General features: G+C 32.8%; 41 protein-coding genes (1 of these 41 only partly in view). 33 read left to right on the top strand and 8 right to left on the bottom strand.

Annotated elements, in window-relative coordinates:
- From ACUN3A_RS15930 to ACUN3A_RS15905, 6 genes are all read right to left on the bottom strand, one after another.
- Nucleotides 1–1,151: the 5' portion of a hypothetical protein gene (locus ACUN3A_RS15930; RefSeq protein WP_445552272.1), read on the bottom strand. 1,003 nt of this gene lie to the left of the window's left edge; only the first 1,151 of its 2,154 coding nucleotides appear in the window; its start codon is at nucleotides 1,149–1,151; its stop codon lies off the left edge, out of view.
- Complete coding sequence (locus ACUN3A_RS15925) at nucleotides 1,148–1,885, bottom strand: hypothetical protein (RefSeq protein WP_445552271.1); 738 nt, start codon at nucleotides 1,883–1,885, stop codon at nucleotides 1,148–1,150. Before ACUN3A_RS15925 ends, ACUN3A_RS15930 begins: the two co-directional genes overlap by 4 nt.
- 11 nt (nucleotides 1,886–1,896) lie before the next feature.
- A complete protein-coding gene (locus ACUN3A_RS15920) occupies nucleotides 1,897–2,319 on the bottom strand; it encodes a T9SS type A sorting domain-containing protein (RefSeq protein WP_445552270.1) in 423 nt (140 codons plus the stop codon).
- 713 nt (nucleotides 2,320–3,032) lie between these two features.
- Nucleotides 3,033–5,204, bottom strand: coding sequence for a hypothetical protein (locus tag ACUN3A_RS15915; RefSeq protein WP_445552269.1), 2,172 nt, complete (start codon nucleotides 5,202–5,204; stop codon nucleotides 3,033–3,035).
- Entirely contained in the window at nucleotides 5,201–5,941 is a 741-nt protein-coding gene (locus tag ACUN3A_RS15910; RefSeq protein ID WP_445552268.1) for a hypothetical protein, read from the bottom strand. Before ACUN3A_RS15910 ends, ACUN3A_RS15915 begins: the two co-directional genes overlap by 4 nt.
- Before the next feature lie 294 nt (nucleotides 5,942–6,235).
- Nucleotides 6,236–8,077, bottom strand: a complete 1,842-nt coding sequence (locus ACUN3A_RS15905; RefSeq protein WP_445552267.1) for a T9SS sorting signal type C domain-containing protein — start codon at nucleotides 8,075–8,077, stop codon at nucleotides 6,236–6,238.
- 1,166 nt (nucleotides 8,078–9,243) lie between these two features.
- Between ACUN3A_RS15905 and ACUN3A_RS15900 the strand changes: the two genes are divergently transcribed.
- The 4 genes from ACUN3A_RS15900 to ACUN3A_RS15885 all read left to right on the top strand — a co-directional run bounded on the left by ACUN3A_RS15900 (nucleotide 9,244) and on the right by ACUN3A_RS15885 (nucleotide 22,159).
- Complete coding sequence (locus ACUN3A_RS15900; RefSeq protein WP_445552266.1) at nucleotides 9,244–14,568, top strand: amino acid adenylation domain-containing protein; 5,325 nt, start codon at nucleotides 9,244–9,246, stop codon at nucleotides 14,566–14,568.
- A gap of 76 nt (nucleotides 14,569–14,644) precedes the next feature.
- Complete coding sequence (locus tag ACUN3A_RS15895; RefSeq protein ID WP_445552265.1) at nucleotides 14,645–18,634, top strand: non-ribosomal peptide synthetase; 3,990 nt, start codon at nucleotides 14,645–14,647, stop codon at nucleotides 18,632–18,634.
- Nucleotides 18,635–18,723: 89 nt separating this feature from the next.
- Complete coding sequence (locus tag ACUN3A_RS15890) at nucleotides 18,724–21,381, top strand: non-ribosomal peptide synthetase (protein WP_445552264.1); 2,658 nt, start codon at nucleotides 18,724–18,726, stop codon at nucleotides 21,379–21,381.
- Nucleotides 21,368–22,159 (top strand): 4'-phosphopantetheinyl transferase family protein, encoded by a 792-nt coding sequence (locus tag ACUN3A_RS15885; RefSeq protein ID WP_445552263.1) that lies wholly within the window; start codon nucleotides 21,368–21,370, stop codon nucleotides 22,157–22,159. Before ACUN3A_RS15890 ends, ACUN3A_RS15885 begins: the two co-directional genes overlap by 14 nt.
- Before the next feature lie 136 nt (nucleotides 22,160–22,295).
- Here ACUN3A_RS15885 and ACUN3A_RS15880 read toward each other — a convergent pair whose 3' ends face one another.
- Entirely contained in the window at nucleotides 22,296–22,529 is a 234-nt protein-coding gene (locus ACUN3A_RS15880; protein WP_445552262.1) for a helix-turn-helix domain-containing protein, read from the bottom strand.
- A gap of 729 nt (nucleotides 22,530–23,258) precedes the next feature.
- Between ACUN3A_RS15880 and ACUN3A_RS15875 the strand changes: the two genes are divergently transcribed.
- The 25 genes from ACUN3A_RS15875 to ACUN3A_RS15755 all read left to right on the top strand — a co-directional run bounded on the left by ACUN3A_RS15875 (nucleotide 23,259) and on the right by ACUN3A_RS15755 (nucleotide 54,191).
- Nucleotides 23,259–23,918 carry a response regulator gene (locus ACUN3A_RS15875; RefSeq protein WP_445552261.1) on the top strand — a complete coding sequence of 220 codons (660 nt, stop codon included), beginning with the start codon at nucleotides 23,259–23,261 and terminating at the stop codon, nucleotides 23,916–23,918.
- A gap of 206 nt (nucleotides 23,919–24,124) precedes the next feature.
- A complete protein-coding gene (locus tag ACUN3A_RS15870; protein WP_445552260.1) occupies nucleotides 24,125–25,606 on the top strand; it encodes an MFS transporter in 1,482 nt (493 codons plus the stop codon).
- 259 nt (nucleotides 25,607–25,865) lie between these two features.
- On the top strand, nucleotides 25,866–27,281 hold the full coding sequence (locus tag ACUN3A_RS15865; RefSeq protein ID WP_445552259.1) for a CmpA/NrtA family ABC transporter substrate-binding protein: 1,416 nt from the start codon (nucleotides 25,866–25,868) through the stop codon (nucleotides 27,279–27,281).
- 790 nt (nucleotides 27,282–28,071) lie between these two features.
- Nucleotides 28,072–31,587: a molybdopterin-dependent oxidoreductase gene (locus ACUN3A_RS15860; protein WP_445552258.1), complete on the top strand. Its 3,516-nt coding sequence runs from the start codon at nucleotides 28,072–28,074 to the stop codon at nucleotides 31,585–31,587.
- Between the two features lie 102 nt (nucleotides 31,588–31,689).
- Nucleotides 31,690–33,117: a rubredoxin gene (locus tag ACUN3A_RS15855; RefSeq protein ID WP_445552257.1), complete on the top strand. Its 1,428-nt coding sequence runs from the start codon at nucleotides 31,690–31,692 to the stop codon at nucleotides 33,115–33,117.
- A gap of 724 nt (nucleotides 33,118–33,841) precedes the next feature.
- Nucleotides 33,842–34,246 carry a helix-turn-helix domain-containing protein gene (locus tag ACUN3A_RS15850; RefSeq protein WP_445552256.1) on the top strand — a complete coding sequence of 135 codons (405 nt, stop codon included), beginning with the start codon at nucleotides 33,842–33,844 and terminating at the stop codon, nucleotides 34,244–34,246.
- Between the two features lie 237 nt (nucleotides 34,247–34,483).
- Nucleotides 34,484–35,527, top strand: a complete 1,044-nt coding sequence (locus ACUN3A_RS15845; protein WP_445552255.1) for a tyrosine-type recombinase/integrase — start codon at nucleotides 34,484–34,486, stop codon at nucleotides 35,525–35,527.
- A 1,031-nt stretch (nucleotides 35,528–36,558) separates the two neighbouring features.
- Nucleotides 36,559–36,951 (top strand): hypothetical protein, encoded by a 393-nt coding sequence (locus ACUN3A_RS15840; RefSeq protein WP_445552254.1) that lies wholly within the window; start codon nucleotides 36,559–36,561, stop codon nucleotides 36,949–36,951.
- Nucleotides 36,952–37,165: 214 nt separating this feature from the next.
- Nucleotides 37,166–37,558 (top strand): hypothetical protein, encoded by a 393-nt coding sequence (locus tag ACUN3A_RS15835; RefSeq protein ID WP_445552254.1) that lies wholly within the window; start codon nucleotides 37,166–37,168, stop codon nucleotides 37,556–37,558.
- Between the two features lie 218 nt (nucleotides 37,559–37,776).
- A complete protein-coding gene (locus ACUN3A_RS15830; RefSeq protein ID WP_445552207.1) occupies nucleotides 37,777–38,349 on the top strand; it encodes an RDD family protein in 573 nt (190 codons plus the stop codon).
- A 206-nt stretch (nucleotides 38,350–38,555) separates the two neighbouring features.
- Nucleotides 38,556–39,014: a hypothetical protein gene (locus ACUN3A_RS15825; protein WP_445552253.1), complete on the top strand. Its 459-nt coding sequence runs from the start codon at nucleotides 38,556–38,558 to the stop codon at nucleotides 39,012–39,014.
- Nucleotides 39,015–39,482: 468 nt separating this feature from the next.
- Nucleotides 39,483–40,334, top strand: coding sequence for a hypothetical protein (locus ACUN3A_RS15820; RefSeq protein WP_445552252.1), 852 nt, complete (start codon nucleotides 39,483–39,485; stop codon nucleotides 40,332–40,334).
- 601 nt (nucleotides 40,335–40,935) lie between these two features.
- Nucleotides 40,936–41,685 (top strand): hypothetical protein, encoded by a 750-nt coding sequence (locus ACUN3A_RS15815; RefSeq protein ID WP_445552251.1) that lies wholly within the window; start codon nucleotides 40,936–40,938, stop codon nucleotides 41,683–41,685.
- 266 nt (nucleotides 41,686–41,951) lie between these two features.
- Nucleotides 41,952–42,515 (top strand): DUF4870 domain-containing protein, encoded by a 564-nt coding sequence (locus ACUN3A_RS15810; protein WP_445552250.1) that lies wholly within the window; start codon nucleotides 41,952–41,954, stop codon nucleotides 42,513–42,515.
- Between the two features lie 1,171 nt (nucleotides 42,516–43,686).
- On the top strand, nucleotides 43,687–44,262 hold the full coding sequence (locus ACUN3A_RS15805; protein WP_445552249.1) for a hypothetical protein: 576 nt from the start codon (nucleotides 43,687–43,689) through the stop codon (nucleotides 44,260–44,262).
- Between the two features lie 686 nt (nucleotides 44,263–44,948).
- Complete coding sequence (locus tag ACUN3A_RS15800; protein ID WP_445552248.1) at nucleotides 44,949–45,917, top strand: DUF4238 domain-containing protein; 969 nt, start codon at nucleotides 44,949–44,951, stop codon at nucleotides 45,915–45,917.
- 158 nt (nucleotides 45,918–46,075) lie between these two features.
- Complete coding sequence (locus ACUN3A_RS15795) at nucleotides 46,076–46,585, top strand: hypothetical protein (RefSeq protein WP_445552247.1); 510 nt, start codon at nucleotides 46,076–46,078, stop codon at nucleotides 46,583–46,585.
- Between the two features lie 1,141 nt (nucleotides 46,586–47,726).
- Nucleotides 47,727–48,299, top strand: a complete 573-nt coding sequence (locus ACUN3A_RS15790; protein ID WP_445552246.1) for a hypothetical protein — start codon at nucleotides 47,727–47,729, stop codon at nucleotides 48,297–48,299.
- A 167-nt stretch (nucleotides 48,300–48,466) separates the two neighbouring features.
- The gene (locus tag ACUN3A_RS15785; RefSeq protein WP_445552245.1) at nucleotides 48,467–49,084 is read left to right on the top strand and encodes a hypothetical protein; all 618 of its coding nucleotides are present in this window, start codon (nucleotides 48,467–48,469) and stop codon (nucleotides 49,082–49,084) included.
- A gap of 1,101 nt (nucleotides 49,085–50,185) precedes the next feature.
- Complete coding sequence (locus ACUN3A_RS15780; protein WP_445552244.1) at nucleotides 50,186–50,872, top strand: porin family protein; 687 nt, start codon at nucleotides 50,186–50,188, stop codon at nucleotides 50,870–50,872.
- A gap of 22 nt (nucleotides 50,873–50,894) precedes the next feature.
- The gene (locus tag ACUN3A_RS15775) at nucleotides 50,895–51,314 is read left to right on the top strand and encodes a hypothetical protein (RefSeq protein ID WP_445552243.1); all 420 of its coding nucleotides are present in this window, start codon (nucleotides 50,895–50,897) and stop codon (nucleotides 51,312–51,314) included.
- 241 nt (nucleotides 51,315–51,555) lie between these two features.
- Entirely contained in the window at nucleotides 51,556–52,005 is a 450-nt protein-coding gene (locus ACUN3A_RS15770) for a superinfection immunity protein (protein WP_445552242.1), read from the top strand.
- Nucleotides 52,006–52,011: 6 nt separating this feature from the next.
- Complete coding sequence (locus ACUN3A_RS15765; RefSeq protein WP_445552241.1) at nucleotides 52,012–52,554, top strand: hypothetical protein; 543 nt, start codon at nucleotides 52,012–52,014, stop codon at nucleotides 52,552–52,554.
- Between the two features lie 176 nt (nucleotides 52,555–52,730).
- The gene (locus ACUN3A_RS15760; RefSeq protein WP_445552240.1) at nucleotides 52,731–53,399 is read left to right on the top strand and encodes a DUF4145 domain-containing protein; all 669 of its coding nucleotides are present in this window, start codon (nucleotides 52,731–52,733) and stop codon (nucleotides 53,397–53,399) included.
- Nucleotides 53,400–53,573: 174 nt separating this feature from the next.
- A complete protein-coding gene (locus tag ACUN3A_RS15755; RefSeq protein WP_445552239.1) occupies nucleotides 53,574–54,191 on the top strand; it encodes a hypothetical protein in 618 nt (205 codons plus the stop codon).
- A 109-nt stretch (nucleotides 54,192–54,300) separates the two neighbouring features.
- On the opposite strand, the gene ACUN3A_RS15750 is transcribed toward ACUN3A_RS15755, so the two are convergent.
- Entirely contained in the window at nucleotides 54,301–54,792 is a 492-nt protein-coding gene (locus tag ACUN3A_RS15750) for a thermonuclease family protein (RefSeq protein WP_445552238.1), read from the bottom strand.
- Between the two features lie 97 nt (nucleotides 54,793–54,889).
- Here ACUN3A_RS15750 and ACUN3A_RS15745 point away from each other — a divergent pair, with 97 nt between their 5' ends.
- The 4 genes from ACUN3A_RS15745 to ACUN3A_RS15730 all read left to right on the top strand — a co-directional run bounded on the left by ACUN3A_RS15745 (nucleotide 54,890) and on the right by ACUN3A_RS15730 (nucleotide 56,722).
- Nucleotides 54,890–55,693, top strand: a complete 804-nt coding sequence (locus tag ACUN3A_RS15745) for a hypothetical protein (protein WP_445552237.1) — start codon at nucleotides 54,890–54,892, stop codon at nucleotides 55,691–55,693.
- 68 nt (nucleotides 55,694–55,761) lie between these two features.
- A complete protein-coding gene (locus ACUN3A_RS15740; RefSeq protein WP_445552236.1) occupies nucleotides 55,762–56,214 on the top strand; it encodes a DUF5675 family protein in 453 nt (150 codons plus the stop codon).
- Between the two features lie 12 nt (nucleotides 56,215–56,226).
- Nucleotides 56,227–56,490 carry a hypothetical protein gene (locus ACUN3A_RS15735; RefSeq protein ID WP_445552235.1) on the top strand — a complete coding sequence of 88 codons (264 nt, stop codon included), beginning with the start codon at nucleotides 56,227–56,229 and terminating at the stop codon, nucleotides 56,488–56,490.
- The gene (locus ACUN3A_RS15730) at nucleotides 56,480–56,722 is read left to right on the top strand and encodes a hypothetical protein (protein WP_445552234.1); all 243 of its coding nucleotides are present in this window, start codon (nucleotides 56,480–56,482) and stop codon (nucleotides 56,720–56,722) included. Before ACUN3A_RS15735 ends, ACUN3A_RS15730 begins: the two co-directional genes overlap by 11 nt.
- The last annotated feature ends 949 nt before the right edge of the window (nucleotides 56,723–57,671 follow it).

The raw sequence follows: 57,671 nt of genomic DNA, 5'->3' as shown, positions 1-57,671 counted from the left end.
CGATTATCCTGCCAATTTACTCCTGTTGGATTACCTATCTGTTCAAAAACTGGTCTTGCCCAAACTTGTTTATTGGCTCCTAAGATAGATGATGTAATATTTGTAGCGGCTGTTGTTCCTGCTATTAAAGATGCTTGATTTGTTCCATTATAAGATATATTAGTGTCGTTAAAATGACCTCTAATATCATAATTCCCTCCAGAAACACTATATGGGGAAGAGTTAGAATCTATCGTAAATGTTTTAGCTGTTGTAGTACTTGCCCCTCCATTAGTCGAAATTCCTTTATCTAATAACATTAAATTATTTGCCTGAATATCAAAAACAGGAGTTGCATTTGTAGCATAACCTAACCCTGCCATACTTGCTAGTTTTACATCCCCCATATTTCTCATATACAGCAATGCTTTTCCAGTACCTAAATTCTTGTAATTCCATGCCTCAGCATCTAATCCTATAACATTTAGGTTACCAAAATTATCAATATCAGTTGCATCGCCATGTGCTGTTAAAAGATTTAACCATGCCCAAGTATTATTGGTGCTGGGAGTAGCATTATTACCCTTTAAAAATAATTGTGGAGAAACAGAAGTTACCCAATGCTTAATTATTTTATTATTTCTAAAGTATCCGCTAGAAATATTATTGATATTTAGATTGCTTCCAATAATATCAATAAAAGTACAATTTTCAACAGAAGCATTTGTTGCTGAAATATCTCCACCAGATACGTGTGAAATTGTACAGTTAGTTATAGCAGCACCGTTTAAAAATTTAAGACCATTCCATAACTTTACACTAGTTACTAAAACATTCGTTGCTCCAGCAGCAATATTAATTTCAGGCATTTCATTATAAGAAGAATGCCCATATAATTTCATATTACTGTTTAAAGTAATTCTCTGTAAACCACCTTCCTTATAATTCCCTGCTTCAAGTCTAACAGCTCGGTAAGTATTTAAAGCAGCTTGTAAATTAGCTTTTTGTGCAAGTGGCAATAAATAAGCATTAAAATATTCTATTTCTTCGGCTTGGTTATTAGCCACTGGTGCAACCGGAGATATACTTTTTTGGGTCTTTTTAACGGCATAATTGTAGTTTTGTGAAAAAACTGCCGTTGAAAAGAGTAACAAATAAATTAAATGTTTCATTGTCCAGATATTATGTACGAATTTGCGCCTGATTTTCTCAATAGTCCAAAGCTAACCATGCCTGTAGTACTTTCAAACAGCGCACTACCATTGATATTGTAGTTAATTGTTACTCCCGTTGCTGCCTGTACTGTTAAGACGGCACCGTTATGAGCTTCTAAATTAATAATATCACCTACTGCCATCGCACTAAAATCCGATGTTAGTGTTAATGTAGCGGAGGTTGTACATTCTATGGTATTGTTTACATCTGAACCAGCAATACTTCTTGAGGATGGAAATGGAATGATGAGTGATTTGTAAGGATTGGCTCCATTTGTACCAACTATTCTTTCAGCTGTTTTAGCGTGTAATGCATAAGGCACACTTAATAATTGTGTGATTCCAATAATATTGTAATTTGTACCTCCTTTGGCATCAACTTGTGTTTCTATAAAATAGGGACCTTTTTCCCAAGATATAGTACTAAAACTACCTGTAACACTCTTTCCTGTTCCAATTTCAAGAGAAACTAGACCATTGTTATTTGTGGTAACAGAATGAGTTTCTTCGTAAACATTAGTTCCAGCTGCTGTACCTTGGTGTACAATAATTTTAAGACTTACATTGGAATTAGCAACCAAGCTATTGTCTTGCGATCTAATAATTGCTTGATAACTCATTTTTTCTGGTGACTGTGCAAAAACATTAAGAGTTACAGTCACAAATAATAATATAGTAAGTATAAGTTTCATTATTTATTTTTTTATTTTTTTATTATTTTAAATGTTTTCAGAAATTTGTTATTAATGTTTACTTGAAGTATATAAATAGATGAACTTAGATTATTCAAACTAACCTGAGTTTCATTTTCACCAATTGTATTTTGTTTTAAAAGCCTCCCTTGAAAGTCGTAAAGCTGATAAGTCCCCATTTCATCTCCAAACACATATCCTTCTATATTGATATTAACAAAATCTGTTGTTGGATTTGGATAAACGGATATATCTATTTTTGGTTTAACATCTTCTGTCGTACCTAAATTTACTTTATTTTCTTCTTGTTGTATACCTTGAGCTACATTGTAAACCGATGCTCCAATATAGGTATAGAATACTTGCCCGATTGAATAGCTAACAGTACCAGAACTACCACTTGCATCATTACCAGATGCATTTATGGTTTCCATAATATTCTTCGTATTTACTTGAGTATTTTGACTAATACCTTTGTAAGAAAAAAACAACATAATTATAAGTAGGCTTATAATTTTTAGGTTTATAATATTCACAATTTATAGGGCTTTGATTATTTTGGTGGCGAAATTATTTAAATAAAAAATAAAATCTACATAATTAACATTATTTACGATGAAATACATAAAATACAATTAATATGTAAGTATCTAGCTATGATTAATAAAAAATAGATTGTACTCAGTTTATTATTTTAACACCTAAAAATCAAATAGATAGGATAATACTTAAAAAGTAAAAATGAGATATAAAATCTAATATTTTAAAAAAATAGATAACATTAAGATAACGGCGATTTATTTTATTAATTATATCCCTAAATGCTTTTTGTCTAATTTTTAAAAATTTATAACTATTATTTCTAATTCTCAATTAATAGGTGGTTTATTTAGTTAATCACCATTTTTAATTAACAATTATTTTATTGATATTAAAGCACTTACAGACAAAATAAATATTATCTTACTTCAATTTTAATGTATTAAAAAATTTAAATTGATAAATTTAATAAAGCCAAATAGCGAAGCAGTTTAGATTAATTAAAATTAATCTAAACTGCTTCGCTAAAATTTTAGTACTTGATAACTTTTAATTTCTTAAAATAAAATTAAACTAGAGTGTACTCACTCGAATAAAAGACAAATTTTCAATTTTTATGAGTCACTAATAGTTGCGGATATGGATTTGAGCCTTCGTCTAAAAGTACCGTTGGAACACCAGAATTTATATTTACTAATAACTTGCTTAATGAAGGATTTGCTAATAAACTACTATTAATAAACAAACCATTACTCATGGCAGTTGTACTTCCAGTCACTATCGAATCAACTACGTATGCGGTATTAATTGTTCCAAATAATGGAATATCGTCAAGGAAATTGCAACCCTCAATAGTTGCTAAATCTCCGTTTATTATTGAATTTGTGCTATTGTTTGAAAAATCACAAGAGTATATTCCTATTGTGTAATTTGAATTAATAATATTATTTCCAGTACTGTGTTTAAAATCGCAGTTTACAACCAGCGGAGCATTATGATTTACAAAATCTATACTAGAATTCGTATTACCATCAAAGTTACAATTTACCCAAGCATTTAAGTTATCACCTCTAGCGGTTCTCAGTGAAAATCCTGTTCCACAATTTATAGCTTGACATTTGTAAAATACAGTTTTATCAATATAGGTCATGTGATTTGTTTCAAAGCCACCATAATTGGGATCTGCAGTTTGTTTAAATCCAACTGGTATGTTAAAAAAATGTACTTGCTGAAACATGCAATTATCCATTCCATACAACTGTGCAACCTCTATTCCGTAGGTAGCTTGATTTCTAAAAACAACAAATTTAAAGTTAATAGCATTAGGCTGAAACCACACGTCATAGCCGTCTGATGTAATATTAACCCCTTTATCGCCCCCCTCCAGGGTTAAATAGTTAATGATAAAAGTACCTATTCCAGAGCCTCTTACATTAATTAAATTAAAATCATCCGTTAAACCAATAATCACAGTTTTTCCTGTTCCTGAACCGATAATTCCTTCGTCTTTATTTACTAATAATGGAGCATCAATATAGTAAATTCCTTCAGGTAAATTTGCAATTCCGTTAGTATCGATAAGACCTTGAATGTATGCTCTACTACTTGGCTTTCCAACTCGTTCGGATTTCCAATTTATACCCGCTGGATCTGCTATTTCGGGAAAAATAGGTCGTGGCCACGGCTGTCTTTTACTTCCTAGTAAAGAGTTTTTTATATTTGTAGCAACAACAGGATCTGTAATTGTAGATGTTTGACTTGCTCCATTGTAAGCCAGCAGATTATCATTAAAATACCCCCTGATATCATAGTTGCCTCCAGTAACATTGTATGAACCTTCTGAAGAACTAGCGGTAGAATTTACAGTAAGTGTTTTAGCTGTAGTAACACTTGCAGGCCCGATACTAGTAGTGATTTTTTTGTCCAACAACGTTAAAGATTCAGACTGTATATCAAAAACTGCTGTTGAATTAGTTGCATAACCACTACCTGTCATACCCGTTAATCTAACATCTTTCATATTTCGCATATATAACAATGCTTTTCCAGTTCCTAAATTTTCATAATTCCATGCCTCAGCATCTAATCCTATTACATGTATGTTACCAAAATTATCAATATCAGTAGCATCGCCGTGCGCTGTTAAAAGATTCAACCAAACCCAAATATTATTATAGCTAGGAGTTGTATTATTGCCCTTTAACAGTAATTCAGGGTAAACTGAAGTTATCCAATGCTTAATTAAATAATTATTTCTAAAATAGCCACTAGAAGTATTATCGACAAGTAGATTAGTGCCAATAATATCAAAAAAGATACAAAGTTCAACAGAAGCGTTTGTTGAGGTAATATCTCCTCCAGTTACATGCGAAACTATACAGTTTGTTATTGGCTCACCGCTTAAAAAATTAAGACCGTACCATAATTTCACACTGGCTACCATTACATTATCTGACCCAGCAGCAATATTAATTTCTGGTACGACATTATAAGTATGGTGTCCAAATAATTTCATATTACTTTTTAAAGTAATACTTTGTAGTCCGCCTTCCCTATAATCACCTTCCTCAAGTCTTACAGAACCATAAGTATCTAAGGCACTTTGTAATTCTGATTTTCTAGATAATGGCAATAAATAAGAATTGAAATACACAGTTTCTTCCCACTGATTAAACGATGTTTTCATATCTGAAGTTGCGCTACTTTCCTGTCCAGCATAGTAGTAGTTTTGCGAAAAAACTACAGTCGAAAAGAGTAAGGTGTAAATTAGATATTTCATTGTCCAGATATTATATAGTCGTTATCACCTGATTTTCTCAATAACCCAATTTTTACATTTTCAAGAACGCTTGTAAACTTCGCAACACCACTTCTCTTATAGTTAATTGATACGCCTGATGTTGCTAGTATTGTTAATTCAGCTCCGTTATGTGCTTCCAGATTAATTATATCTCCTATCTTCATGGCACTAAAATTTTCAGTTAATGTCAAGGTAGCTGATGTTTTACATTCTATTGTATTGTTTATGTCTGAACTAGCAATATCCCGATTATAAGTAAATGGAATTACTGTTGGTTGGAAAACAATATTCCCAGTTGATCCAAGTATTTTTTCAGCTGATTTGGCGTGCAAGGCATATGGCACACTCAAAAGTTGCGTGGTTCCACTAATAGAATAATTTGCACCTCCAGTAACATCTACTTTTATCTCAATAAAATAGGGACCATTTTCCCAAGCTATAGTGCTAAAGTTGCCAGATTGAACAGTTCCAGTCCCAATTTCGAGACTAACTAAACCATTTTCATTTGTCGGTGCAATATGTGTTTCCTGGTATTGACTAGTTCCTGTAGCCGTTCCTTGGTGTACAATAATTTGTAAACCTATGGGAGAACTTTTTACCAATTTATTATCTTGCGATCTAATAATGGCTTGATAACTCATTTTTTCGGGTGACTGTGCAAAAATTGTAAGTGTAACAGTCAAGAACAATAGGGTAGTTAGTGTAATTTTCATCATTTTTCTTCATTTAATATTACAAATGTTTTCTAAAATTTGATTGTAGCCAATCTTTCAATAACTTTAATTGAAATTTAAAAAATGCCTAAATCAATTTAAGTTTCTGCTCTTTTTTTATTTTAATCTAAAATTAATTATTGATAATCTCCCTCAAGCAGCATTCTGTGTTAAACATAATTTAGATAGTAATTCAATTATATATTTACTACTAAAAACATAGCTGCCATTAACATAATCATTAAATAAAGTTGTCCAGAAAAACACAAATATTTATAAACTCCCTAAGTGCATTTTTTAATGTTTATCCACACTATTTTGGTTAATTATTTTCTTACTTATCAATTTATCATCATCTAACCAAATTTTAGCAATCAATACTTGGTCAGCAAATTTTAAACTGTCGAAACTGGTTTCTTTAGTATTTACATTAGTGTTCTCAAATAATAATCTTCCATTTATATCATAAATCTTTACATCTTTAATCTCCGAAACTTTTGACATTATATTGATTTTCCCTTGGTTTTGGTAAACTAAAACACCATCCTTATCAAAGTCAGGAAGTGAGATTCCTAAAGTCTTTTGGAATTTCAATGAGAATCTGGAATTTGTAGTCCCTGCTGCCGCAGTAAAGTTGTACTTACCTAATTTTAAATTAGTTTCTGTACCGTTGTCGTTATCTTTTAGTATAATCTCTTGTAGGCCAGTAAACAAACCATCCACGTGATCAATGGCTATTGTATAGTCACCAGGGTTTGTAGCTTTGAAACTTAATGGGACTACATCAGTGCCATCAAATGGCAAAGGTCTCCCTTGAATTACATAATCTGTATTATCTAGAAATGAATTTAAAGCAATTGCACTATCGTTAAAATATTTTCCATCAAATAAATCTACCCCTGTAGTTGCATTAGTGGTATAACCAACTGCCATTTGAGTAAAAGCTCCAGACGTGTTCGTCGCATTAAGCCAAATTGTATTTCTATCAACAGCTTTTATTTTAAAGAACTGATTCGCATTATTAGCAACTCTTTGTCCATTATTAAAAACAACCGTGGTTGCTGGCTCTAATGCTTCTACAAAAAATCCTTGACCAACTTGAATGATTCCATTCGGGTCAAAAGCTTCCGGTTCATTATTGCTAACAAATATTCCCCCAGCCCATGTGCAGTAAGATCCGCCTCCTGAACCGCTTGTTTTTCTCCAAAAATATAAAGTTGGAGTAATATTGGTGCTATTATCTGCAATAAACTGTGTTATATTGATGGGAGATGGATAGGGATTTCCAACTAAATTAAAACGTTTTCCTGGGCCATCATTTGCAAGTGTAATAGTAAAGATGCCATTATTAGGAACACCTGAGAATACTCCGAGGTATTTTGTTCGAATAGTTGGTGAAGCATCATTTGGCATTTGGATCAAATAGCCTTGACCTAATGCAAATGGGATAGTCAAGGGATTGGATATTACATTATATAAGTTTGTAGATGTGTTGTATGTATAAAATCGATTTGTACTTGTTGAAGGAGAAAATGCCTTCAAAAAAGAAGTGTCATTTTTTACTGGCGATGACCAAAGTGTATAATCAAGTCTTAATAAACTCGAACTTTCACGCTCAACATTGATGTTTCCAGAGTTTGTACCTACGGATGTTTGAATTAAATTGGCGTTATTTTTTAGAGTGAAACTGCCTGATTTTACCTGTAATTCCTCATCTAAATTCACATTGAATCCTGAAGGTATGATAGTCAAGGCATTGTTGTCGACTGTTAGGTTACTCGCTGTAATGTTTGCGGAAACATTGTAATCGCCAATTATTAATGCATCTGTTGAACTAGTTGGAGTTCCATTGTCCCAATTAGAACCATTCCAAATGGTTTGATCCACGTAGTTACCCTGAACTCCTTGGGATGCTTTACTTACTGATTCTCCAATTGGGGTAAAAAATATTTGTCCTATAGAATACGAAATTTTACCCGAACTTCCTGCTAAATTATTTCCAGTTACATTAATGCTTTCATGAAATGTTTCCTGTAAACTGTTAGGACCAGACATACCTGCTTGACTGCTAACTTTGAAAGAAAAAACCAGAGCTATGACGATAATGATATTTTGGATATCTAAGATAAAATTCTTCATAGTTAAATGGTATTAAATTACGTATCTATTTGAAAACCAGTACTAATTTATGATAAGTCTATCAAGTAAACAAAATAAAATCAACATACTCGATGAAGTCAACTTTCTGTCCGATAAAATGCAAATAAAAACCGTATATAAGAATTTAAGACTATATTGAAATGCAAAAACACGTAGTAAATTGCTAAATAAATTACATAAAAAGACATCATTTCCATTAAATAAATAATAAAAACACGAATTAAACATCCTAATATCCAATTAATTACATGATATCATTAGATAAAGATGATTTATTACAATTAATTATATTGATCTATTATTTTTATTTTATAATCATTAGGGCCTTTAATTAAAATATTCAAATCATTTAATCAACAAGTACTTTAATGATTTTAAACACTTTATTAAATAGATGAATTTTTATAAATAAATATTTATCTATTTAAGTAGACATTTTCCTGAGAAAAAATACAATTAGTATCGAAAAGCTATTTTTTTGATTTTCAAAATACACAACAGGCAAGGAAATTAATTTTATGTGAAGTAAATTTATATACAATAAAAAATTACATCTCTATAGTGCAATTATTTGTTATTTGATCACTTAGAAGTTATTATTCTTCAACAGTACATTATTCAGTCGGATTTATTGTTTTTGAAAATTTTTGAACTGTATTTTAATTATCTCTTAATACTTCCAAAACCTGCATAGTAAATTATACCTATATAGTAAGGTCTAAAATAAAGAGTAAACCATACCAAATATTCAACTGTAAAAAACACACTAATTATTTAAAAAATAAACAGTTATAGAAAAATTAACTTCAAAATATTCTTTTCATTTTTTAATAAAATTGCCTTATCTAATTTGAAATATGCCATTCATCGATAATAATAGCTTTATAAAGAAAATACATGTATTAATGATTTTTTTTTCCTTTTTTTGACTAAGTAATTGATTAATAACACATAAAACTAGTTTGAATAAAACTCAAAACTAAACCTAAAACCAATTATAATTCTTACACACATATTAACTAAGTAGGCAATTGTAAATAAAAATGTATTCATTATGCACTAATCGATTTTAAATTTAGATTCCATTTTATTTAAAATTTAGTATTGATTATTATTTGCCCAACTTTAATTATAATCTACTTAAAATGAAAAGATCTAACAACAATAGCTTAGACAACGATATAGGTTGGGCTAAAATAGCGTATCCCGAAAGTACGTTACATGAGCTTTTCGCGGAACAAGCCGAAATGTTTTCCAATTCAATAGCACTTGAATTTGATCAAAAACAGATTACATATAGCGAATTAGCTAAAATGATAAATCAAATGGCTAATTATTTTTTAGCTCAAGGTTTATGTCCAGGACAAATTGTTGCTGTATCCATGGAGCGAACTCCTAAATTAATTGCTTCGCTTTTTGCTATTTTACAATGTGGAGCTGCTTATTTACCTTTAGATCCAAATTTTCCAACAGCACGTTTAGAATTTATGCTCGAAGATTCTGAGGCCAGTTTTTTGCTAACTACAAAATCATTATCAACTTCATTACCCAATTGTTCAAAAACTATATTAATTGAAGACGCATTATCTTTACTTGACAAATATTCTATCTTACCCGTTTCTGTTACTGTTTCTAATGAAGCTGTAGCTTACATAATTTATACTTCCGGGTCTACTGGAAAGCCAAAAGGAGTAACAGTTACCCATAAAAATTTAGTAAACTTCCTTTATAGCATGGCGATTGAGCCAGGAATAAATATAGATGACAAATTATTATCAATTACTACAATTTCCTTTGATATTGCAGGTCTGGAATTATTTCTACCTTTAATTAAAGGCGCCACAGTAGTTTTTGCTGATTATAAAACTACTCGTGATGGTGAACTTTTGCTTACTCTTTTGCAAGAAAAAGAAATTACTATACTACAAGCCACACCAACTACTTGGCAAATGTTACTGGACGCTGGCTGGGAAACCCCACTTAGTTTAAAAGCACTTTGTGGTGGCGAAGCTATGCCTTTGAACCTTGCCCGTCAGCTACTTTCAAGATGTGATTCCCTTTGGAATATGTACGGCCCTACAGAAACTACGATTTGGTCTGCGATAAAACAGATTCATGCAGACGATGAATTAATTACAATTGGGCAACCTATTGCAAACACTCAAATTTATTTATTGGATGAGCAAGGTCATGCGGTTGCCTCCGGAACAATTGGCGAAATAGTTATTGGCGGAGATGGAGTTGCTCAAGGGTATTGGAAACGACCAGAACTTACTGCTGAAAAATTCATTTCAAATCCATTTTCTACTGAACTTAACTCCGTTATTTATCGCACTGGAGATCTAGGAAAATTATTGCCCAATGGAGATTTTCAATGTTTAGGACGTATTGATCATCAAGTAAAAATTAGAGGACATCGCATTGAATTAGGCGAAATAGAAGCAACTTTAAATAGTCTTCCTGGTGTAAAACAATCCGCAGTAATAGTAAGTACCAATTTTGGAAATGAACCAAAACTTGTGGCTTATTTAAAATCTGATGAGTCCTTACAAGATGAAAAACTAATTCATGATACCCTTTCAAGAACTTTACCCGAAATATTAGTACCCTCTAAATATATTTGGGTGGATGAATTTCCTATCACTCCTAATGGAAAAATTGATAAAAAGAACTTACCTGTTCCTAAATACAACAGACCTGATTCTGCCCCCCTTTTTAAGAAACCAAATACACAATTAGAGAAAGATATTGCAAAGATCTGGAGTGAGGAACTACAAATACCTAGCATTGGTATAGATGATGATTTTTTTGATATGGGTGGAAGTTCAGTTCTAGCTCAAAAAGTAACTTCATTAATGAGACAGCGATTATTGATAGATGTCTCTGTTTCAAAAATTTATATTCATCCCACAATTGCCGAACTTTCTACTATTTTAGGAGAGGGCAAAAGTGATGAAGATTTGTTTGTATTCAAAAATACTAATAATCAAACAGCATCAGCAGACATTGCAATTATTGGTATGGCTGGAAGATTCCCTGGCTCTGATACAATTGATGAATTATGGGAAAATTTAAGGGATGGAAAAGAAACAATCTCTTTCTTTACCAAAGAAGAATTAGATAGTAGTTTACCTGAAAGTCTTCGTAAAGACCCTCTTTATATAGGCGCAAGAGGACTTTTGCCTATTGCTAAAACATTTGACCCCGGTTTCTTTGGATTAAACCCACAACTTGCTGCTACTATGGATCCGCAAATAAGGGTCTTTTTAGAAATTGCATGGGAAGCACTAGAACAATCCGGACATCTGCCTAAACATTATAAAGGAAGCATTGGAGTATATTCAGGTAGTGAAATCAATACCTATTACGAAAACAATATTTTTAACAATTCTGAACTAAAGAGTCAAGTTGGCGATTTAGTAGTCTATACTGTAAATGGGAAAGATTTTATTGCTCCCCGTACTTCGTATCATTTAAACTTAAAAGGCCCATCTGTTAGTGTACATTCTGCCTGCTCAACTTCGCTTTTAGCAGTTGCCGAAGCGGCGAAGGCCATTAGAGCTGGCATGTGTGATATAGCCTTAGCTGGAGGATCTAGCGTAACGGCACCAATTTATAGTGGTCATCTTTACGATGATGGTTTTGTTAAAAGTCCCGATGGACGCACCCGCCCTTTTGAAGCTTCTGGAAAAGGTACCGTTTTTAGCGACGGAGCTGGTGTAGTTTTACTGAAAAGACTGGAAGAAGCAGAAAAAGATGGTGACATTATTTATGGCATACTAAAAGGTGTTGGAGTAAACAATGACGGTGGCGACAAAGGCAGTTTTATGGCTCCTAGTGCCAAAGGGCAAGCTGGTGCAATCATTAGTGCATTTAACGATGCGAAAATAGCACCTTCCACCATTAGCTATACCGAAGCACATGGTACAGCAACTCCGATTGGAGATCCAATAGAAATAGAAGGTCTTAGAATAGCTTATGGCAAGCAGGAAAAAAATGGTTACTGTGCATTAGGTTCTATAAAAAGCAATATGGGACACACAACTGCTGCAGCTGGTGTGGCTGGCTTGATTAAAGTATTATTGTCAATGCGCCATAAGCAAATACCTCCTATGGTTGGTTTTAATAACCCAAATCCAAATATAGATTTTGCTAATAGTCCATTTTATATCAACAACAAATTGATTGATTGGGAGGCAGATGGCCCAAGGAGAGCTGGTGTGAGTTCTTTTGGTATTGGTAGTACAAATGTGCATGTGATTGTTGAAGAATATGTTGCAGAACCTCAACCTTCTTCAACTGGAAGACCTTTGCAATTATTAATGTGGTCCGCAAAAAATCAAAATAGTTTATTGGGGTATGAAAATGCATTGGGACATTTCATTGACGCATCAAAAAATACAAATCTAGTAGACATCGCTTATTCACTAAATGTTACAAGAGATGACTTTAACCATCGTAGCTTTTTAATCGCTGATTCTAATGATGATGCTGCCGAAAAATTAATTTCTCTAAAAATAAAAAGTACCAAATCATCTCTATTAAAGATAGTGCCTAGTGAAACGGGATTTCTTTTTCCTGGACAAGGTGCTCAGTATTTACAAATGGGAAAAACACTTTATGATAACGAAAAAGTGTATCGTGAAGCCATAGATAAATGTGCTGAACTATTAATCGAGGATTTACAGTTAGATATTCGTGATATTGTCTATCCAAAAATCAACTCTACCGATGCCGAAGAACTTTTAAAAGATACTCGCTTAACGCAACCTGCTTTATTCGTTACAGAATATGCCCTGTCGCAGTTATGGATGAGTTGGGGAATAAAACCAACTTTTCTTTGTGGTCATAGTATTGGTGAATTTACTGCGGCACATTTAGCCGGAATCATGACTTTAAAAGATGCATTACACATCGTTGCCACAAGAGGTCGTTTGATAAGCCAACTGCCTACCGGATCTATGTTAACAGTTCGCGTACCCGCAGAAAAACTATATGAACTGCTTCCCGAAACACTTTCTGTAGCTGCCATAAACTCAAAACAGTTTTGTGTTGTTTCTGGTAAAAAAGAAGATATCGCAAATTTTAATCAGGAACTGGATGCTCAGGATATTCCAAATAAGATACTTGCTACAAGTCATGCATTTCACTCGTTTATGATGGATCCTATTTTAGATACTTTCAAAAATGAGTTAGAAAAAATAAAACTAAGCATACCTCGATTACCTATTATCTCAACAGTATCAGGAACCTGGCTTACCGACACAGAAGCTACAAGCCCAATGTATTGGGTTAATCATTTAAAAAATACCGTCCGATTTGCAGATGCGATGGATACGGCATTTGAATTAGAAGATTATATTTTATTAGAAGTAGGTCCTGGACAAACGCTAACAACATTAGCCCGTCAACAAGCGGCTGGCAAAATCATTGCTGCTTTTCCTAGTTTAACTTTTCCTAAGGAAGAGCAAGAAAATGAATATTCAACTTTATTAAATGCTTTGGGTGAATTATGGCTGAGAGGTATAAACCCAGATTGGAAATCTTTTTATAATCAACAACAAAGACAAAAAATAGATTTGCCAAGTTATGTTTTTGATCGTAAACCTTGTTGGATTGAACCTTTAAATACTATTGGAACAACTGCAATCCAAAAGCCTATTGTTAATATACCTTTAGTTTCTGATACTCCTATAGTAGCTTTAAAAACGGATAGCAATACTATTAAAACTAATGATTCAAGAAAAGATTCTATACTTTTTAAGATTTCCGAAATCATAAAAAATGCATCGGGTATCATTTATGAATCAGATGCAACTTCTAATACTTTCTTAGAACTTGGTTTAGATTCCTTGTCTCTTACTCAATTATCTGGAAGATTGAAAAAAGAATTTGATTTACCAATTACTTTTAGACAACTGAATGAAGTGTTTCCAACACCATTACTTTTAGCTGATTATATAGACCTTAATCTTCCCGAAGAGCTTGTAGCTGATTCCCCAGAAAAGAATGAAACAGTTACAAACCAACCTGTTGAATCTATTACTTTACCAAATAACATTCAATTATCTTCAAATCAGAATCAAATTTCGTTAGAACAAATTATTCAACAAATTCAGCTTTTAAACCAAAAAATAGATCAATTACAAAATCATCAAAACGCTTCATTAAACGGAGCAACTTTAGATACTAATCTAAAAAAAAATCCTTTAGATTCCATTAAAATTCATAATGGAAATCGAATTGAAACCAATGGATTTTTAAAAACAGAAAATCCTATTGATATTTCAAAGATTAATGGTCATCAACTGATTAAGAGTAATACTCCCGAAAAAAAGTATACTATAATGGCTAATGAACCTCCAGTAGAAGGCAGTAAATTGGGACGAGATGAAAACGGAAATCCAGCATGGTTCATTGAAGACCAAGATGAAAAAGGAAAATTCATTATGATTCAATTATTAGAATAATGGAAACATAACAAGTAGTTGATATTTTAATTTGTCAATATAAAAACGGTACAATTTCATTTAAAAAAATAGGATAATGAAGAATCAATACTTAACACAAACTGAAACCCAATTTAATCCGTTTTCACATGAAATTGAACGAGTAATTTATTCGACAAATTCACAATTGGAAATATGGACCGATTGTATCTTTGGAGGTAGTGACGCGAACAAAGCTTACAACCTATCCGTTTCTATTAAACTTAAAGGGGAATTAATAATCAATTCACTTGACCAAGCAGTAAAAACATTGGTGCAACGTCATGAATGTTTGAGAGCTACGTTTAGTCCAGACGGACGTTATATGTGTATTTATAATGATCCTACTATCGAAATTTCCTATAATAACATTTCTAATATACCATCAATTGAAAAGCAACAGTCTATTGATACTTTAGTTAAAGATGAAGTTAAATCTCTTTTTGATCTTGTTAATGGACCTTTATTTAAAGTTAATTTAATTGAAATTAATGAATATGAACATCTGTTAACCTTAACACATCATCATATTATTGGAGATGGTTTAAGTTTTGATGTTATATTAGAAGAACTCAGTACACTTTATTCCGCATATATTGAAAATATAAAACCAAACCTGCCAAAACCAGAACGTTTTAGTGAATTTGCCGAAAAAATAAACTCCTTTATGGAAAGTAGTGAGTATAAACCTTTAGAGGATTTTTGGCTTTCTATTTATAAAGAATCGGTCCCCACAATTGAATTACCAATAGATTACGTAAGACCTTCATTACGTACCTATAACAGCCATCGCCTCGATTTCCCTCTAGATGATACTATTATAAACTCACTAAAAAATGTTGGAATGACAGCTGGTTGTAGTTTAGTTACCACTTTGCTTGCTGCATTTGAGGTCTTTTTATGCAAAGTCACTGGTCAAAATGATTTAGTCGTAGGATTTCCTTCTTCGGGAAATATATTATATGATATGAGACAATTGGTTGGAGATTGTGTAAATCTACTTCCCCTACGCAGCAAAATTAATCCTGATAGTAGCTTTTTAGATTATTTAAAAGAAAGAAATTCTCAGTTATTTGATGCATACGAACATCAACAAGTTAGTTTTGGCCATCTACTCAAAAGCTTTCCTATTGCTAGAGATCCTTCAAGGATTCCTTTGGTCCCGGTTATACTTACTGTTGATTTAAATCGGGATATAGAAAGTGAATTTTCATTTACAGGTCTTTCTCATGAATTTAAAATTAACCCTAGAGAATTTGCCACCTTTGAAATTCAACTTCATGCTTTTAGAACCAAAAATGGACCTTCCTTTCAATGGACTTATAATACTACGCTTTTCAAGCCAGAAACTATAAATCAAATGATGGGTACATTCGAAGAGATTATTAATAAACTGATATCTAACGTAAATATGCCATTAAAAAATATAACAGGAGGTGATTATTTATTAGATTATCAGACTCTAAATAATACTGAAATTTCATATCCAAATGTAACCTTGACTGAGTTGCTGAAACTTCAAGCTGAAATTACACCCAATAATATCGCTTTGGAATTTCATGGTTCGAAAACTACTTATGTTGAGTTACATAAAAAAGTAAACCAATTAGCCCATTATTTAAAAGCGCAAGGGATTGAATCTGGTGATTTTGTTGCTGTATCTTTTCCACGTAGTCCGGAACTGCTTTATACTTTATTAGCTATTATACAATGCGGTGCAGCCTATCTCCCATTAGATCCCGAATATCCTAAAGAGCGTTTAGAATTTATGCTCAATGATTCTAATGCTAAAGTTTTATTAACTAGTAAAACTTTAGCTGCATCCTTGCCGTCATGGTCACATACCCTTTTTATTGAAGATGCCATGAACTCATTAAACCAGTATGCTATAGTACCTGTTGCTAGTACTATTACTCCAAATGATTTGGTTTATATACTTTACACATCTGGCTCAACTGGTAATCCAAAAGGTGTTCCTATTACGCATAAAAACTTGGTTAACTTTCTTTGTAGTATGGCCTTGGAACCTGGTATTAATGAAAATGACAGAGTACTTTCAATCACTACTATTTCCTTTGATATTGCTGGTTTAGAATTATACTTACCACTTATTAAAGGGGCAACATTAGTACTGGCTGACCATGAAACAGCTAGAGATGGAAGACTTTTATTGGAGTTAGTAAAAAATGAAAATATCAATTTTTTACAGGCTACTCCTACCACTTGGTTAATGCTTTTAGATTCTGGTTGGTCTAAACCATTACCGCTTAAAGCACTATGTGGTGGTGAAGCAATGCCCACAGATCTTGCCAAAGAACTTTTAAATAAATGTGAGACTCTATGGAATGTGTATGGACCAACAGAAACCACAGTATGGTCTACTATAAAACAAATAAAAGCAGACGATCCATTGATAACCATTGGCAAGCCTATTGCAAATACACAAATTTATATTATTGATGATCAAGGTCAAGTTGTAGCGCCTGGAAAAATTGGCGAAATTATCATTGGTGGTGACGGTGTTGCAAACGGGTATTGGAATAGACCTGAACTCACAACTGAAAAATTTATTGAAGACAAATTTTCTACTAACAAAGACGCTATCCTTTATCGTACAGGTGATCTAGGAAAATTGCTTCCAAACAATGAAATAGAATGTTTAGGACGTTTAGACCAACAAGTTAAAATTAGAGGTCACCGTATTGAACCTGGTGAGGTAGAGCAAGCCCTAATATTACTTGATGGTATAAAATATGCTGTCGTATTAGCTGATGAAAATTTTCTTGTAGCCCATATTGTACCAGAAAACAGCATAGAAAGTGCTGAAATTCAAATACCTCTATGGCGTGAAGTTTTGTCTTCGCAATTACCGCCACAATTAGTCCCTCATAACTTTAATTTATTAGAAAAAATGCCAACGACGCTTAACGGCAAGATAGATCGTAAAGCATTATCACAATATAAAACAAACATAAATGTCAAATATACTGCCCCTAGAACGGAAGAAGAAAAGATAGTGGCTGCTATTTGGAAAGAAAGCTTAAATATAGAGAATATTGATATTTTTAGTGATTTCTTCGAAATGGGTGGACATTCAATCAAAGCCGTAAAAGCTATGATTGAAATAGAGAAACACACTGGCAAAAGAATACCGCTATCAACATTATTCAAATATTCAACAGTCGAAAAATTTGCTAAACTATTAAATGCAGACAGTGAAGTTTATTCAGATTGCTTAGTTCCTTTAAAACCAAATGGCAGTAAAACTCCACTATTTATTATTCATGGAGCAGGGCTCAATGTTTTAAATTTTGTGAATTTAAGTAAATACTTTGATGAGGATCAGCCAATTTATGGTATCCAAGGTACTGCTAAGGGATATGATCATTGGTATGAATCAATTGAAGCCATGGCAGCTCATTACATAGAGGCTATTTTAAAAATAAATCCAAAAGGTCCTTATGCTTTGGCAGGTTTTTCTTTTGGTGGTATTGTTGCATTTGAGATGACGCGACAATTAAAAGATCAAGGAAAACAAGTTAGCCTGACCGCATTACTCGACTCTTATCTTGATTCTTCATATTATTATCAAACATATAGACAAAAACAACTCATTAGATACTTTGATGTAACTCAAAGAAGATTAGACTTTTTAAAAGAAATGTTAGTGAGTTGGAAAGCTTTTAAGATGCGTATTATTGGAAAAAAAGACTATATATTAAAAAGACATTTTGGTCATGACAATAGCATTACTGAACAAGAAGCATTGGCACTTGAACAATTTATAGTCGCCGATGGTATGGTCAAAAAAATTGTTGATCGCTACCATCTTAAACCGCAAAACTTTGAAGTAGATTTATTTCGATCAAAAGATGATATCATCCATAAATTAGACCCTACTCATCTTGGTTGGAAAAAAGCAGCACTAAAGGGTGTCACTATTCATAATATCTCTGGTAATCATTTAGACATTGTAGCGCCACCAAATGACAAAATATTAGCACGGCTACTTCAGGATATTTTAGATGAAAAGCATACCAATATCTAATTATTGGTTTTACAAATTATTCAGTAAAAAGTCAATTCATAAAACAGTAACCCATTTCATTTAAACCTATAACATTAAAAAAAGAAATCATGAATAAACTAAACAATCCAATATCAGACATAATTGAAAGTGATTATTTAGCTGATTATAGTACACTAAATGACACCGAAACCGCATATCCTAATGTTTCATTATCTGAATTATTAAGCCAACAAGCAGAAATTTCACCTAAAAGTATCGCAATTGAATATAATAACACCAAAATATCATATGAAGATTTACATAGTAAAGTGAATCAATTTGCTCATTACTTAGAAGCAAATGGAGTACAATCTGGTGATTATATAGCTGTTTCTTTTCCACGAAGCCCAGAATTGGTATATGCCATTTTAGCAATTATTCAATGCGGTGCTGCCTACTTACCTCTAGATCATGAATATCCAAGTATGCGTGTAGAATTTATGATGCAAGACTCTAATGCTAAATTTTTACTAACTAGCAAGGCCTTGTCTTTATCATTACCCAAATGTTCCAATACTATTTTGATAGATGATGCAATGCAATCATTACATCAATACCCAGCAACAAAACTTCAAACGTATGTAGATCCAGAAAATATAATATACCTTTTGTATACTTCTGGTTCTACAGGAAAACCAAAAGGAGTAAAAATATCTAATAAAAATCTAGTCAATTTACTTTCTTCTTTAGTAATAGATCTAGGTATAAAAGAAACCGACAAACTTCCTTTTATCTCAACAATTTCCTTTGACATTGCGAGTTTTGAGTTGTTTTTCCCTTTATTTAAAGGAGCAATTTTAGTCATTCCCAGCCATGAAACATCAAGCGATGGCAGGCTTTTATATGATATGCTAGATAAAGAAAAAATAACGCTTGTAGTAGCCACACCTACTACTTATCAAATGCTTATAGATTCTGGATGGTCAAAAAAACTACCCTTAAAAGTATTATGCTGTGGTGAATCACTACCTCGTAAATTGGCTAATGAACTCATAAAAAGAAGTGATGAACTTTGGAATTTGTATGGCCCTACAGAAATAACCATTTTTTCTTCATGCAAACATATTAAGTCCGAAGAAACATTAATTTCCGTTGGAGGCCCAATTGCCAACATGCAATATTATATAGTTGATGAACAGGGAAAACTACTCCCGCCAAACACCATTGGAGAAATTGCGATTGGCGGTGATGGAGTTGGAAAAGGATATTTGGGAAGACCAGAATTAACCGCCGAAAAATTTATCCCTAATGTATTTTCGAATAAAAAAGATGCCATGCTTTATCTTTCAGGCGATTTAGGAAAACTACTCCCAAGCAATGAAATAGTATGTCATGGACGTATAGATCATCAAGTTAAAGTAAGGGGTTATCGAATTGAAATTGGAGAAATAGAAAATGCTTTAATGTCAATTGATGGTATTAAATCGGCATTTGTAATAGCCAAAACCGATATACTTGTTGCGTTTATTTTAGTAGATTCTGAATTTACTAACGAACTTGATCAAACTAGAGTATGGCGAAATAAATTGGCTTCTCAATTACCATCTTTTATGGTCCCGCATGTTTTTCATATTCTAGACAAAATACCTACTACATTAAACGATAAAATAGATCGAAAGGCATTATTAGACTATAAATCCAATTCTGAAAATATAGAAGAGTATACCGCTCCCCGAACAGAAGAAGAAAAACTAGTGGCGACTATTTGGAAAGAAAGCTTAGGTATAGAGAATATCGATATTTTTAGTGATTTCTTCGAAATGGGCGGACATTCAGTCAAGGCTGTAAAAGTGATGATTGAAATAGAGAAACACACTGGCAAAAGAATACCGCTATCTACATTATTCAAATATTCAACAGTCGAGAAATTTGCTAAACTATTAAATGCAGACAGTGAAATTTTATCCGATTGTTTAGTTCCTTTAAAACCAAATGGCACTAAACCTCCTCTATTCATTATTCATGGAGCAGGACTCAATGTTTTAAATTTTATCAATTTAAGTAAACACTTTGATAAAGATCAACCAGTGTATGCCCTTCAAGGTACAGCTAAACAATATAATCAATGGTATGAATCAATTGAAGCCATGGCAGCTCATTATATAGAGGCTATTGTAAAAATAAACCCGAATGGTCCTTATGCATTGGCAGGTTTCTCTTTTGGCGGTATTGTTGCATTTGAAATGACGCGTCAATTAAAAAATCAAGGAAAAAAAGTCAGCTTGACAGCACTACTCGACTCTTATCTTGATTCTTCATACTATTATAAAACATTCAGACAAAAACAATTCATCAGATACTTTGATACAACCTATAGAAGATTAGACTTTTTAAAAGAAATGCTCTTAAGTTGGAAAGTTTTTAAAATGCGTATTAATGAAAAAAAAGAGTATATATTAAAAAGACATTTTGGTCATAACAATACTATGACTGAAGAAGAATCATTAGCACTTGAACAGTTTACAATAGCTGACAGTATGGTCAAAAAGATTGTCGATCGCTATCATATTAAACCACAAAACTTTGAAGTAGACTTATTTAGATCAAAAGATGATGTTAATTATAAACTAGACCCTACCAACTTGGGATGGAAAAAAGCGGCATTAAAAGGAGTCACTGTTCATAATATCTCAGGAAATCATTTAAGCATTGTAGCACCACCAAATGATAAAGTATTAGCACAACTGCTACAAGATATTTTAAATAAAAAATATGCAAATAGCTAAACTCTATATTTCGTATTTAAACATAAGGGAAAGTGAATTCCCTACTAAAGAATATTCTTTAAATACTGATGATATAATCATTTACAAAATCTATTTGCCCAATTTTATCGACTTAAAATTAGATTTATTGAAGTTTCTTAATTTAAAAGAAAATATCAGAGCCGAACGCTTTCATAAGGAATTAGACAGAAACCGATTCATTATTTATAGGTCGATTTTAAAATTTATTTTAGCAGCATATACTAAATCGGATATAAAAAATATTTTCCTTGCTTATCATTCCAATAAAAAACCATATTTAACCTCCCATCCTTGGTTATTTTTCAATATCTCACATTCTGAAGACTTTGCTTTTATAGCAATTTCGCGCAAAAAAATTGGAATAGATATTGAATATATGGCAGAAGATTTTAATTTCACAAACCTGCTTCCAGATGTTTTTGACGATAAAGAAATTTTAGCAATTCAAAATGCTGTAGATAAAAAACAGGCTTTTTACACCTCATGGACACGTAAAGAAGCCTTCGTGAAAGCATTGGGAAAAGGTATTGATGAAGATTTTAAATATATTCCATGTTTAGACGGAATGCATACTTTAGATTCTATTGAATTGAAAAATACTGAAGACTGGCAAGTATATAGTTTTGATTTTGCAGATCATTATTTGGGTGCAATAGCTATTGAGGGGGTATCAACAATCTCTAAAGACCTAATATTATGTAGTGTACCAAACACCTTAAATAGTTTACTGGAGATGATTCAAATAAAAAACTATTAATTCCCAAAAGTATTTGTTTTTTTGTTGTCTTATTTTAAGATTTATTACAATGAATAATAAGTAGTTAAGAACAAAAATAACTACTGTTTTTTATACAACAATAAGTACGTATTAATTAACTAGTTTCAACAAATAACTACTTAGTAACAGTAAAAAAAACAGAAACATCAAATTTGAATATAAATTCAATCGAAACATCTAAAACTTTACCAATTTCAATCAACTTAGTAACTGTTAAATCAACCTCTCCTCGTTCGATTTTACCATAACCACTCATACTCATATGCAATTCATCTGCTACATGTTCTCTAGTTAAATTCTTCAATTCTCTTATTTTCCTGATATTTAAATACACATTAGATTTATACATAACAAAAAATTTAAATAATTAATATTGATATTGAACACAACAAATATTCAAACTTTTAATAAAATGTGCGATTGTGTATTTACTTATTCAACACCATCGCCTACACCTCAAAAGAACGTGTTATTCTCTTTTTTTAATTTTAAATAAAAATAAAACAAATACCATAATCTTCGATGAATTAAATACTTAATCTGTTAAAACAACTATAAAATCCGATAAAATACTTCATTTTATTTCATTGGTATATTTTAAAAATTACAATTTTTATTGTTGTTAGTTAAATACTTTCAATTTAAGATAATTGTATTTCCATAAGAGTAATTTATCAAACTAAATACTTTGCGAAACCCATTGAATGTAATTATTTTAAACACATAGAAACATAGATTGTGTAAGCTCAAATAAAAGCATTTCACTTTTTTAAAACACACATAACGTACTATTTAAAAGAAATGCATTTCTCTTTACATTCTTTTTTTTAAGTAAAATCTATGCATCTATGTGATTAAAAAATATGAATAACTTCCTATTCATCTTCGGAAGTTCAATAATACTAACAATGCAAAAAAAACCAATTCAGAATGTACTTAGATTTAGAAATCATATCCAAAAAAAGAAGAACATTAAGAAGCAATTTCATTTTTAGATTTTATTTTCAAAAAATACGTATCTTAGCGTCTTAAATTAGATGAATCTACGTAAAAGTAAGCATTGAACAATAAGTATATTATGAGGGATAACATTCGAGTAGTTCTTACAGACGACCACGTTTTTGTGAGAGATGGAATAAAATCATTATTAGAAAACGAAGCGAACATCACTGTTATAGGAGAAGCTACGGATGGTGTTGAAGCACTAGCATTAATAGACGAACTACAACCTGATTTGTTAATTCTTGACATCAGGATGCCTAACTTAACTGGTATAGAAGTAGTCGAACAATTGAGAAGCAAAAACAATTTTGTAAAAATTATAATGCTCTCTATGCATGAATCTGAAGAATACGTATTAAAATCTATTCAAGCAGGAGCCGATGGGTATTTACTTAAAGGATCTAGTAAAGAAGAATTTTTAAAAGCTGTACACACCGTTTCTAGTGGTGGAAAATATTTTAGTGGCGACATTTCGTCTATATTAATAGGACAACTTACCAATTCTTCATTAAGTGCAGAACCAAAACAAATATTAGGAGAAGAACAAGTAATTACCAAGAGAGAAAAAGAAATTTTAAAACTTTTACTAAGCGGAAAAGGGAATAAAGAAATCGCTGAAGCCTTAGATATTAGTAAAAGAACCGCAGAAGTACACCGTTTCAATCTGATGAAAAAATTGAAAGTAAAAAACCTGATGGAGCTTTCTAATAAAGCATCTGAATACTCGCTTTTGTAGTAAACTAAGCTACTAAGACTCTAAGTTGCTAAGATTCTTAGTATCTATCCTAAAAAATTATCTGCATAAATCTTAGCAACTTAGATACTTAGAATCTTTACAACTAAAAAAATACGTATAAATACTTAATTATTTTTCAAAAGCTGCGAAAACGCAGCTTTTTTATTTCACATACTACTTAGTTTTGTATAAAAATAATAAGTATTATGTCTACAACAAACTCCCTTTCACTATCACACCGAATTTTATTTTTAAACACTTTGGCTTTTACGGTGTGTTTCGCTTGTTGGACTCTTAATGGAGTTCTAGTTACCTTCTTAGTAGATAATGGAATCTTCAAATGGGACGTTGTCCAAGTAGGATGGCTTTTAGGAATTCCTATTTTAACTGGATCAATTATGCGTTTACCAATAGGAATATTAACAGATAAATTTGGTGGTAAATATGTATTTTCAATTTTACTGCTGCTTTGTTCTATTCCATTATTCTTATTACCATTTGCAAATAGCTTTTTTATGTTTGCGGTTTTAAGCTTCTTTTTCGGAATGGTAGGAACCAGCTTTGCTGTTGGTATTGGCTTCACTTCGGTTTGGTACCCAAAAGAATGGCAAGGTAGAGCTTTAGGAATTTTCGGAATGGGAAATGCTGGAGCGGCTATCACAACTTTTATGGCACCTTCTTTATTAAATCAATTCTCAATAGATGACCCACAAAATGGATGGAAACTATTACCAATTATATATGGAGCAACATTAGTAGTAATTGGTATTATCTTTTTAATTTTTACAAAAAATAAAAAAGTAACTGGTCCAGCGAAAAGTGTTCCTCAAATGCTAGGTTCTTTGAAAAGCACTAGAGTATGGAGATTTGGAGCTTATTATTTCTTAGTGTTTGGTTGTTTTGTAGCTTACTCTCAATGGTTATTACCTAACTTCATGAATGTTTATCAAACTAGCTTAGTAATGGGCGGAATGTTTGCTACCATGTTTAGCTTACCATCTGGTGTAATTCGTGCATTTGGAGGCTATTTATCAGATAAATTTGGAGCTAGAAAAGTAATGTACTGGGTACTTAGCTCATCAGTAATTTTAAGTGCCATGTTAATGATTCCAAAAATGGATATTACTACTGCAGGTCCTGGAGTTATGTCTCCTAAAAAAGGAATTATTACAGCAGTTTCAAACACACTTGTCAAAATAGGAGAAAAAGAATTACCTATTAATTTAAAAATAGACAAACCTCTAGAAAATACAATTTTCCCAACTCATAGTTCTTGGCAAGAAGTGGTTGTAAATCAAAATCAAGAAGTGAAGAAAAAAGAACTGATTGCGAAAGGAGTTACAGCTATTCACTTTAGCGCTAATATGTGGGTATACCTAATACTCGTAATCCTTATTGGAATTTCTTGGGGAATTGGTAAAGCAGCGGTTTACAAACACATCCCAGATTATTTCCCTACTGAAATTGGAGTTGTTGGAGGTATGGTAGGAATGATTGGCGGTCTTGGAGGATTCTTTGGACCAATCATCTTCGGATATTTATTAACTACTACCGGATTCTGGTCTAGTTCATGGGTTTTCATCCTATTATTATCAGCTGCGTGTTTAATTTGGATGCATGTAACGGTAACCAAAATGATGAACGAAAAACAACCAATTTTATCCAAAGAAATGGATAGAAAAAAATAATGCCTTTTTAATTACTTGTATATAACTGCTCTCCGAACCTCTTATCAGGAGAGCAGTTTTTTTTTACCAACACCAAATTATTATCAAAAAAAAAAGACCCTTATTATGCGGTCAAGGACAACTATATCTATCAACCAAATTATTCACACTCTTAAACAAAACCAATGTCGTATAAAAACACTTAAGCCATAATTAAATTTTCAATAATTATTGAGCATAATTTATCTAATTTGAATACTAACCGCCCAACCAAAAGATCATGAAAAAACTAGCCTCAAACTTAATCGCACTTTTGGTAATAGTGTTTACTGTTACCGGTTTTACAAGTCCAAATTCACCCCATCCAATTTCAAAAAAAGGAAATTCAATCGAACGTAAGAGAACTGACGAAGAAAATCCACCAAAAACAAAAAAACTACCTGTAGAAAAAGCCATTCTAACCATTGGATTTATAAAACTAACTGACATGGCTCCTCTGGCCATTGCTAAGTTCTTAGGCTATTTTGAAGAAGAAGGATTAACTGTAAACTTAGAAGCTCAGGCCAATTGGACAGAAATCTTAGATAAAGTAATAGACAACCAACTCGATGGAGCTCAAATGCTAGCTGGACAACCTATTGCAGCAGCTGTAGGATGTGGTAGACAAGCCCAACTTGTTACTCCCTATTCTATGGATTTAAATGGAAATGCCATCACAGTATCCAAAGATGTTTGGTCTAAAATGAAAGATAGTATCCCAGAAGAATATGGCAAACCTATTCACCCAATCCCAGCCTATGGCTTAAAACCTGCTTTAAACTTTTATAAACTAGCAAACAAACCTTTTACTTTTGGTATCGTTGGCGCTTACTCCACTCATAATTATCAATTGAGATATTGGCTTGCTGCGGGCGGCATAAATCCTGGATTTTATAACAGTAACACCATTCAAGGAAGCAAAGGAAATACTGGCGCAGATGTACAATTGAATATTACTGCTCCTCCAAAAATGCCCGAAACTTTAAAAGCAGGTACCATCAATGCGTATTGTGTTGGAGAACCTTGGAACCAACAAGCAGTTGAGGAAAATATAGGTGTTCCGATTGTAACCAGCAGAGAAATTTGGAAAAATCATCCCGAAAAAGTATTCGTAATGACCAAAGAATTTACCACAAAATATCCTAATACTGCCACTGCTTTTACAAAAGCATTAATAAAAGCAGGTAAATGGCTAGACGATCCCGAAAACAGAAAAGAAGCTACCCGAATTTTATCAAAATCTAAATATGTAGATGGCGAGAAACACGTAATTGACAATTCGATGTTAGGTACTTTTGAATTTGAAAAAGGAGATGTACGATTGGTTCCCGATTTTAATGTATTTTTTAAATATAACGCCACCTATCCGTATTATTCAGATGGTATTTGGTTCATGACACAAATGAAACGTTGGGGGCAAATATCCGAACCCAAAACAAATGAATGGTATATCACTAAAATTAAAGAAGTTTATAAACCCGAAATATGGTTTAAAGCAGCAAAATTATTACTGGAAGAAGGTTTTATTATTGAATCCGACTTACCTGTAACGGATGGATTCAAACCAGTAACTAACGAATTTATCGACAAAGTGTCCTACGATGGAAGAAAACCTGTAGAGTATATCAATAGTTTTAAAATTGGTTTAAAAAACTAATCTAATATTCAAAAATACCTTTTTTGCCCTAAAAAAGTAGAAGAAAAAATACCACCAAAAACAAATTTCAATCCCTTAAAAGCCTGATGTATTTTTCACAAATGCATCAGGTTTTTTTTATGGTTAATTTCTAAAAGCTATAATCTTTAAATAGGCACTGGCTCTAATGTAATGTCATTATGTTAAGGGTTAAAAAACAATTTGATTGCTGATTTTTGATTGCTTCGCCAGTTCGCCTTTCAGGCTCGGGTAACGATTTTTGATTTCAGATGTAAAAAACCTCGTAAAATCAAAAAAATATTATTTACACCATCAATCTGAAATCAGAAATCGTTAATCCTCAATCTAAAATCTAAAATCTCTAAACTTAATATGATTACGCTCGCGTGAGTGATGGTAGTGGAGCTCTTTTTTCTTTCTCAATTTCCTCGGGTTTAAACCCGAGGAAATTGAGAAAGAAAAAAAGCGGGAACGTACAGCACGACCCGACCTTTTCGGGAGGGGCACGCCCAAATTTAAATTATAGATTTTCAGATTGCAGATTTTAGAAAACATATCGAAGATTAAAACTTCATTTTTTATAGTAATGCAAATACTATATAATAACAGCCCTAAATTCTTTTAATAATTCAAAATATTGAATCTATTTTTAGCATTCTAATTATATTGATTATAAACATAGAAATAAAATCATTTTATACGTATTAATACGTAATTATTACTTACTTTTGTCTATATAGATCGTAAAAACGATTCTCAGATGACTACTTTATAAATAAAGATATACATAATGCAAAATACAGAAATCAAAACTACGTGTTCCTATTGTGGAGTAGGATGCGGAATTATTGTAAAAAATGATTCTAAAAATGGAGTGACGGTTACCGGCGACAAAGATCATCCTGTAAACAGAGGAATGCTTTGTTCTAAAGGAATGAACTTACATTATGTAGCAAATGACACTTCGGATAGAATACTGTATCCCGAAATGAGATGGAGTAAATCACACCCAAAAGAAAGAGTAAGCTGGGACGCGGCTTTGGATCGTGCTGCTGCTGTTTTTTCTTCCATCATAAAAAAACACGGACCTGACAGCGTTGGGTTTTATATCTCTGGACAATGTTTGACCGAAGAATATTATTTAGTCAACAAATTAGTAAAAGGCTTTCTAGGAACTAACAATATAGACACCAACTCCAGACTTTGTATGAGCTCTGCAGTTATTGGATACAAAAAAACTTTTGGTGAAGACTCTGTCCCTATCGCTTATGCTGATATTGAACTAGCCGATACCTTCCTGATAACGGGTGCGAATCCTGCTTTTTGTCATCCAATACTTTTTAGAAGATTGGAACAACACAAGGAAAAAAATCCTAAAACAAAAATCATCGTTGTCGATCCTAGAAGAACTGACTCGGCTATTGCTGCCGATTTGCACTTACAGATTCTTCCCGGAACTGATGTTGTTTTATACAATGCCATTGGAAAACGATTAATTGAAAAAGGATATATTGATTCTGATTTTGTAAAAAGACATACCGAAAACTACCAGCTCTATAAAGATATGGTAACAAATAGCTCTTACGAAAAAGCAGCTAAAGTATGCGGCGTTCCTGTAAATGATATTCACTTAGCCGCAGAAATTATTGGTAAAGCCAAAGGTTTTATCTCTATGTGGGCAATGGGACTCAACCAAAGTGCTATTGGTGTTGATAAAAATACCGCTTTATTAAACCTTTCGTTGGTAACTGGCCAAATAGGAAAACCTGGATCAGGGCCTTTCTCTCTAACAGGACAACCCAATGCTATGGGAGGCCGTGAAGTTGGTGGAATGGCTAATTTATTGGCAGTTCATAAGGAACTAGCAAATCCAGAACATCGTAAAGAAGTAGCTCAATTTTGGGGTGTAGATTCTATTTCGGAGAAACCAGGACTAACAGCAACCGAAATGTTTGATGCGTTAGAGTCTGGAAAAATGAAAGCAGTTTGGATTATTTGTACCAATCCAATGGTCAGCTTACCAGATTCTCGAAGAGTTGAAAAAGCATTAGCAAACGCTAAGTTTGTTGTCGTTCAGGAAATCTCTCATAATGCCGATACCGCAAAATTTGCCGATTTATTATTACCCGCAGCAGGATGGTTGGAAAAAGAAGGAACCATGACCAACTCCGAGCGTCGAATTTCTTATTTACCAAAAGGAATCAATGCGCCTGGAGAAGCTTTACCAGATGTTGAAATTTTAGTGAATTTTGCAAAAAAAATGAAGTTCTCTGGTTTCAATTTCGAGAATGCCGAAGCTATTTACAAAGAATACTGCCTGATGACAAAAGGCACCAACATAGATGTTTCTTATTTAAATTATTCCCGACTAAAAACCGAAGGAACTTTTCAATGGCCAGTTCCCGATTACGGACACCCAGGAACACCTCGTTTATTTGCGGATAAAAAATTCTTTACGCCTTCGCAAAAAGCTATTTTTAATATTCCAACCAATATTGAAAATACTTCAGAACAGCCTTCTACAAAATACCCATTTATATTGACTACAGGTCGTATTCGTGACCAATGGCATACTATGACCAAAACGGGAAAAGTGTCTCGATTAATGACACATACTCCGAGTCCTGTCCTTGAAATAAACCCTATTGATGCCTACAAATCCGAAATCAAAAACGGTGATATTGTTGTAGTAAGCAGTAAAAACGGTGAAGTACGTGTCAAAGCAAAAGTAACCGATACTATCAAAGAAGGTGTTCTGTTCTTGCCAATGCATTGGGGAAAACAATTGGATAATGATTTGAACAGAACCAATAACTTAACCAATACTATTGTAGACCCGACCTCTAAAGAACCCGATTTTAAATACACTACGGTTTCGGCAAAAAAATACGTGAAGCCATTCCAAAAAATCGCTGTGATTGGTGCGGGAGCAGCCGCTTTTCGTTTCATTCAAAATTATAGAGAAATCAATACTGTCGATGAAATTATTGTTTTTTCTAACGAAGAAAATCCATTTTACAATCGTGTACTGTTACCTGAGTATATGACAGGAGAATTTACTTGGGAAAAATTGCTGAAAATCAAAGGAGATGCTCTTGGCCAGTTGAACATCACAATGAAATCAGGAGTAGCTATCGAAAACATAAATTCAAAAGATAAAACAATAACTGACAGCAAAGGAATTGTTCATCAATTTGATTCGCTGATTATGGCAACCGGAAGCCGTCCGTTTATCCCCGAAAATGCACAATTGCATTTGCCTGGCCGATACACAATGAGAAAAAAGAGCGATGCCGACCGATTAAAAAATTACTTAGACGGAACTAATTTACCTGCAGAAGAACAACATGTCGTTATTGTAGGTGGAGGTTTATTAGGACTAGAATTAGCCGCAGCACTTAAACATAAAAAAGTCAAAATAACGATTATACAAAGAGCTTCCCGTTTAATGGAGCGCCAACTGGATCGTATTTCCAGTAAATTATTGGCCGAAGAAGTACAACTTCGTGACATTCAAATTTATTTTGACAACGAGGTAAGTACGGTATTTGAAACAGATAACGCTAACGAATTAGAAATCGCCCTAAAAAGTGGACGAATCCTAACAGCCAATGCCATTGTTTACACCATTGGAACTATTCCAAACATTGAATTAGCTAAGGAAACAGGACTTGTTTGTGGTCGTGGTGTCAAAGTAAATCAGTACTTACAAACATCAAATCCCGATGTATTTGCGATAGGTGAAATTGCAGAATTCAACAATCAATTATTCGGAATCACTTCTGCCGCCGAAGAGCAAGCTGATATTTTGGCGAACTTTATTGCGGGTGATATCAGCAGTTATTACAAAGGATCGGTGCTGATGAATATTTTAAAACTAGAAGACATCAATCTTTGCAGTATTGGTGTAATCGAAGTTCCAGAAAACGACGATTCGTACGAAGAAATTGTTTTTGCCGACTTAGGAAAGCGCTATTATAAAAAATGTATTGTCAAGAATGATTTATTGATAGGTGCCATTTTGATGGGCGACAAAAACGAATTTGCCGAATTCAAAACCATGATTGAAAGCAAAATCGAATTGGCCGACAAAAGAAATTCTTTATTAAGAGGAAGCGGTTCTGAAGCCAAGCCAGTAATAGGAAAATTAGTTTGTTCCTGCAGTCAGGTAGGTAAAGGAAATATCGAAGAATGCATCAAAACCGGCGTGACCAACTTTACAGAATTGTGTAAAACCACTGGTGCAGGATTAGGCTGTGGTAGTTGCAAAACCGAAGTAAAAGAGATATTAGCTAAATGTAAATAAAGTTGTTGGTTGATGGTTGTTAGTTGATTGGTATTGGGTTTTTAACTTCCTGCTAACAACCAATAACCGACAACTATCAACTACTCATTAAAAAATAAAAACATGGAATTAACAAGACTCATTGTAAAAGGTGGTGTAATTTCTCCAGGAGAATTACGCGATATTGTAAATATGGGATTAGAGCAAGGACTAGAAGCCATATCTTTTGGTTCTAGGCAAGACATCATCTTCCCAAAAGGATTCCAAAGTAATACAATCGAAAAAACAGGAAAATATCATTTTGTATATCCAAACGAAAAAAGCGGTAACAACATCGTTTCTTCGTACGTAGCAACTGATATTTTCAGTAATACCCCTTGGCTTACAGGAAATAAATTCCTGTATATACTTGAACAATTTAAGGAGCAACCCGCCTTAAAAGTCAATATAACCGATCCCAAACAACAGCTCGTTCCGCTATTTACGGGACACATTAACTTTATAGCCTCTCACCATGAAGATTATTGGTTTTTGTATGTTCGTTTACCAAAATGGGACAAAATGGAACTTTTCCCTGTATTAATTTACAGTTGGGATATTGGCAAAATCTACTACGAAATAGAAAAAATACTTCAGGAAGAACCCGATACTATTGATATGATTTTCCAGCTCGTTAGCGATTTGGACACCAACAATAGAACCATCGATCAGCCGTTAAACATTTCGTTCTATCCTTTCCCTTATTACGAAGGAATGAACAGACTCGGAATAGATCAATACTGGCTCGGACTCTACTGGCGTAATAACCTGTACGATTTACAGTTCCTAAAAGAAATGTGTGATTTGTGTTTTGATTGCAAAATCGGAAAAATATGTATCACCCCTTGGAAATCATTTATCGTAAAAGGAATTCCACAAGATCGCAAACTCGATTGGGAGAAATTCTTAGGCAAAAAAGGAATCAACGTACGCCATTCCCTACTGGAGCTCAACTGGCATTTGCCCGTAGCGATGGAATGGGCATTGAATCTCAAAACCTTCCTTGTGCGTACCCTCGACCAGTTCGACATCAGCACCTACGGACTTACCTTTGGGCTTTCCGATTATAATCGCGAAGGGCACTATTTTACTTCGGTCGTAATCGAAAAAAATGAATCACCAAAAGACCTTGAATCCATCAAAATCCGAGATACATTTAATATTTTGCACGCCAAAAATTTCGACCCCAACACCCGCGAATACATCGTTCACGCACAAGATGTCGACAAACTGGAATTACCCAATATCCTTATCGAATTGAGTAAAAAATACTTTGAAGAATTAGGAACCAGTGTACTAGAGTTTCAAAATACGAAAGCAAAAAAAGAAACCAAAGCATTAGACATTCATCAATGTCAGGAATGCTTAACTGTTTATAATTCTGAATACGGAGATGTTATTCAGGGCATCGAAGAAGGAACACTTTTCAAGGATCTCCCAGAGGATTATTGCTGTTCATTATGCGAAGCTCCAAAGGATCGTTTCATCCCTTTAGAAGAAGCCAAAGTATAATTAAATCCACCTGTCGGGTGTAATTCCGGTTAAATAAAAAATGAAACACAGAGACATAGATTTAATAGTAACTCATTAAAGAATCAATAGAAATAACACTGTTTTTACTTCGTCAGTTCGCCCTTCGGTCTCGGGTCACATAGATTGACTTATATGAAAAGTGAAATGTCTATCAAGTTCTTCTAAAACACTATAAATTCTATGTTTCTATGTGTTAAAAAATAATTTCAACCAACGGGTTAAATCCAATTTAAAGCATCAGTTTTCCAAAAATCCTTTGGGCGAGCCTTGATATTTCAGTAGGTAGCAACAAATGAAATTCACTGATCTCATAGGAATCATCATTTTACTAGTAATTATCGTGGTCCTTGATGAACTATTTTAAGCATAATTTGAAAAATTTAGCACTAAAAAACTAATGATTTGAGATGGTTTATTGATTTCTAAAGACAACTACCACTTTTCATACATTATCCATACACTATCTATGCTTTATCTATACCTTATCTATGAAATAAAGATATTTTCGAGTTTTGGAAATGAAAGTTTTCTACAGTTTTCATATTTTTGTTTTTGTGGTTAGTATTTATCCGAAAAATTGTATTTTTGATTAATACTGGGCAAGTAAGCAATAGATTCTACCGTACTGAACTATCGGGAATTTTATCTCACAAAAGCAAGCCTGTTTTTTACCAAGACTTATTATTTTAAAGAATTTTGAACTATGAACACAGCAACAAAACCCAAACATATTGGCAGAAATATCAGCCGGATCAGAGAACTTAGAGGTATGAAGCAAGAAGCATTGGCTACTGCAATTGGATTAAGCCAACAGTCTGTATCTAATATCGAAGGAAGTGAAACAGTTGATGAAGAAAAACTACAGGCGATTGCTGAAGTTTTAGGTGTAACTACTGAAGGAATAAAAAATTTTTCAGAAGAAGCTATTTTAAATATTATCGGAAACACTTATCATGTTGACAATTCTTCTGCAGTAAATTACGGTTGCACTTTCAATCCATTGGATAAATTAATGCAAGCTCATGAAGAGCAAATAAAACTTTATGAACGTTTGGTTCAAGCTGAAAAAGAAAAAGTGGAATATTTAGAGAAGCTATTGAAAAAATAGAATCGCTACATTTTTATTATAAAAGCAAGAAGAGACCGTAACAAGTCTCTTCTTTTGTTTCGAACTGATGGTTTGGAGTAACTTTTTGAGATAGTAAATCCGTGCTATCGAACTAAAAATATATTTATCCGATCTAATTTTGTAAATATATTTTTCTATTTATTAACGGATTAAAAATTAGTTTTATAAATATATTAGGAATAATTCATTATTTTAGTACAGAAAAAAGCCACTATAATGAATTGGGAAGCCAAAATTATTACCCACAAAAAAGAAAAACGAATTGCGGTCTATTTTGAAAAAAATGCTGAATTAATAGCTCGAATAAAAAAACTGGATGGTTCCAGGTGGAGTCAATCTCTAGGAGTCTGGCACCTACCAGACACGGTTGAAAACAGGGATCGATTTCAATTAGCTCCTCTCTCCCACTCATTACCTTCAGATGAAGGCATGGAACAAATAACGAAATTTATACAATGGCTATCGTCTAAAAGATATAGTTCAAATACCATAAAAACATATTCCGAAGCTTTGAAATCCTTTTTGATTTTTTACAGAGAGAAAGCTATTGCCGAAATTTCGAATGAGGATGTAATTATCTACAATAATGAGTACATTTTGAAAAATAATCTTTCGGATTCCTATCAAAACCAAATCGTTAATGCAATCAAACTATACTTTACAACCATTCGGGAAACCAAGATTGAAATAGATAAAATTCATCGACCAAAGCGATCTAAACTATTACCTAATGTTTTGAGTAAAGGGGAAGTGAAACTAATTTTGAATGCACCTACCAACATCAAACACAAAATGATGCTTTCATTGATATACAGTTGTGGTTTGCGATGTGGCGAACTATTAACACTTCGTCCCGTTCATATCGATTCTAAAAGAAATATTATAATGATTAAAAATTCAAAAGGAAAGAAAGACAGAATAGCACCACTAAGCCCAAAGATATTAGAAATGCTACGAGAATATTATATCTTATTTAAACCCACAACCTATTTGTTTGAAGGTCGAATTAATGGGCAACCTTATGATGACAGAAGTTTGCAACAGGTTTTAAAACAGGCACTACAAAAAGCAGGAATAACAAAACCTGTAACCTTACATTGGTTACGTCATAGTTATGCCACCCATTTATTGGAAAGCGGTACTGATTTGCGATACATACAAGAATTATTAGGGCATAACAGTAGTAAAACCACCGAAATTTACACTCACGTAAGTACGAAAAGTATTCAACAAATAAAAAGTCCGTTTGATGATTTGTAATAAAAACATTATCTATATATTTGTTAAAAATACGCTATTCAATAGCGACTATACATCCAAAAACGGGTAGATTGTCGCTATTAGATAGCGAGTATATACAAGTTATGCGCAATTGAGTGTTTGAGACTTGATAAATAGCGAAAATTTTGAGGAAAAGGAAAGCGTTAATAGCGGAAAATGATTTTATTTTTCGTCAAGCCTTGCAAATGGGATTTGCTGAAAATGTATTTTCAAAGCGAAGAACGCTTATAAGGCTTGGCTAAGTTATAGTAAAAAAATGACAAAGTCAACTATTTTTTTACTGTAAATTATTTAACGCTAGGTTTTTGCGGAAATTTATCGCTAAGATTTAAAAAAACTGCGCCTATCATTGCGGTCTGATAGGAGCAATATTTTAAAATCATTTATCTAATCCTCTTCTCGACTCAACTGTTCCTGCTTTTTTATATCTTGGCAGAAGATAAAAAACAGCGCATAACACTGGCTAAGCGCAATGCCTGCCGCAGGCGCAACACAGGCACTGCGCCTAGCCAGATAACGTTATGCGCAATTGAGTGTTTGAGACTTGATAAATAGCGAAAATTTTGAGGAAAAGGAAAGCGTTAATAGCGGAAAATGATTTTATTTTTCGTCAAGCCTTGCAAATGGGATTTGCTGAAAATGTATTTTCAAAGCGAAGAACGCTTATAAGGCTTGGCTAAGTTATAGTAAAAAAATGACAAAGTCAACTATTTTTTTACTGTAAATTATTTAACGCTAGGTTTTTGCGGAAATTTATCGCTAAGATTTAAAAAAACTGCGCCTATCATTGCGGTCTGATAGGAGCAATATTTTAAAATCATTTATCTAATCCTCTTCTCGACTCAACTGTTCCTGCTTTTTTATATCTTGGCAGAAGATAAAAAACAGCGCATAACACTGGCTAAGCGCAATGCCTGCCGCAGGCGCAACACAGGCACTGCGCCTAGCCAGATAACGTTACCAGCAATTGTAAACCAGAATAAAGAATCTAACGCAATTTTTAAATCAATATGCAATCAAACATCCGTAAAACGAAAATATTGGTTTGTATTTCTGTAATAGCTTTGTTAATTTCAAATTGCAACAGAAAAACTGATTCAGAAAACCAAATCACTATAACAATAAATTCAATTGACAAAGAAACCAAACAGCGTAGGATTAATAAGTTTGATAATGTTGAAGTTAGAAGAGAAGGAATTGGATATTTAATGAAAACTTTTAAGAAAGTTGGAGAATATAAAACAGATTCTACAGGTTCGGTTAAAATCAAGGTTGATTCTTCTAAAATATGTGATATTTCAGTATCAGGGTTAAATGTTTTAGGTGGAGATATGTTTTATCCAGGACATTTAAAAGATGGTCAAGAAATAAATATCGAAGTTGTATCTCTTGAAAACAGGTAAAAACTATAATAAAGAAAAATCTAAAGAACAACTGCTGGTAACAGCTACTACAACGAATTTGGGCAATAGGCATAATGTAAAGTTGGTTTTGTATTTGGGAGATTTGGCAAATCCGAAGAATGGGCTTAATTTAGTCCCAAACCCGCTGTAGTACCAGAACGTTACCAGCAATTGTAAACCAGAATAAAGAATCTAACGCAATTTTTAAATCAATATGCAATCAAACATCCGTAAAACGAAAATATTGGTTTGTATTTCTGTAATAGCTTTGTTAATTTCAAATTGCAACAGAAAAACTGATTCAGAAAACCAAATCACTATAACAATAAATTCAATTGACAAAGAAACCAAACAGCGTAGGATTAATAAGTTTGATAATGTTGAAGTTAGAAGAGAAGGAATTGGATATTTAATGAAAACTTTTAAGAAAGTTGGAGAATATAAAACAGATTCTACAGGTTCGGTTAAAATCAAGGTTGATTCTTCTAAAATATGTGATATTTCAGTATCAGGGTTAAATGTTTTAGGTGGAGATATGTTTTATCCAGGACATTTAAAAGATGGTCAAGAAATAAATATCGAAGTTGTATCTCTTGAAAACAGGTAAAAACTATAATAAAGAAAAATCTAAAGAACAACTGCTGGTAACAGCTACTACAACGAATTTGGGCAATAGGCATAATGTAAAGTTGGTTTTGTATTTGGGAGATTTGGCAAATCCGAAGAATGGGCTTAATTTAGTCCCAAACCCGCTGTAGTACCAGAACGTTATGAGCTATGTTAGCCGACCAAAACACAAAAGTTAACCAACCAAGAAATAAAAAAATGAATACAGATTTTAAAGAGGTAATGTCAAAACGAACTGACGATGAACTTATCAAAATTGTAACTATAGACAAGGGTAAATACCAACCTTTGGCTATTGAAGTTGCTGAAGAAGAAATTAAGAAACGTAACATAGATACATCAAAATTTGAGCAAGTTAAAGTTGACTTAACAGCAAAGATTACAGAACAAGAAGAATTTGAAGCTAAGAAAGTAAGTTCTCTAACAAGGTTTTTAAACTTTATAATAGACTTAATTGTGTGGTTTATAATTGTAGCTATTTTGACGAATTCATTGAACGCAAAAGATCCCGTTCAAATGTTATTCGGATATTTTATATTCTTCGTAAGTTATATTAGCTACTATGCGTTTATGGAAACAAAATTTCAAAAGACAATTGGAAAGTTTATAACCAAAACAAAAGTTGTGAATAAAGATGGAACTAAACCACAAGGCGGAGATATTTTACGAAGAACATTTTGCCGACTAATTCCATTCGACAGAATTTCGTTTCTTTTTACGCCAAATGGTTTTCACGATAGACTTTCAGACACAATAATAATCAAAGATTGAACTAACTAATAGCATAAAAACACAGCCCATAACAGCTACTACAACGGATTTGGGCAATTGGCTTAATGGAAAGTTGGTTTTGTATTTGGGATGATTTGGCAAATCCGAGGAATGGTCTTAATTTAGTCCCAAACCCGCTGTAGTACCAAGACGTTAGCGGTTATGCAAAAACCAAACTAGAAATATCAGAATCAAAACATATTTAAATGAAGAAGAAAACACTTTTATTATTAATCTCATTTGCATTCTTGTCGTGTAATAAAACAAGTAAAGTAGAAACACAAAACACTGACAAACAAATTGATTCTTTATCTGTAAATAAAGAAGTCTTAAAATCAGAAACCGAAATTAATACTGAATCAAAAGCACAAAATTGGTATGATGGATTAATTGCTGATTACATAAAAAAATCAGACAATAAACTTATCAAAACGTCTTTAAAAAACAAGGAACGAATTGAATGGCTTTTAGACAGAACTGAAAAAACCGATTCTACAAATTATTATATTTTTAATATTGGTCAAGATGTATCAGAAGAAGACGGAACAGAATCAAGATTCACTTCTGATGGATGGATTTATATTGATAGTATATCTAAAAAAATATACGAATACGACTTACCCAATGATAGTTTAATCGTGTGGAAGAATAAGCACAACCGCTAACAGCCGTTTGGCGAGGTTGGGGTTTTAGGCTGAATTTAAGATAGTTTTGTATTTGTAAAATTTGTGTTTAACCGAAAAATCTCGCCTCTTTAATCCCCAACCTCGCCAAGCGTCAGAACGTTATGCGCAATTGAGTGTTTGAGACTTGATAAATAGCGAAAATTTTGAGGAAAAGGAAAGCGTTAATAGCGGAAAATGATTTTATTTTTCGTCAAGCCTTGCAAATGGGATTTGCTGAAAATGTATTTTCAAAGCGAAGAACGCTTATAAGGCTTGGCTAAGTTATAGTAAAAAAATGACAAAGTCAACTATTTTTTTACTGTAAATTATTTAACGCTAGGTTTTTGCGGAAATTTATCGCTAAGATTTAAAAAAACTGCGCCTATCATTGCGGTCTGATAGGAGCAATATTTTAAAATCATTTATCTAATCCTCTTCTCGACTCAACTGTTCCTGCTTTTTTATATCTTGGCAGAAGATAAAAAACAGCGCATAACACTGGCTAAGCGCAATGCCTGCCGCAGGCGCAACACAGGCACTGCGCCTAGCCAGATAACGTTGTATGCTATTTTACAGGAAATACTCGACAAGGAAGAACATTTATTAAAAACGAAAATGAATAAAACACTACTCCTATTATTTAGCTTTTTATTTTTAAGTTGCAATTCAAAATCTCAAAATAACATTGCGGAAAAAGAAACCGAAAAACAACAAAAAACAGCTAAACATAAATTGACTGGAAAACAAATAATAGTAGAATTAGAAAAACTTAATTTTTTCAATCTCACCGAAAAAAAAGATTTAAAAGAAGCAAAAGCTGAATTTGAAAAATTCTATAACGAACTAAATTTTTTTGAAGGTAAAATGGAAGGCGAAAGCATGATATTTACTGACAATAGATTTTATTTTATTGATACTGAAACTCTATTTGAAGGAGGCGGATTAATTCAGTATTTAGAAACCGTTAAAAAGACATTTGATAAACTAAACTTGAAACTTGAAATTTCAGATGAATTTAATAATCAAACTGAAAAACATTGGACTCATAAAATAAAACTTAACGGCAAAGAATATATAGCTTTTGACAATGATTTTGGAAACACTGATTGGGGAATTTCATTTATATATTTTATAGAAATGCTTAACGACCAACTCAAAATACAGAAAAGTATTGAAAGATTTTATCCAATTCGTTCTGGAAATGATGGGGAAATGGTTTTGCTAACTAAAGAACAATTTGAATTTGTGAAGGCAAATTATCCAAATGATAAAGAACATCCGCAAGAAATAAACGAATGGAAAAGAGGCTACGGATTATAAAAAAAAAACAGCATACAACAGCTACTACAACGGATTTGGGCAATTGGCTTAATGGAGAAATGGTTTTATATTTGGGATGATTTGGCAAATCCGAAGAATGGTTTTAATTTAATCCCAAACCTGCTGTAGTACCAAGACGTTATGCGCAATTGAGTGTTTGAGACTTGATAAATAGCGAAAATTTTGAGGAAAAGGAAAGCGTTAATAGCGGAAAATGATTTTATTTTTCGTCAAGCCTTGCAAATGGGATTTGCTGAAAATGTATTTTCAAAGCGAAGAACGCTTATAAGGCTTGGCTAAGTTATAGTAAAAAAATGACAAAGTCAACTATTTTTTTACTGTAAATTATTTAACGCTAGGTTTTTGCGGAAATTTATCGCTAAGATTTAAAAAAACTGCGCCTATCATTGCGGTCTGATAGGAGCAATATTTTAAAATCATTTATCTAATCCTCTTCTCGACTCAACTGTTCCTGCTTTTTTATATCTTGGCAGAAGATAAAAAACAGCGCATAACACTGGCTAAGCGCAATGCCTGCCGCAGGCGCAACACAGGCACTGCGCCTAGCCAGATAACGTTATGCAACATTATATCAAAAATTATGGCTAAAAGAACTTTCCTATTTTTAATTTTAATCTTGTTATTCTCTTGTCACAAAAAAAATGAAAAGGCAAAAGAACTATTATTAATTGCAACCGATAAAAGCTCGTTTATAAATAAAACAGAATTAACTTTAAAAATTTTCTCTGATAGTACATATGTTTTCAATGTAAATGTGAATGGTCAACTTTACAATAAAGTTGAAAATTTTAAGGGATATGTAAAAATAAAAAATGATAGTCTTGACTTTTTTCCTTCAAGATTTGAGTTCATTAGAGCGGATAAAGCAAATCTAAAAAATGGATATATAGATTTTATAGATGGAGATGTACCGTTTAGAATGAAAATTGATTCTACCAAATTAAAAGTCAATAACTTAATTAATTTTTCAAAATTCAAAAATTATGCGGTTTTCAACTACGAAAAAAGTGAACGAGAAAATGATGAAAATCTTAATATCGATTTAAATGAAAAAGATATTTACGAAATTGAAAACTTGCTAAAACCTGAATTTAAAAAGAGAAAGAACCTAAACGAATATGGCAGATATCTAAAACAACTTATTGGATATAAAAAAGCTAATGGAGAAAAATATGTGATTATAAAAAGTTTTTGTGAAAGCAGATATGAATTAGAAAATTTCAGGAAAAGTGTTATTGAAATGAACGATGGTGGAAAATGCAATATTTTTATTGTCCTGAATTTAACACAAAAGAAAATTGAAATTTTTAGTGTTGCTGGTTTAGCATAAAAATAACGTCGCATAACACACGCTACAAGCAATTTGGGTATTAGGCTTAATGGAAAGTTGGTCTTGTATTTTGAAGTTTTGGCAAATCCGAAGAATAGGCTTAATTTAGTCCCAAACTGCTTGTAGCGCGGGGACGTTGGCACCAATTAAAAAACCTAACAAAATCAATAGATTGACAAGAATGTCGTAAAAATGTCGCAAAGAAACCGTTATCAAAAAGATAGTTTCATAAGTAGTTTTGTCAAAACAATAAATCAAAATTAACTATGAACGAAATCGGAAAAAAAATTAGAGAAGTAAGAAAGAAAAAAGGACTATCTCAAGAAGAATTAGCTGAATCAGCAAAGGTAAATTTAAGAACAATACAACGAATCGAAAATGACGAAAGTGAACCTCGTGGAAAAACTCTGAATTTGATTTGTGAAGTTCTTGGCATTAACGCAGAAGACATTTTGGATTACGGAAAACAAACGGACAAAAGTTATCTGACTATTTTCCATCTTTCGGTGATAGCATTTTTAGTAATTCCAGTTGGAAATATAATTATTCCTCTAATTTTATGGATGAATAAAAAAGATAAAATAATTGGACTTAAAAAAATCGGAGCGAACTTATTGAACTTTCAGATAGTTTGGTCTATTTTGACCTTTGTTTCGATAACTACATTCGCTTTATTTAAAATTATGCATTTTGGATATTATCCTATTTTGTTTTACTTATTCATTGGACTTTACGCTTTGAATATAATATTACCCATAATTTTTGCACTTAAAACAAGTAAAGGAAAAACAGAAAACTTATATCCGAACATTATAAAACTGATAAAATAACTGGTGCCAACAGCCGTTTGGCAAGATTGGGGTTTTAGGCTGAATTTAAAGATGGTTTTGTATTTGAAAAATTTGTGTTTAACCGAAAAATCCCGCATCTTTAATCCCCTAACCTCGCCAAGCGCCAGAACGTTATGCGCAATTGAGTGTTTGAGACTTGATAAATAGCGAAAATTTTGAGGAAAAGGAAAGCGTTAATAGCGGAAAATGATTTTATTTTTCGTCAAGCCTTGCAAATGGGATTTGCTGAAAATGTATTTTCAAAGCGAAGAACGCTTATAAGGCTTGGCTAAGTTATAGTAAAAAAATGACAAAGTCAACTATTTTTTTACTGTAAATTATTTAACGCTAGGTTTTTGCGGAAATTTATCGCTAAGATTTAAAAAAACTGCGCCTATCATTGCGGTCTGATAGGAGCAATATTTTAAAATCATTTATCTAATCCTCTTCTCGACTCAACTGTTCCTGCTTTTTTATATCTTGGCAGAAGATAAAAAACAGCGCATAACACTGGCTAAGCGCAATGCCTGCCGCAGGCGCAACACAGGCACTGCGCCTAGCCAGATAACGTTACTGGAGACTTGTGCCGAAATTACGCAGATAAAAACAATTAGAAAATAAGCATTCTTTCCGCAAGAAGTTTAAAAGCAGAAGCGTGAAAATTGGAACTTGCCAGCAGAAACTTGAAAAGTTGAAACCTGAAAAACAGAAACGTGAAAGTTGGAATTTGCCAACAGAAACTTGAAAAGTTGAAACCTGAAAAACAGAAACTTGAAAGTTGGAATTTGCCAACAGAAACTTGAAAAGCGGAAGCGTGAAAATTGGAATCTGCCAACAGAAACCTGAAAAGCAGAAACCTGATTTTTTTTGCGCAGAATTTTAAAATGAAAAGTAAATAATTGAAAATATGAGGTCGAAAATTACGAACTGAAAAGCAGAAAAGTGAAAGTTGGATTTTGCCAACAGAAGCGTTAAAAATTTGCGGTTTAATCGTAATTTCGACAAAACAAGCCTCCAGTAACACACGCTACAAGCAATTTGGGGATTTGGCTTAATGGAAAAATTAGTTTGTATTTGGAAGATTTGGCAAATCCGAAGATCAGGCTTAATTTAATCCCAAACTGCTTGTAGCGCGAGAACGTTACCAGTAATTGTAAAAGACGACAACGCAATGAAAGATCAATCCGACTTTGACATAAAATCTACAGGACGAATTTCAAAGGAATTTCTAGACAGAAACATTCTGACTTTTAATCAAGCAACTTTATTCGTAAAAGAACTTGCTTATGGACGTAATGCAGACAAAAACAATTTAGCTTCTGTGTTTAGTGACAATTGTGGAACTTGTAGCACAAAGCACGCTTTACTTAAAAGACTTGCAGACGAAAATAATTTTGAAACAGTAAAACTTATTGTTGGACTTTTTAGAATGAACAAGAACAATACGCCAGAAATTTCTGCGACACTATTACAAAATAATTTAGAATTTATTCCAGAAGCTCATTGTTATTTGAAGTTTGAAGGCAAAATTCTCGACCTGACAAAAATTAATTCTAACCCGACAGACTTTTTGGATGACCTAATTGAAGAAATCGAAATTTTGCCAGAACAAATCACTGATTACAAAGTGAACTATCACAAAAATTATCTTGTAACTTGGCTCGACAATAACAAACAAATAAATTTATCATTTAACGACATTTGGAAAATTAGAGAGCAATGTATTCAAGACTTGTCGAACAACTGATAAAAACAACTACTGGTAACACACGCTACAAGCAATTTGGGCATTTGTCTTAATGGAAAAATTGGTTTGTATTTGGAAGATTTGGCAAATCCGAATAATGAGCTTAATTTAGTCCCAAACTGCTTGTAGCGCGAGAACGTTATAGAGCAGTTGTGCCGAAATTACGCAGATAAAAACAATTAGAAAATAAACATTTGTTTACGCAGAAAGTTAACAAAGCAGAAGCGTGAAAATTGGAACTTGCCAGCAGAAATTAGAAAAGTTGAAACTTAAAAAGCAGAAGCGTGAAAGTCGGAATCTGCCAACAGAAACGTGAAAAGTTGAAGTGTGAAAAGCAGAAACGTGAAAATTGGAATTTGTCAGCTGAAGCTTGAAATTCTTTGCGCAAAATTTATAATTAGAAAGTAAATAATTGAAAATAATACGCCGAAAATTACGAACCGAAAAGCAGAAACTTGAAAGTTGGAATTTGCCAACAGAAGCGTGAAAAGTTTACGGTTCAATCGTAATTTCGACAAAACAACCGCTCTATAACACACGCTACAAGCAATTTGGGGATTTGGCTTAATCGAAAAATTGGCTTGTATTTGGAAGATTTGGCAAATCCGAAGAATGGGCCTAATTTAGTCCCAAACTGCTTGTAGCGCGGGGACGTTAGTGGCAAGCTCTAAGAACTTTTACTTTAAATGGAAAATAAGAAGCACTCGAAAAAACATCATTACTTACCGATATTTTATCTTAAGGGATTTGCCGATGATAATCAGCAACTGTTTATTTATGACAAAATTAGAAATGAGATTCTAGAAGGTCAAAATCCTAGTAGCAAATTCTATGAAAACCATTTGAACAATTTTCGCGCTGATGGAAAAGTTCTGTTTAGTTTTGAAGAAACATTATTTACACCTAGCGATACAAGAGTTTCTCCCCTATTTTCTAGATTTAGAAACTCAACGAACTATGAGTTTTCTGCCTACGATAAGGTTGAACTATTACATTTTTTAAGTCAACTTTATTGGCGTTCTCCAGAAACACACGAAAAATATAGTGAACTAATAAAAAAAGAAGGATTTAGTAATAACTACTTTCGAATTACTAAAGCAGGAAAAACTGCAAAGGATGAAGAAATCCCTGAGATAATAGACAAAATTTTAAATGATACTGAAACTCAGAAAATGTTTAAACATATTATTCCACTTACCAATGGAAATATTGAGGAATTACAAAAGCTTGCAGAAAAATGGAAAGTTATTGATTTAAGTACAGAACAAGCAACTTTCATCACTGGAGACAATCCGTTTCTTATAAACAATAAAAATTTTCGCATGGATAATGTTTTTGAAGAATTAATTTTTCCGCTTAGTAAAAATAAAGTTCTAATTTTATCTGATAAGTCTCCTAATTTTTTTGACTCAATAGCTCTTGCAAATATTAATATTCTTATTCTTCATCAATCCAAAAGATTTATTGCTTCAGAAAGCCGAAATCAGCTTGAAACTGTTATTGAAAATTATAATAACTTCAAAGATTTAAATCTATTAGATCAAATGCATGCTGGAACATTTGGAATAATGCATATGCAATCTCAGTTCAAAAATTTTGAAGATTATTTGAAATATTATCATGAACTTAAAAGTAAACAAGGAGCCAGCCACTAACAGCCACTACAACGGATTTGGGCATTTGGCTTAATGGAAAAATGGTTTTGTATTTGGGATGATTTGGCAAATCCGAATATTGGTCTCAATTTAACCCCAAACCCGCTGTAGTGCCAGAACGTTAGCTGTAATTATACCAAGCTGTAAACTAAAAAATCATGAAAGAAAAAATACTCATCTTTTTAATACTGTTTTCTTCGAGTTGCATTGGCCAAGAAGTATTTAATTCACAAAATGATATTTATATTAGAGATAGTTTATTCTACAACAAAAAGAATGATTCTTTATTTAATGGAAGCATAGAATTTAAGAAAAATAATGGCATAATAGTTTTCAAAAAGGATTATGAAAAAGGCTACTTAGTAAAGGTCTCCGAATATTATAATAAAAGCGCAAAAGGTCGAGTTTACAAAGAAATTTATTATAACTCAAAACAGTTCTCCAAAAAACTAAAGGAAGTTTATTATCACACAAATGGAAAAATATATTCAATAAAGTATTTTGATTTCAACAGTGATAAAAATTTGGAAGAATCCTACGATGAATCTGGAAAGTTAGTCTATAGCTGTGAGTATAAAGGAGGAAAAAAAAATGGCAAAGAATTTTGTCTTTCGAAAAAGGGTGATAACCTAACAGACTATTACATAAATGGCAAAAAAGTTAAGTAACTACAGCTAACAGCTACTACAACGGATTTGGGCAATAGGCTTAATGGAAAGTTGGTTTTGTATTTGGGATGATTTGGCAAATCCGAAGAATGGGCTTAATTTAGTCCCAAACCCGCTGTAGTACCAGAACGTTATGCGCAATTGAGTGTTTGAGACTTGATAAATAGCGAAAATTTTGAGGAAAAGGAAAGCGTTAATAGCGGAAAATGATTTTATTTTTCGTCAAGCCTTGCAAATGGGATTTGCTGAAAATGTATTTTCAAAGCGAAGAACGCTTATAAGGCTTGGCTAAGTTATAGTAAAAAAATGACAAAGTCAACTATTTTTTTACTGTAAATTATTTAACGCTAGGTTTTTGCGGAAATTTATCGCTAAGATTTAAAAAAACTGCGCCTATCATTGCGGTCTGATAGGAGCAATATTTTAAAATCATTTATCTAATCCTCTTCTCGACTCAACTGTTCCTGCTTTTTTATATCTTGGCAGAAGATAAAAAACAGCGCATAACACTGGCTAAGCGCAATGCCTGCCGCAGGCGCAACACAGGCACTGCGCCTAGCCAGATAACGTTGTGCGTAATTGGCAGTAGACTACGGAGTTTCTTGCACAATGAATTTTCGGGATATTTTTTTTGAGGATTTTAAAAGAATAAAGCATTTAGGCTTCAAGTCTTTCGATTGGAATCGTAGAAAGTTCACTTTCAATACGTTTGACAACGTAAAAGACTTGGCTAAGTTATTAAAAATAAATGACAAAGTCAATACGTAAGAATACTTCATTTAGTTTTACTAACTTAAAATCCTCAAAAAAAATAGAGCCCTAAAACCCCAATTATTAACTTCGCCTAGCAGGTTTGCTAAGCGCAATAAATAATTGGTTTCATTGATTTTGATTGTGCTGAAAAAAAAAGATAAGAGTAGTCTATCCAACTCCGTTACTGATGAATATAGATTGTAAATAGATCAGTAACTACGCACAACACGGGCTAGGAGAAATGCCTTCCGCTTTATTGGATAAAATAGTACAAATTAAAAAATTTGGCTATTTTAGCAATTATTAGTTAAGCGGGATAAAGAAGGCACTTCGCCTAGCCCGATAACGTTAGTGGCAATAGCAATAAAAACTGCATAAAAGAAAGACTTTGGGAAAATTTAGCATATTTATAAAATCAAATAAGTTCAATTGGACTGTAAATAAAATTGCATTACTACTATATGCTATTTTATTCATCGTTTATCAAATCAATAAAAATTTTGAAAATCTATTCAAAGGTGTAATTGGATTTGCATTTCTTATTGGAGGAATACTTTATAAATTCTCAAGATTTGGAATGCCAGAAAAGTTAAATGGAAAATTAGATGGCTTTTTGGAGTTTAAATTGGATTCCATAATTATTGACCAAAAACAATACAGTATTGACGAAATCGAAAAAATTAGCATTGTCAACAATGACTTTTACGGTAAGGTAACTAGGTTTAGAAGTGGATTTGATTCCAATCTTTCAAATGGTGTCGATAATCATCTTACATTAACACTCAACGACAAACGTAAAGTTTCGTGTATGTTTGAAATTTATTACGAACAGGATATACGCAAACTTGACAAAATTCTAATTAATTACTGTTCTCTTGGAAAAATGGATTTTTATCGATTAAAAGATATTTTGAAGTTAGAAAGTGAAGAAATAGAAGACTTAAAAAAAACTATAGCGTAAAAGCTACTGCCACTAACAGCCGTTTGGCGAGATTGGGGATTTAGGCTGAATTTAAAGATGGTTTTGTATTTGGAAAATTTGTGTTTAACCGAAAAATCCCGCATCTTTAATCCCCAACCTCGCCAAGCGCCAGAACGTTATAGGGCATTTTAAAGAACCGACGGAATATGACAGACATAAAAATTGAATTTAAAGAAAAACTTCTAAAGACAATTGAAATTCAGAATAAACTTTTTGGTAATTCAAATAATTTTGACAATAATACTAAAGAAGCATTTGTGAATTTAGGAAATTATTGGATTGATAGAATTGGAAAAGAATCATTTACACTTACTTCTTTAAAATCTATATCAACTGAAATCCTAACATATTGGAAAGAAAGCATTGGTATCGATACTGAATTATTTTGGACTGAATTACAAAAAAACAATATTGACTTTGAAAGAAAAGACGAATTAAATTTTGCTTTAGAAAAAGGTAGATTCAGAAGAGTGGAAATTGGAATCGGTGCAAGAAAATATTGGTCTGTAATCAAAGAATTTGAGTCAATACAGAAAAGATTTTCAAAAGAAAATATTGAAAAAGTTGATTTAATCATTGACCAAGATGAAAAAAAACGACTTGAAATTTTAAGAAAGTGTTTGAGAAAAAAAGAAATTCCACAGACGCAATACTTGAAATTTGGAGAATGTTGGGCTTATATGAGTAACTGTGGACTTTGGGATAAATATTTTAGTAAAGAAGAAGTTGAAGAATTATTAAACATTTGGAAAAACTTTGATTGAAAATAACCGAAAGGTATAAAAAAACGCCCTATAACAGCCACTACAACGGATTTGGGCATTTGGCTTAATGGAAAAATGGTCTTGTATTTGGAATATTTGGCAAATCCGAAGAATGGGCTTAATTTAGTCCCAAACCCGCTGTAGTGCCAGAACGTTATGCGCAATTGAGTGTTTGAGACTTGATAAATAGCGAAAATTTTGAGGAAAAGGAAAGCGTTAATAGCGGAAAATGATTTTATTTTTCGTCAAGCCTTGCAAATGGGATTTGCTGAAAATGTATTTTCAAAGCGAAGAACGCTTATAAGGCTTGGCTAAGTTATAGTAAAAAAATGACAAAGTCAACTATTTTTTTACTGTAAATTATTTAACGCTAGGTTTTTGCGGAAATTTATCGCTAAGATTTAAAAAAACTGCGCCTATCATTGCGGTCTGATAGGAGCAATATTTTAAAATCATTTATCTAATCCTCTTCTCGACTCAACTGTTCCTGCTTTTTTATATCTTGGCAGAAGATAAAAAACAGCGCATAACACTGGCTAAGCGCAATGCCTGCCGCAGGCGCAACACAGGCACTGCGCCTAGCCAGATAACGTTAGGCTTGATTGCTCCGTTGACGAGAAACCGCTGATTTTAATCGGACCTTTAGTTCGGAAAACACTGAAGCAGAAACTGAGCTGACCGAAATCGAAGCTGAAAATTGATATTTAATTGTGCGGAAAAACAAACGTAAACCGCTTTACGGAAAGCCGAAAGCGGAATTTTTTTGTCGATTTTTTTTTGAGATTTAATTAAGATTTTCAAAGCTTAGTTTGAAATACGGAAACTAATCGAGACGGAAATCAGAAGGCGGAAAATCTTTCGAAATTGGAATCGATAATTGAAATCGAAATTCGTTCGTGCTCGGCGTGCGTGTCACAACCCAGCCTAACACACGCTACAAGCAATTTGGGTTTAGGCTTAATTGAAGATAGTGCTGTGTCAGAAATATTTGGCAAAACCGAAAGTTTAGGCTAATTTAGTCCCAAACTGCTTGTAGCGCGAGAACGTTGGGCGATATTTTACCTCAAACAAAACTAAAAACAAAAACAGAAAACAAAACCTATGAGAAAATTACTTTTGAGTATTTCATTTCTATTCATTTCATTTCTAAATTATTCACAAAATTCAAAAATAAAATTTGGAGTTCAAGCAGGATTAAATTATTCAACATTTTTAGGATATGAAGTTCCTAAGGAGTTTAGTCCGCTTTATTCTGAAAGTCCTGCATTTGCTTTTTTAGGTGGAATAAATTTTGAATATCAAATTAAAGAAAAATTGAGCTTAACATTAGAACTTAATTACGAACGAAAAAGTCAAAAAGGAGAGAACATTATTGAAATTAGAGATATTAATGGATTTACTGAAAGTTATAATTTCACGTCGAAAAAGAATTATGATTATTTAGTTTTACCAATAATGATAAAATACAGTTTTAGTGATAAAAACAGTTTCTATGTAAATGGCGGACCCTTTATTGGTTATCTATTAAAATCATTTGGAACTAATGATTTGGAAAATATTGATGGACTAAATAATGGTTCTGTTGATACTACAAATCTTAACAACAAAACCGATTTTGGATTATCTGTTGGATTGGGAAAAACCATTGAAATAAACGAAAAAAACTCAATTTTTATAGAAATTAGAGAAAATCTTGGTTTGACTAATACAAGCAAAAATAAAGTTTGGGGAGATGGAGAGGCAAGAACTAATTCATTGAATTTAATAATTGGATACCAGTTTAACTAGATATTTTAAAAGCACAAGTTATATGAAACTAAAAACTTCGATCTACTTTCTATTACTGTTAATCTTTTCAAATTGTTCAAATTCTGAAGATTCAGCAACAAACGCATATAAAGGATTATGGATAATAAACAGCATTACACCAGAAATTCCATCAGATCCAAATCAGCCTGATTGTCGAATGATGAATGATCAAATTTTTTTTGATGGTTTAAATAGTATGACATGGAGTTATCCAAAACCAGACCACAATGGAAGCTATAAACAACCTTGCGATACAGGGTTCTTACAAGAAATATACGATTTTAAAGTTGTGAATGGTTTATTGAAAATATATGAAACAAATACAACAAAAGAAAAAAAATGGATAATTGAATTGAATAATGGTTTACTTAAAGTCACTAGAGGAGATGTGATAACTGTATACAAAAAATCAAACATTTAAAAAAACATCGCCCAACAGCCACTACAACGGATTTGGGCATTTGGCTTAATAGAAAGTTGGTTTTGTATTTGGAATATTTGGCAAATCCGAAAATAGGGCTTAATTTAATCCCAAACCCGCTGTAGTGCCAGAACGTTAGTGGCTATTTTACCGCAGAAAATACGTGAAATAAAAGCATCAAACAAAAAAACAGGCAAGCTGAAAACTGCATTTTGAAAGAGTAAGCAAAAAATATCTTAATATGGAACAAATTAGCATAACCGTAATTATTATAGCCGTACTTATTTATTTTTTTCCTAGCGTAATTGCTTTTTCTAGGAGTAAATCAAACACAACAGCAATTGTAATGTTAAATCTATTTCTTGGTTGGTCATTTATTGGTTGGATTATAGCTTTAATTTGGGCAGTATCAAAAGATAGAGAAACACAACAAATCATTGTTAACAACAATTCTTATTCTGAATATAAAACCGTAACACCTACTTTTACTCAACCAATTCGAGAAAACATCCAAAATAATAATGATGGAATGCAAAAAATACTTTCAAACCAAGTAATTAAATCTATTGAGCAAAATCCAAAATCCCATCAGGAAAAAATAGAAAACCTACAAAAGCTAAAAGAATTGTTAGATGATGGAATTCTAACACAACAGGAATTTGACCAACAAAAAAAACAAATTTTAGGATAATATTTTATGGAAAAGACTGTTTACGAAATAATAAAAGATTGGCACGAATTATTTAAGAATGACGTTATTTCAGAAGAAGAATTTATTGCCAAAAAGAAAGAACTTCTAGAAAATGACAAATCAAAAATTGAAGCTTTTAAAAATGAACCTGAAATAATTGTTGAAAATATTAGCTCCAATCAATATGATTATCACGAAGATGTTTATGAAGAAGAAAGTTTTATTTCAAAATATAAACTTTTTATAATTTTAACAATTATTTGTTTATTAATTTTTGGTTACTACTATTATGAGAGAAACAAAACAATTAACAACATTAGTGAACCAACAATTGGAACTTATATAATCAATTCTGATAGCAATAATTTAGTGCATTTTTACACTAAACCAAATATTGAAACTCAACGGAAATCTTATTTTAGTACAAGAGATACAGTTTATGTTTCTGAAGTAAAAAATGGTTTTGGTTACATTGAATACAAAAACGACCGTAATCAAAAATCAAAAGGTTGGATAAAATTAGAAGATATGATTTATTATCAAGAATGAAAATGAAAAAAAACAGCCACTAACAGCCGTTTGGCAAGATTGGGGTTTTAGGCTGAATTTAAAGATGGTTTTGTATTTGGGAAATTTGTGTTTAACCGAAAAATCTCGCATCTTTATTCCCCAACCTCGCCAAGCGCCAGAACGTTAGCAGCTATAATAACAAAAAAATCGTTAAAATGAAATGTCCACATTGTATTGTAGAAGTTAATCCAAATTTTAGAGAACACTATTTTGGAAATGATTCTTCTGGCCATTGGTCAACTTTTCATATGACTTGTCCAAATCCAAACTGTAAAAAGTTTATAATAGATTTAGCTAAGGGTGAACCAAGGAAAGATTTTCAGAATCAGATTGTCGGAGTACAAAACTTTGAAATGAGATTTTCTGTTAACCCTCTAACATCATCAAGACCGCCAGTCCCAGATGTAGTTGATAAGATACTTGCTGATGATTATAAAGAGGCTTGTCTAATACTTACATTTAGCCCGAAGGCGAGCGCTGCCTTAAGTCGAAGATGTTTGCAAAATATCTTGCGGGAAAAAGCCAAAGTAAAGAAAGGTGATTTAGCAAATGAAATCCAAGAAGTTATTAATAGTGGTCATCTGCCAACTCATCTTGTAGAAAGTATTGACGCAATAAGAAATATAGGAAACTTTGCAGCACACCCAAATAAGAGTAAATCTACAGGCGAAATTGTTGAAGTCGAATTTGGAGAAGCTGAATGGCTACTTGATGTAATCGAATCCCTTTTTGATTTCTATTTTGTCCAACCTGAGATTTTAAAAATAAAAAGAGATGCCTTAAATAAAAAATTAACGGAGATGGGAAAACCGCCAATGAAATAATTACAGCTGCTAACAGCCACTACAACGGATTTGGGCATTCGACTTAATGGAAAAATGGTTTTGTATTTGGATGATTTGGCAAATCCGAAGAATGGTCTTAATTTAGTCCCAAACCCGCTGTAGTGCCAGAACGTTATAGGCAAGTTTAAACGAATGCTAAAAACAACAACTCCAATGAATAAATATTTTTTACTTTTTCTTTGTTTAATAGCAAATTGTAGTTTTGTTCAATCTCAAGAAAAGTTAATAAATCAACAACAAGATTCTATTAATTTTAATGACAAAATTTATAAGACCATTTATCAAGTTGAAGTATCGAGGCCTCCTCTAACAATAGAACTTATTGAAAAATTAGATGGTGATTTTTTTGGTACTGTAAACATTGTGATTGACAGAGATTTTGAAAACAAGAGCGAACTTTTTGTAGGCAAAATGCAGATTGAAAAATCAAAAGTTGAAAAGCTAATTTCTGAATTCAAAAAGATTGCGCTTGAAACTGTTAAAAATTGTACCGAAAATGATGATTGTGTAGAGGGGCTTGATGGTGTTTACACAGAATTTAATATTAAATCTAATCATATAATTAAAGAATATAGTTTTTGGGGATTAACCCCCAATCAAAAAAATGAAAAGGACACACCTGAAAACCGAAAAAAAGCACAAAAAGTATTAGATTTCTTGGACAAAGAACTTAATCTAAAAGTAAAGTATCATGAATTGCATCAAAAACTACCGAAAGGCAGATATAGTTATTGGATTGGTAATGGAGATGCTAGTTTTACAATAGAATAAATAAAACCTGCCTATAACAGCCACTTATCCTTATTGCGCCTGTGAACAGCTAATTTTATTGGTAATCACTTAAATTTAAATTCATTTAGTACAACATAGGTATAACAAATCAGAACCTTTTTACAAGGTTATATATCCCTACTCTATTCAGCTGTGCTTGGCGATTCATAGCTTGATATTCTGCAAGCTTTCCACAGTAATATTGATTTGTTGCTTTAGCATAGCCATTGATCAAAAGCAAATCATTCAAACATTCTCCATTAGGCAAAATTACATACCCTAATTGCCTGTTCCAGTAGTCATAATAATTCTCCTGTTCTGTAATGATAGTTACAATCGTTTTAGGCGGTGCAACCGACAAAACGAAGTGTAAGGATTGCAAACCAAATTGAAGCAGTAATTGGGCAGGTAAACTGCTTTTCTCTTCGTCCTCTTTCATCTTTCTATTAATCTTCACTTCTGGTGCATCCAAGCCATAAAGTCGAATCTCTTTTTTCATTTGAGTGAAACGATTGCAAATGATGATGCTGTCCCCGTCAAGGACTTCTTCAATTTGCCAATGGGTTTCCACTATGAACGGTGCTTTTGCTTTATATTGCATTGATTTACAGTTATTTAAATTATTAATAATCAAAGATAATCATTGAACTTTGACACTGCAATTGCAAGCAAATATTAACTTTAAAAAATTAGAAAAAATGGCAAGACAAAAAGGTGTTATCAAGTATGTTGGAACTCTTGGAGATATCCGACACTTCAAAATTAAAGGACAAGAAGGATTTTTCGCTGGTATGGTTGGCGGACCTTCAGGCGACCAAGTGTTAACTGCTCCTGAATTTGAGAGAACTCGTGAGAATATGAACGAATTTGGAGCTTGTGCCAAAGCAGGGAAATCTGTTCGAACTGGCTTATCTCAAATAATGAAGCAAATGTCAGATAGTCAAGTAACAGGAAGATTAACTTCTATAATGAAGAAAATCAACTTGGAAGATCAAACCGAAGCCAGAGGGTATCGTAAAATTGAAATCTCTACTCAACGCAATTATCTAAAAGGATTTGAATTTAACAAAAACATTTCCTTAACTGGTATTTTCAATGCTCCTTACTCATTAACTCACACTCCTGACAGAGCAAGTTGCGAATTTGTAATTCCTGACTTTAATCCTGCGAATTTGGTTAGTGCTCCATCTGGAACCACTCACTTCCGATTGATTACTTCACTTTCTGTAGTGAGTGATTTTGAGTACAACGCTACTACAAACAGTTATGATCCTATGGATGCTGATTTGAATGAGGTAAACGATATTCAATTTAGTGGTTTCTTGGACTTGTACGCTCCAATTCCTGCTACTACTATATCAGCAACTTTACCTGGTGCAGTAGTTCCAACGGTAAACACAACTGTTTTACAGTGTATTGGAATTGAGTTTTACCAACAAGTAGGACCAAATTATTACTTGTTTTCAAGTGGTAGCTGTTTGAAAGTCGAGGACGCATTTTAGAAACAAAACCAAAAAATCCCTCAAGCTAATTGGGGGATTTCTTGTTTTAACTCCAATCTATCATAATTATGGAAACTAAAATAATAAGAGTTGCCCAGGGCAAAGAAAGTACATTGAGCCAGCTGTATATCAACGGGATTTTTCAATGTTATTTATTAGAAGATAAAATTAGAGAAGTAAAAATAGTTTCAGAAACAGCCATTCCAAAAGGTGTTTTTAGTCTAAAGTTAAACACTTATGGAGCTAAAAATGTGGATTACAAAAAAGCTTTTGGAAAAGTTCACGAAGGAATGATTGAGATTTCAGGTTTACCCAATTTTAGTTTTGTTTATATCCATACCGGAAACACCATCAAAGAAACTGCCGGCTGTCCGCTTTGCGGTTTTGGTTTCCAATTTGTTGATGGCAATTACCAAGTTTCTCAAAGTATTTCAGCTTATAAAATGATTTACCCAAAATTGGTTGCACTGGCTAAAGTTGAAACGAATACAATAACTATTGAAAATAATTTTCAATTCTAAAAAGCCAAAATAATGGAAAACATCAATAATATCACTGTGCTTTTTGGAACACTAATCACTTTGTTACTTTCGGTTGTAGCCTATTTCATCAAGCAATTACACTCTGATTTCAAGAGTATGGAAAAAGATTTGATTGAAGTAAAAACAATGGCTTTAATCATCAAAACCGAGTTCAAAAGTGGTAATGGCTTACTGAACCAAAAAGTAGAATATTTAGAAAAAAGAGTACAACACATAGAATTAGTAATTTTAAAAAATCAAGATTATGAAAAATAAAAATATGAATGTCGTAGAAAGAACATTGGCACCAACTCCAAAGTGGTTTAAAGTTCTTAGGACTGTTGGAATTGCTTTGGCAAGTGTTGGCGGAGTAATAATCGCTTCTCCAGTTGCTTTACCCGTTGGATTGGTTTCGGTAGCTGGCTACTTGGTTCTGGGAGGCAGTATTATTTCTGTAGTTTCTCAAACTGCTGTAAAATCAGAAGAAGAACCCAAAGTAAATCCTTAAAACAGTTTAAAATTCAAATTGAAAGCTCCGTAATTCGGGGCTTTTTTTGTTTTTGACTATTTCAATTGGTCATTTGCTTTATTTTATACCGTTTTATTTAAGTGGGCGGAATATATTGCCCTTATATTGGCTTTAAACAGCTTTCATTTGGCAATCAAAAAAGGGTTGGTTTATCGGAAAAAGGAAAGCAAGGAAGCCTTAATCTTCAAATTTGTCAGAGGTCAATCGGATTAAGGGGGAATCAGCGCTGTTTTTTTTGAGAGAATGCTTATTGGGGATTTTCTTGTGGAATCGGGGGTTGTGGCATTCTTTCAAAAAAAATTGCATCCATGGGGGTTTGGGGGAATGGAAGATTCCCCCAACTGAACTTTCCTAGTGCGGTGGCAGAAGCTCGGGCAAGTGTGTGGATTTTTATTTGTTTACCTAGGTATTTGTGATTGCTTTTTTTGTTGGATTGGTGCCTAAACTTGATGAAAGCTGAACTGTCGAATGTTAGAAGTCATTTGTTATGAAAATGGAAAGTATCAATCCAGCTAAAAAGCAATGTACCGTGATGTTCTGACAAATAAAAATACACACTCTTGCCGGCTCTTTTGATTATTGAGGATGCCATAATGTTGTTATGAATGACAAGATATGATTATATGTTTTGGGTTTGTGGTAAAACCGTAATGGCATCTTCAATAATCAATGCAAATATGATTCCTATTTCGGGCGGGAGCGTTGGGGCGGGGCTATTTTACATAATGAGCTTATAGTTTCGGTGTGGCTGGGGTTCAGCCATACTGAACTATAATGGCTTATTATGTAACATAGCTTTGGGGTGGTTTTGGGCTTTTCGAGCGTTGGGAAGTAGCTTATTGTAGTTGTGGAGTTTACGGAGCAAGCTACAATGTGCTACTAGAGCGTTGGCAGAAGCCCAAAACTACAGGAGCGTTGGCAGAGCGTT

Source organism: Flavobacterium sp. WC2509, from assembly GCF_052683105.1.
The sequence above is the reverse complement of the archived record's forward strand: the minus strand, read 5'-3'. Positions and strand labels throughout refer to the sequence as shown.

Bases quoted from the DNA above. Each gene is read 5' to 3' on its own strand.
- ACUN3A_RS15770 (WP_445552242.1), top strand. From the start codon at position 51,556: ATGGAACAAATTAGCATAACCGTAATTATTATAGCCGTACTTATTTAT.
- ACUN3A_RS15760 (WP_445552240.1), top strand. From the start codon at position 52,731: ATGAAATGTCCACATTGTATTGTAGAAGTTAATCCAAATTTTAGAGAA.
- ACUN3A_RS15845 (WP_445552255.1), top strand. From the start codon at position 34,484: ATGAATTGGGAAGCCAAAATTATTACCCACAAAAAAGAAAAACGAATT.
- ACUN3A_RS15730 (WP_445552234.1), top strand. From the start codon at position 56,480: ATGAAAAATAAAAATATGAATGTCGTAGAAAGAACATTGGCACCAACT.
- ACUN3A_RS15835 (WP_445552254.1), top strand. From the start codon at position 37,166: ATGCAATCAAACATCCGTAAAACGAAAATATTGGTTTGTATTTCTGTA.
- ACUN3A_RS15920 (WP_445552270.1), bottom strand. From the start codon at position 2,319: ATGGAAACCATAAATGCATCTGGTAATGATGCAAGTGGTAGTTCTGGT.
- ACUN3A_RS15735 (WP_445552235.1), top strand. From the start codon at position 56,227: ATGGAAAACATCAATAATATCACTGTGCTTTTTGGAACACTAATCACT.
- ACUN3A_RS15750 (WP_445552238.1), bottom strand. From the start codon at position 54,792: ATGCAATATAAAGCAAAAGCACCGTTCATAGTGGAAACCCATTGGCAA.
- ACUN3A_RS15810 (WP_445552250.1), top strand. From the start codon at position 41,952: ATGAACGAAATCGGAAAAAAAATTAGAGAAGTAAGAAAGAAAAAAGGA.
- ACUN3A_RS15880 (WP_445552262.1), bottom strand. From the start codon at position 22,529: ATGTATAAATCTAATGTGTATTTAAATATCAGGAAAATAAGAGAATTG.
- ACUN3A_RS15780 (WP_445552244.1), top strand. From the start codon at position 50,186: ATGAGAAAATTACTTTTGAGTATTTCATTTCTATTCATTTCATTTCTA.
- ACUN3A_RS15815 (WP_445552251.1), top strand. From the start codon at position 40,936: ATGGCTAAAAGAACTTTCCTATTTTTAATTTTAATCTTGTTATTCTCT.
- ACUN3A_RS15890 (WP_445552264.1), top strand. From the start codon at position 18,724: ATGAATAAACTAAACAATCCAATATCAGACATAATTGAAAGTGATTAT.
- ACUN3A_RS15910 (WP_445552268.1), bottom strand. From the start codon at position 5,941: ATGATGAAAATTACACTAACTACCCTATTGTTCTTGACTGTTACACTT.
- ACUN3A_RS15855 (WP_445552257.1), top strand. From the start codon at position 31,690: ATGGAATTAACAAGACTCATTGTAAAAGGTGGTGTAATTTCTCCAGGA.
- ACUN3A_RS15870 (WP_445552260.1), top strand. From the start codon at position 24,125: ATGTCTACAACAAACTCCCTTTCACTATCACACCGAATTTTATTTTTA.
- ACUN3A_RS15840 (WP_445552254.1), top strand. From the start codon at position 36,559: ATGCAATCAAACATCCGTAAAACGAAAATATTGGTTTGTATTTCTGTA.
- ACUN3A_RS15905 (WP_445552267.1), bottom strand. From the start codon at position 8,077: ATGAAGAATTTTATCTTAGATATCCAAAATATCATTATCGTCATAGCT.
- ACUN3A_RS15850 (WP_445552256.1), top strand. From the start codon at position 33,842: ATGAACACAGCAACAAAACCCAAACATATTGGCAGAAATATCAGCCGG.
- ACUN3A_RS15740 (WP_445552236.1), top strand. From the start codon at position 55,762: ATGGAAACTAAAATAATAAGAGTTGCCCAGGGCAAAGAAAGTACATTG.
- ACUN3A_RS15865 (WP_445552259.1), top strand. From the start codon at position 25,866: ATGAAAAAACTAGCCTCAAACTTAATCGCACTTTTGGTAATAGTGTTT.
- ACUN3A_RS15805 (WP_445552249.1), top strand. From the start codon at position 43,687: ATGAAAGATCAATCCGACTTTGACATAAAATCTACAGGACGAATTTCA.
- ACUN3A_RS15755 (WP_445552239.1), top strand. From the start codon at position 53,574: ATGAATAAATATTTTTTACTTTTTCTTTGTTTAATAGCAAATTGTAGT.
- ACUN3A_RS15885 (WP_445552263.1), top strand. From the start codon at position 21,368: ATGCAAATAGCTAAACTCTATATTTCGTATTTAAACATAAGGGAAAGT.
- ACUN3A_RS15825 (WP_445552253.1), top strand. From the start codon at position 38,556: ATGAAGAAGAAAACACTTTTATTATTAATCTCATTTGCATTCTTGTCG.
- ACUN3A_RS15795 (WP_445552247.1), top strand. From the start codon at position 46,076: ATGAAAGAAAAAATACTCATCTTTTTAATACTGTTTTCTTCGAGTTGC.
- ACUN3A_RS15900 (WP_445552266.1), top strand. From the start codon at position 9,244: ATGAAAAGATCTAACAACAATAGCTTAGACAACGATATAGGTTGGGCT.
- ACUN3A_RS15765 (WP_445552241.1), top strand. From the start codon at position 52,012: ATGGAAAAGACTGTTTACGAAATAATAAAAGATTGGCACGAATTATTT.
- ACUN3A_RS15830 (WP_445552207.1), top strand. From the start codon at position 37,777: ATGAATACAGATTTTAAAGAGGTAATGTCAAAACGAACTGACGATGAA.
- ACUN3A_RS15745 (WP_445552237.1), top strand. From the start codon at position 54,890: ATGGCAAGACAAAAAGGTGTTATCAAGTATGTTGGAACTCTTGGAGAT.
- ACUN3A_RS15785 (WP_445552245.1), top strand. From the start codon at position 48,467: ATGACAGACATAAAAATTGAATTTAAAGAAAAACTTCTAAAGACAATT.
- ACUN3A_RS15800 (WP_445552248.1), top strand. From the start codon at position 44,949: ATGGAAAATAAGAAGCACTCGAAAAAACATCATTACTTACCGATATTT.
- ACUN3A_RS15775 (WP_445552243.1), top strand. From the start codon at position 50,895: ATGAAACTAAAAACTTCGATCTACTTTCTATTACTGTTAATCTTTTCA.
- ACUN3A_RS15860 (WP_445552258.1), top strand. From the start codon at position 28,072: ATGCAAAATACAGAAATCAAAACTACGTGTTCCTATTGTGGAGTAGGA.
- ACUN3A_RS15875 (WP_445552261.1), top strand. From the start codon at position 23,259: ATGAGGGATAACATTCGAGTAGTTCTTACAGACGACCACGTTTTTGTG.
- ACUN3A_RS15895 (WP_445552265.1), top strand. From the start codon at position 14,645: ATGAAGAATCAATACTTAACACAAACTGAAACCCAATTTAATCCGTTT.
- ACUN3A_RS15925 (WP_445552271.1), bottom strand. From the start codon at position 1,885: ATGAAACTTATACTTACTATATTATTATTTGTGACTGTAACTCTTAAT.
- ACUN3A_RS15915 (WP_445552269.1), bottom strand. From the start codon at position 5,204: ATGAAATATCTAATTTACACCTTACTCTTTTCGACTGTAGTTTTTTCG.